At 70.4% G+C, this 57,671-nt stretch carries 39 protein-coding genes and 1 riboswitch; of the genes, 26 read left to right on the top strand and 13 right to left on the bottom strand.

Annotated features, from left to right (window positions below; translation table 11 throughout):
- The first annotated feature begins 2 nt into the window (after window positions 1-2).
- Window positions 3-3,125, top strand: coding sequence for a fascin domain-containing protein (locus Psi02_RS29130; protein ID WP_203979045.1), 3,123 nt, complete (start codon window positions 3-5; stop codon window positions 3,123-3,125).
- Between the two features lie 301 nt (window positions 3,126-3,426).
- Here Psi02_RS29130 and Psi02_RS29125 read toward each other — a convergent pair whose 3' ends face one another.
- Window positions 3,427-3,780, bottom strand: coding sequence for an STAS domain-containing protein (locus tag Psi02_RS29125; RefSeq protein WP_275415289.1), 354 nt, complete (start codon window positions 3,778-3,780; stop codon window positions 3,427-3,429).
- A 752-nt stretch (window positions 3,781-4,532) separates the two neighbouring features.
- On the opposite strand from Psi02_RS29125, the gene Psi02_RS29120 reads away from it, so the two are divergent.
- From Psi02_RS29120 to cobO, 4 genes are all read left to right on the top strand, one after another.
- Window positions 4,533-6,719, top strand: coding sequence for a DUF222 domain-containing protein (locus Psi02_RS29120; RefSeq protein ID WP_203979043.1), 2,187 nt, complete (start codon window positions 4,533-4,535; stop codon window positions 6,717-6,719).
- Between the two features lie 165 nt (window positions 6,720-6,884).
- Window positions 6,885-7,223: a YciI family protein gene (locus Psi02_RS29115; RefSeq protein WP_203979042.1), complete on the top strand. Its 339-nt coding sequence runs from the start codon at window positions 6,885-6,887 to the stop codon at window positions 7,221-7,223.
- Between the two features lie 320 nt (window positions 7,224-7,543).
- Window positions 7,544-9,976, top strand: a complete 2,433-nt coding sequence (locus Psi02_RS29105) for a VWA domain-containing protein (protein WP_373317702.1) — start codon at window positions 7,544-7,546, stop codon at window positions 9,974-9,976.
- A gap of 1 nt (window position 9,977) precedes the next feature.
- Window positions 9,978-10,580, top strand: a complete 603-nt coding sequence (gene cobO / locus Psi02_RS29100) for a cob(I)yrinic acid a,c-diamide adenosyltransferase (RefSeq protein WP_203979041.1) — start codon at window positions 9,978-9,980, stop codon at window positions 10,578-10,580.
- Window positions 10,581-10,655: 75 nt separating this feature from the next.
- Here cobO and cobN read toward each other — a convergent pair whose 3' ends face one another.
- The gene (gene cobN / locus Psi02_RS29095) at window positions 10,656-14,414 is read right to left on the bottom strand and encodes a cobaltochelatase subunit CobN (RefSeq protein ID WP_203979040.1); all 3,759 of its coding nucleotides are present in this window, start codon (window positions 14,412-14,414) and stop codon (window positions 10,656-10,658) included.
- Between the two features lie 267 nt (window positions 14,415-14,681).
- Window positions 14,682-14,876, bottom strand: a riboswitch (cobalamin riboswitch).
- Between the two features lie 21 nt (window positions 14,877-14,897).
- Between cobN and Psi02_RS29090 the strand changes: the two genes are divergently transcribed.
- From Psi02_RS29090 to Psi02_RS29080, 3 genes are read left to right on the top strand one after another with little or no spacing between them, the layout of a single operon-like run.
- Complete coding sequence (locus Psi02_RS29090; RefSeq protein ID WP_203979039.1) at window positions 14,898-16,388, top strand: ferredoxin-like domain-containing protein; 1,491 nt, start codon at window positions 14,898-14,900, stop codon at window positions 16,386-16,388.
- Entirely contained in the window at window positions 16,385-17,005 is a 621-nt protein-coding gene (locus Psi02_RS29085) for a precorrin-8X methylmutase (RefSeq protein ID WP_203979038.1), read from the top strand. Before Psi02_RS29090 ends, Psi02_RS29085 begins: the two co-directional genes overlap by 4 nt.
- A 5-nt stretch (window positions 17,006-17,010) precedes the next feature.
- The gene (locus Psi02_RS29080) at window positions 17,011-18,669 is read left to right on the top strand and encodes a precorrin-2 C(20)-methyltransferase (RefSeq protein WP_203979037.1); all 1,659 of its coding nucleotides are present in this window, start codon (window positions 17,011-17,013) and stop codon (window positions 18,667-18,669) included.
- A 95-nt stretch (window positions 18,670-18,764) separates the two neighbouring features.
- On the opposite strand, the gene Psi02_RS29075 is transcribed toward Psi02_RS29080, so the two are convergent.
- A complete protein-coding gene (locus Psi02_RS29075; RefSeq protein WP_203979036.1) occupies window positions 18,765-19,499 on the bottom strand; it encodes a cobalt-precorrin-6A reductase in 735 nt (244 codons plus the stop codon).
- Window positions 19,500-19,699: 200 nt separating this feature from the next.
- Between Psi02_RS29075 and Psi02_RS29070 the strand changes: the two genes are divergently transcribed.
- On the top strand, window positions 19,700-20,800 hold the full coding sequence (locus Psi02_RS29070; RefSeq protein WP_203979035.1) for a cobalt-precorrin-5B (C(1))-methyltransferase: 1,101 nt from the start codon (window positions 19,700-19,702) through the stop codon (window positions 20,798-20,800).
- A gap of 65 nt (window positions 20,801-20,865) precedes the next feature.
- Here the strand turns inward: Psi02_RS29070 and cobM are convergent, their stop codons facing one another.
- From cobM to Psi02_RS29045, 5 genes are all read right to left on the bottom strand, one after another.
- Entirely contained in the window at window positions 20,866-21,609 is a 744-nt protein-coding gene (gene cobM, locus Psi02_RS29065) for a precorrin-4 C(11)-methyltransferase (protein WP_203979034.1), read from the bottom strand.
- A complete protein-coding gene (gene cbiE, locus Psi02_RS29060; protein WP_203979033.1) occupies window positions 21,606-23,009 on the bottom strand; it encodes a precorrin-6y C5,15-methyltransferase (decarboxylating) subunit CbiE in 1,404 nt (467 codons plus the stop codon). Before cbiE ends, cobM begins: the two co-directional genes overlap by 4 nt.
- Window positions 23,006-23,401, bottom strand: a complete 396-nt coding sequence (locus tag Psi02_RS29055) for a pyridoxamine 5'-phosphate oxidase family protein (protein WP_203979032.1) — start codon at window positions 23,399-23,401, stop codon at window positions 23,006-23,008. The genes cbiE and Psi02_RS29055 overlap by 4 nt, the downstream gene beginning before the upstream one ends.
- 97 nt (window positions 23,402-23,498) lie before the next feature.
- On the bottom strand, window positions 23,499-24,167 hold the full coding sequence (locus tag Psi02_RS29050) for a response regulator (RefSeq protein WP_239095244.1): 669 nt from the start codon (window positions 24,165-24,167) through the stop codon (window positions 23,499-23,501).
- Complete coding sequence (locus tag Psi02_RS29045) at window positions 24,164-26,125, bottom strand: sensor histidine kinase (RefSeq protein ID WP_203979031.1); 1,962 nt, start codon at window positions 26,123-26,125, stop codon at window positions 24,164-24,166. Before Psi02_RS29045 ends, Psi02_RS29050 begins: the two co-directional genes overlap by 4 nt.
- A gap of 160 nt (window positions 26,126-26,285) precedes the next feature.
- Between Psi02_RS29045 and Psi02_RS29040 the strand changes: the two genes are divergently transcribed.
- On the top strand, window positions 26,286-27,020 hold the full coding sequence (locus tag Psi02_RS29040) for a DUF4386 family protein (RefSeq protein ID WP_203979030.1): 735 nt from the start codon (window positions 26,286-26,288) through the stop codon (window positions 27,018-27,020).
- Between the two features lie 83 nt (window positions 27,021-27,103).
- Here Psi02_RS29040 and Psi02_RS29035 read toward each other — a convergent pair whose 3' ends face one another.
- Entirely contained in the window at window positions 27,104-27,892 is a 789-nt protein-coding gene (locus Psi02_RS29035) for a class I SAM-dependent methyltransferase (RefSeq protein ID WP_203979029.1), read from the bottom strand.
- Window positions 27,893-28,000: 108 nt separating this feature from the next.
- On the opposite strand from Psi02_RS29035, the gene Psi02_RS29030 reads away from it, so the two are divergent.
- The 9 genes from Psi02_RS29030 (at window position 28,001) to Psi02_RS28990 (ending at window position 44,038) form a co-directional block, all read left to right on the top strand.
- On the top strand, window positions 28,001-28,654 hold the full coding sequence (locus Psi02_RS29030) for a PadR family transcriptional regulator (protein ID WP_203979028.1): 654 nt from the start codon (window positions 28,001-28,003) through the stop codon (window positions 28,652-28,654).
- Window positions 28,655-28,813: 159 nt separating this feature from the next.
- Window positions 28,814-29,812 (top strand): ATP-binding cassette domain-containing protein, encoded by a 999-nt coding sequence (locus tag Psi02_RS29025; RefSeq protein WP_239095243.1) that lies wholly within the window; start codon window positions 28,814-28,816, stop codon window positions 29,810-29,812.
- The gene (locus Psi02_RS29020; protein ID WP_203979027.1) at window positions 29,809-30,585 is read left to right on the top strand and encodes an ABC transporter permease; all 777 of its coding nucleotides are present in this window, start codon (window positions 29,809-29,811) and stop codon (window positions 30,583-30,585) included. The genes Psi02_RS29025 and Psi02_RS29020 overlap by 4 nt, the downstream gene beginning before the upstream one ends.
- Window positions 30,586-30,723: 138 nt before the next feature.
- The gene (locus Psi02_RS29015; protein ID WP_203979026.1) at window positions 30,724-32,109 is read left to right on the top strand and encodes a serine hydrolase domain-containing protein; all 1,386 of its coding nucleotides are present in this window, start codon (window positions 30,724-30,726) and stop codon (window positions 32,107-32,109) included.
- A 640-nt stretch (window positions 32,110-32,749) separates the two neighbouring features.
- Window positions 32,750-33,310: a hypothetical protein gene (locus Psi02_RS29010; RefSeq protein ID WP_203979025.1), complete on the top strand. Its 561-nt coding sequence runs from the start codon at window positions 32,750-32,752 to the stop codon at window positions 33,308-33,310.
- A 15-nt stretch (window positions 33,311-33,325) separates the two neighbouring features.
- A complete protein-coding gene (locus Psi02_RS29005) occupies window positions 33,326-35,401 on the top strand; it encodes a flotillin family protein (RefSeq protein WP_203979024.1) in 2,076 nt (691 codons plus the stop codon).
- A gap of 188 nt (window positions 35,402-35,589) precedes the next feature.
- Window positions 35,590-40,494, top strand: coding sequence for a DNA repair ATPase (locus Psi02_RS29000; RefSeq protein WP_239095259.1), 4,905 nt, complete (start codon window positions 35,590-35,592; stop codon window positions 40,492-40,494).
- 50 nt (window positions 40,495-40,544) lie between these two features.
- A complete protein-coding gene (locus tag Psi02_RS40840) occupies window positions 40,545-43,415 on the top strand; it encodes an ATP-binding protein (protein WP_203979110.1) in 2,871 nt (956 codons plus the stop codon).
- A gap of 77 nt (window positions 43,416-43,492) precedes the next feature.
- Window positions 43,493-44,038, top strand: a complete 546-nt coding sequence (locus tag Psi02_RS28990; RefSeq protein WP_203979023.1) for a hypothetical protein — start codon at window positions 43,493-43,495, stop codon at window positions 44,036-44,038.
- Window positions 44,039-44,104: 66 nt separating this feature from the next.
- Here Psi02_RS28990 and Psi02_RS28985 read toward each other — a convergent pair whose 3' ends face one another.
- Window positions 44,105-45,220, bottom strand: a complete 1,116-nt coding sequence (locus Psi02_RS28985; protein ID WP_203979022.1) for a hypothetical protein — start codon at window positions 45,218-45,220, stop codon at window positions 44,105-44,107.
- A gap of 236 nt (window positions 45,221-45,456) precedes the next feature.
- Between Psi02_RS28985 and Psi02_RS28980 the strand changes: the two genes are divergently transcribed.
- From Psi02_RS28980 to Psi02_RS28965, 4 genes are all read left to right on the top strand, one after another.
- Window positions 45,457-46,230, top strand: a complete 774-nt coding sequence (locus Psi02_RS28980) for an SDR family NAD(P)-dependent oxidoreductase (RefSeq protein WP_203979021.1) — start codon at window positions 45,457-45,459, stop codon at window positions 46,228-46,230.
- 400 nt (window positions 46,231-46,630) lie between these two features.
- Complete coding sequence (locus tag Psi02_RS28975; RefSeq protein WP_203979020.1) at window positions 46,631-49,534, top strand: LamG domain-containing protein; 2,904 nt, start codon at window positions 46,631-46,633, stop codon at window positions 49,532-49,534.
- 210 nt (window positions 49,535-49,744) lie between these two features.
- Window positions 49,745-50,506, top strand: coding sequence for a group II truncated hemoglobin (locus Psi02_RS28970; protein ID WP_203979019.1), 762 nt, complete (start codon window positions 49,745-49,747; stop codon window positions 50,504-50,506).
- A 153-nt stretch (window positions 50,507-50,659) separates the two neighbouring features.
- Window positions 50,660-51,724 carry a helix-turn-helix domain-containing protein gene (locus Psi02_RS28965; RefSeq protein ID WP_203979018.1) on the top strand — a complete coding sequence of 355 codons (1,065 nt, stop codon included), beginning with the start codon at window positions 50,660-50,662 and terminating at the stop codon, window positions 51,722-51,724.
- 86 nt (window positions 51,725-51,810) lie between these two features.
- On the opposite strand, the gene Psi02_RS28960 is transcribed toward Psi02_RS28965, so the two are convergent.
- Window positions 51,811-52,716 (bottom strand): sensor histidine kinase, encoded by a 906-nt coding sequence (locus Psi02_RS28960; protein WP_203979017.1) that lies wholly within the window; start codon window positions 52,714-52,716, stop codon window positions 51,811-51,813.
- Window positions 52,717-53,009: 293 nt separating this feature from the next.
- Here Psi02_RS28960 and Psi02_RS28955 point away from each other — a divergent pair, with 293 nt between their 5' ends.
- Window positions 53,010-53,558 (top strand): RNA polymerase sigma factor, encoded by a 549-nt coding sequence (locus Psi02_RS28955; protein ID WP_239095242.1) that lies wholly within the window; start codon window positions 53,010-53,012, stop codon window positions 53,556-53,558.
- Complete coding sequence (locus Psi02_RS28950; protein WP_203979016.1) at window positions 53,558-54,739, top strand: CU044_5270 family protein; 1,182 nt, start codon at window positions 53,558-53,560, stop codon at window positions 54,737-54,739. The genes Psi02_RS28955 and Psi02_RS28950 overlap by 1 nt, the downstream gene beginning before the upstream one ends.
- 116 nt (window positions 54,740-54,855) lie before the next feature.
- Here Psi02_RS28950 and Psi02_RS28945 read toward each other — a convergent pair whose 3' ends face one another.
- Window positions 54,856-55,359 carry a hypothetical protein gene (locus Psi02_RS28945; RefSeq protein WP_203979015.1) on the bottom strand — a complete coding sequence of 168 codons (504 nt, stop codon included), beginning with the start codon at window positions 55,357-55,359 and terminating at the stop codon, window positions 54,856-54,858.
- A gap of 21 nt (window positions 55,360-55,380) precedes the next feature.
- The gene (locus Psi02_RS28940; protein ID WP_203979014.1) at window positions 55,381-56,610 is read right to left on the bottom strand and encodes an MFS transporter; all 1,230 of its coding nucleotides are present in this window, start codon (window positions 56,608-56,610) and stop codon (window positions 55,381-55,383) included.
- 70 nt (window positions 56,611-56,680) lie between these two features.
- On the opposite strand from Psi02_RS28940, the gene Psi02_RS28935 reads away from it, so the two are divergent.
- On the top strand, window positions 56,681-57,652 hold the full coding sequence (locus Psi02_RS28935; RefSeq protein ID WP_203979013.1) for an ArsR/SmtB family transcription factor: 972 nt from the start codon (window positions 56,681-56,683) through the stop codon (window positions 57,650-57,652).
- The last annotated feature ends 19 nt before the right edge of the window (window positions 57,653-57,671 follow it).

Here is a 57,671-nt window from a genome sequence, read left to right as displayed (position 1 = left end):
AGATGAGGTTGCTGCGTTCCCTTTCCTTATTACTTCTCGCCGGTTCACTGGCGGCGGGTGGCCTGGCCGCACCGGCGCAGGCCTCGACCACTGACTCGGCCTTCGACCAGACGGCGGGAACGCTCAAGGTCGACTACGCCAACTACATGTCCAAGCACGACATCGTCTACAACCGTCCCAACACCAACCCGTTGTACGGGCTGACCGTCGGCAACGGCCGTACGGGCGCCATGGTGTGGAACCAGAACGGGCTGACGATGCAGGTGTCGGGCGTCGACCTGTCCGAACAGTCGGCGTACGCCGCGGGAACGGCGAACCTGTACACGAACCCGGGCATGGACACCGGATACACGAACTACCAGCAGCGGCTTTCGCTCTACGACGGAACCCTGACCACCAAGTACGACACCAACCGCACGGTCACCATCATGGGATCGCCCAACTCCGAGGTCATGGGCATCCACGTGGACGACAGCCGCGGTGGCGTCTCCAGCGTGGCGTTCGACCTGAGCATGTGGGACCCGGCGACCGTCACGAACATGGCCGACGTGCCGGACCTGAACACCTGGAAGACCATCTCCACGTTCTCCGACGCCAACGTCGCCGGCTTCAGCCGCGGCCAGACCGACGCCAACGGCTTCGGCTACTCGATGGCGGCCACCGTGGAGGGCGCGAACTTCACCACCCAGGTCGTGGACGGCCGGAAGGTGCGGCTGAACATCACGCCCACCTCCAGCTACACGATCTGGCTCACCGCGGCGAGCAGGATCAACGCTCCCAACCGCGACTCGGTGACGCAGGCGCGCAACCAACTCGCCTCGGTCAAGGCCACCGGCTACGCCACGACGTTCAACAACTACAAGAACTTCTGGCACTCGTTCTGGAACAAGTCGTTCGTCCAGTACTCCAACGGCTCCAAGGACGCCGACTACATGGAGAACGTCTACTACCTGAGCACGTACATGATCGCGGCGGCGGGGTTCGGCAACTACCCGGCGCACTTCATCAACGGCGTCTTCCGTGCCACCCAGGACCAGAGCAAGTGGAGCAACGCGTATTGGTACTGGAACCAGCGCGACGTCTATCTGTCCTTCCTGTCGTCCAACCACTCCGACCTGATGGACCGCCACAACAACCTCTACAGCCGCAACTACAACGCGCTGAAGGCGTACACGCAGACGCGGTACGGGGTGGACGGCCTGTGGGTGCCGGAGACCATGGGCTGGGACGGCAACGCGCGCGGCACGACCGGCAGCGACTACACCAAGAACATCCTGTCGACGGGCTACGAGGCCGCCTACAGCATGTACATGCGCTACCGGTACACCAACGACGCGAACTACCTGCAGAACGTGGCCTATCCGTTCATGCGTGAGACCGCGAAGTTCTACTCCGCGATGCTGTCCTACGACAGCGCGACCAACACGTACTACATGGCCAACTCCAACTCGCACGAGACGTACTGGAACGTCAAGAACGCGATCACCGACCTGGCCGCCGTGCGCAGCATCTTCCCGCTGACCATCCAGGTCAGCCAGCAGCTCGGCGTCGACGCGAGCCTGCGGTCGACCTGGCAGAACGTGCTCGACCACCTCACGCCGTACGTCGTGTCGAACGGCGCCTACCAGCCGCACCAGCCGCCGATCTCGCAGACCCGCAACAACGAGAACGTCTCGGCTGAGCTGATCTGGCCGTACGACATCACCGGCATCGGCTACCCCGATTACCAGACCGCGGTGAACACCTGGAACCAGCGGCCGTTCCCCTACGGCAACGTGTGGTCCAACGACGCCGTCCAGGCCGCCCGGCTGGGCCTCGGCGACCAGGCGTACAACGGCATGAAGACGATGCTGCAGAAGTACCAGAACTACCCGAACGGCATGACCAACAACACCAACGGCGTGTTCGAGTACCTCGGCGTGCACCTGACGGCCATGAACGAGTCGCTCCTGCAGAGCTACAACGACAAGATCCGCGTGTTCCCGGCCGCGCCCACGGACTCCTCCTTCGTCGGGAAGTTCACCCTGCTGGCCAAGGACGGCTTCCTCGTCAGCTCCGAGCGCGAGGCCGGCGAGATCAAGTACGTCGGGCTCAAGAGCCAGTACGGCAAGCAGGCCACGGTCGTCAACCCCTGGGGCACCCAGCAGGTCCGGGTCCGCAGGACGTCCGACAACGCCGTCATCACGACCAGTTCCAGTGGTGAGGTCACCTTCCCGACGGCGGCCAACACGGTCTACGTCGTGGAGCGCACGGCCAAGCCGCTCAGCAACTACACCTCGACCACGCTGACCGGAACGGCCAACCAGGGCGTCAAGACCCTGAGCGGCACCGCGTCGGCTCTGGGCACCGCGGGGCAGACCTCGAACTCGCTGATCAACGACACCGAGCTGACCTACGACGCCAACTGGTACCAGACCACGTCCCGGGGTTACGGCGACTACAACGACGACACCCACCACACCAACACCGTCGGCGCCACCGCCACATACACCTTCACCGGAACCGGGATCGACTACCTGTCCGAGCGCAACAGCGACATGGGCAACGTCGACGTCTACATCGACAACGTCTTCCAGACCAACGTCAACCTCAACGTCGGCGGCGGACGCCAGGTCCAGCAGGTCGTGTACAGCAAGACCGGGCTGTCCAACGGACAGCACACCCTGAGGATCGTCAACAAGGCGACCTCGGTCGGCATGGTCGACGCCGTGCGCGTCACCAGCGGCTCCTCGGGTGCGGGGACGATCAGCCTGCGCTCCCGGGCCAACAACCTGTACGTCACCGCACCCACCGGCTCGCCGCTGATCGCGAACAAGACGGCCATCGGGACGAGCGAGCAGTTCGAGAAGGTCAATCTGGGCAACGGCAACATCGCCCTGCGGGCCAAGGGCAACAACCAGTTCGTCTCCGCCGAGAACGCCGGGGCCGCGGCGCTGATCGCCAACCGGCCGACGGCGGGCTCGTGGGAGACCTTCCAGCAGATCAACAACCCTGACGGCACGATCAGCCTCAAGGCGACGGTCAACAACCGATATGTCTGCGCGGACGGTGGCGGCGCCCAGCCGTTGATCGCCAACCGCGACGCGATCGGCCCCTGGGAGTCCTTCGATCTCATCACCAACTGAACGATGCTCGGCGGCGTGCCGTTGGACGCCGGCATGGCGCTGAGCGACGGTTGGGCGGTGGACGCCGGCGGAATCTTGGCCGGACGGTGAGAACGGCCGGTGATTCGGGCCTCATGGCCTGATCGCCGGCCGTTCTTGTCCGTTCTTGTCCGTTCCTCGGGACACGGGCGCCGGACACCGGGCGCCGGACACCCGGGCGCCGGACACGGGCGGCGGACACGGGCGGCGGACACGGGCGGCGGGGCGGGCGCGGTTGTGCGGGGGGTCGCCGTGCTCACCGCCCTGCCATGGCCCGATATGCCTACGTGAGGCCGCCGTCCGGATGTGAGAACGCATCGGCACAGTCGGCATATATGTCGATTTCATCTGAAAGGCCAAGGGCGTCGAAGACCTTCTTGACCCGAGGGGAGAGGCCGCAGACGGCCACGCGGTGCCCCCGGCCCAGGCGGACATAGGTGTCAAAAATGATCTGAAGCCCCGTGCTGTCGAGGAACTCCACGTCGCTGAGGTCGAAGAGCAGCCGCGCCGTCGGATGGTCGAGGATCCCTTCGACCCGCCTGCGTAGCTCCGGTTCTGTGGCGATGTCGAGCTCGCCGTACACGTTGATGACGGTGAAAGGCGGGTGAATCTCGGTCGAGACGCGGAAGTCATTCATTCGGCTCACCTCCGTCGCGTCGCGAAGTTGGTGTCCCTCAGGTGGTGTCCCTCTGAACAGGTGTCCCTCTGAAACAGCAGCCTAGGTCTGGCGCTCCTGGGATCCCATGCGAGGTCCCCATCGGGGATTCTCGTTCTGATCGATTTGCGCGGGATGCCCTATGGAATCGGAACGGAGGGCTTGGACGTCATGAGGCCTCCGCTCGGAGGCATGCGCGGTCCGGGGTGGCTCAGTCCGGGGTGGCTCGGCGCGGGGAAGCGGCCGCCGAGAGTTGAGTGCGCAGCTCAGTGGCCTTGCATCGAGCATGTGTTCGATATATGGTTGGGCTAGCCGTTACAGGTGAGCTTGGTTTGGCGGGCCGTTCTTGGCCGTACGCCGCGTGATGAAGTCGTCGATGCCTGCAGAGAGCGTCTCGGTCCGGGCGGCCGGGAATCGCAGTCCGTCGCTTTCGTCTCCGGCAAGGAGGGCTCGCCGTGTACGGCTTGTCGCAGGGGTGTGGGCAACCTCCCGCGCCGTCCTCTGCCACTCCTTCGGCCGTATCCTCACCGTCAAGCTCGGCCGTGCCTCATGTTCCGGCCTCGGCGTCAGACAATCACGATGCTGCTTCCGGTGGGTCCGGCTGGTTGTCGTCAGGGTGCCCTGGGCTGAACGGCGGCGATCGCGAGCTCCCCCGCCCACTTCCGGCCGGCCTGACCGCAATGCCGGCCGGGGCCGAGCTGAGCGGGATGTTGGAGAGATGCGACGTTGCTCAGGTGTCGGGGTTCGACGCCGTCGAGGTGTTGAAGGCGGCCTATCGGCAGTTGTGCCGTGAGCGGGCGCGATTCCTCCAGGTGGTGTTGGAGGTGGGCCTCAGAGAGCCGTTCTCGAGTGGTTCGGTGCGCCGGTTGGAGGTCCCGGACGAATTCGGCCCCGATGAGGTGCGGGCGGCGTTGGTCTGGTCGCGGCGCCGGTCGGATGCCGCGTTCGAGCGGGCGTGGGATGTGCATCGGCGGTTGCCGATGTTGGGGGAGGAGATGCTGGCGGGACGGCTGGATGAGCCACGGGCGGTGGCGTTCATCCGCTGGACGGCCGGGCTGACCAGTGACCAGGCCGCCCGAGTGTGTGAGCTCCTGCTGCCGCAGGCGCCGAGATGGACGGTCGGAGAGCTGGTCGAGCAGATTCAGCGGCTGGTGTTGGCGATCGATCCGCAGTGGGCGGAGAAGCGGTATCGGGAGGCGGTACGGCGCCGCCGGGTGATCGGGGTTCGTCAGGAGGACGGCACTGCGACGGTGTCAGGGTTGGACCTGCCGATGGATCGGGCGGCGGCAGGGTGCGAGCGGATCGATGAGTTGGCGCGTGGTTGTAAGCGTGCGGGCGATGGTCGGTCCATTGATCACATTCGTGTTGATCTGTTCCTGGGGTCGTTGGACGGGTCATTCGAGGGGCTCACCGACGAGCAGGTGGTGGCACATGTGCTGGCACATCCGTTCGTCGACTCGGAATCTCCTGCCGATCCCGATCCCGATCCCGATTCCGATTCCGATTCCAGTCCAGCTCCGGGCTCGGACCAGAACTCGGCTGGAAATGCGACTGAGAACTCGGCCCCGAACCATGCTGAGAGCGTGTCCGGGAGTCGACCCCAGAATCATGCTGAGAGCGGGCCTGAGGACCAGCCCGACAGCCACGGTGATAGTCGGCAGGACAGCCGAGCCGAGCCGGCCACTGAGGGCGACATTGTCGCCAGTACCGGATCTGACCCTGTCGATAAGGGCGGTCTTGATGAGATCAGTCCCCGATCCGGGGGCGACCACGGTGACGACGAGCCCTGCGGTGGCGCCATCGCGTCGAGCAGCTCACCGGGCAATGGGCCTGATTCGACATCGGCTGCCGGATCCCCGGAACAGGTCGAGCACGGCGAACGGCCGAACCCTCACGGGCGAGCAGGTCCATCTCCCGACGTCAGTCGCAGCGCCGACCCAGATGATGACGGCGTGCCCGGCCGAGAGACGGCGGCGAAGGGGTGGGCGGTCGGTGAGGTGCGTGTCGAACTGACCACTCTCCTCGGTCTGGATGAGCATCCGGCGGAGGTGCCTGGTTGGGGGATGGTCCATGCCGGCCTGGCACGCCGCATGGTGGGCGACATGTCAGCGGGCGAGTGGCGGTTCGCGATCTGTGGCGACGACGGCCGGTTGCTGCACACCGGGATAACCCGCTACCGCCCAGTCGCCCCTCACGCTCGCCCGCTACGTGACGCTCGGCGGGGCGGCATCGTGGAATTGCGGATCACCCAACGGTGCCTGGACCACCTTGCCGGCGAGCCTGCGGAATTCGATGAGTGGGCCGGCGTACTCGCCGATCTCGCCAGGCAGGCCGCCGCTCCAGCCGTGAGAGACGGTGACACCCGATCAAGCGGGGGTGGACGGGACGGCCAGGCGTCGGGCAGAGACCGCCGGCAGGCGGGTGCGGCGTTACGGCGACACATCCAGATCCGCGGCCGGGTGTGCTCTCGGCCGGGCTGCCGCGTGCCCGCGACCAAGACCGACCAGGATCACATCGTCGACTGGGTGGATAGGGGGCCCAGCGACGAGGGCAACCTGCATCTGGCCTGTCGACACGATCATCGTGCCAAACACCAGGGTGGCTGGCTTGTCACCCTGGCCGAGCCCGGACTCATCATCTGGACCAGCCCGCTCGGTCATGACTATCCCTCCCGGCTACCGCCGATCATGACTCCGATGCCCAGGCCCGAGCCTCGCAACTGGCCCGATGTCCCGAGCGCGCCACTTGCCGATGACGACGTCCCGATCATGACCACCGAACCTCGGCCGGAACCCGATCCCCCTTCGGGTGCGGATCCGGACGATCTGGGCTTTGGAAGGCGGAGCGCCGGCCGTGACGAGGGCGCAAGCTCGATAGGAGGTGGAACGATATCCCTATTGCTGGACGTGCCGCCGTTCTGATCGTGCGGCTTCCGCCCTGTCCGCCCTGTCCGGTTGCTCCACCTGGTTGCCCGCTTGCCAGGGCGGCGACAGGTTCGCGTGTCACCATGAGCGTCAACGCGATGGCCGCCTGGCCCAAACCGGGCGTACCGGGATGACGGATGTTCGGACTGACGGAGGTTCGGGATGACGGAGATCAGCGACGCGTACATGCGGGAGCACATGACCCGCTCGCGGGAGTACGCCGTGGTACTACTCAAAGCGGCCGACGGATATGGCAAGGAGGGCAGCAACGCCATCGTCTGGGAGCACGCGCGGCGCAACTTCGCCCTGCGGGCGGATGGGCTCCTGTCGGTCGTGCTGCCGGTCATGGATGACTCTGAGCTGTGCGGCGTCGGAATCTTCAACGGCTCGGTCGAGGATGTACGGGCGCTCATGGACGAAGATCCGGGTGTCCGTGCGGGTGTCTTCACGTACGAGGTGCATCCCGCGCGCGGTTTCCCGGGAGACGGGCTCCCGGAGTAGACCTCTCCGTTGTCGTGGCCCGGATGCGATGGTCGGGCGCCAATGTGAGGAGATGCTCACTTGGTTGACGCGATCGGGAGGAAACGGTACGTTCCGGTAGGTTTTGCGGTTGTCCAAGGGAAATCCGGTGAGATGCCGGTGCGGACGCGCCACTGTATCCGGGACGTTGATCCCGGGAGCCAGGTCGCTTGGCTGCCGCGGCCTCATGTCGTGGGACGCGTCATCCCTGAGGAGGATCCGCCGTGAGTCACCGTGCCGTTCTCCCGAGCTGACGAGGTCCGTTTCCCCACGGATCACCATGTCAATCGGAGGGCAACTCCTTGATCATCACCTACCCGTTCAGCGCGGTCGTCGGCCTCGACGACCTGAAACTGGCGCTGGTGCTCAACGCCGTATCCCCTCGGGTGGGCGGTGTGCTCGTCCGCGGAGAGAAGGGCACCGCCAAGTCGACCATCGTCCGTGCGCTGGCCGCGCAGTTGCCTCAGGTCGCGGTCGTCCGCGGATGCCGCTTCTCCTGCGACCCCGCCGCGCCGGACCCGGAGTGCCCGGACGGGCCGCATGACCTGCACGAGTCGGCCGGGCCGCATGACCTGCATGAACTGCACGGGCGGCGCGAACCACGCGGCCGACACGAATCCCGCGGCCCGCACGAGCCGCATGGTTCGGGCGGGTCGCACGAACCGCGTGGGCAGGAGGGCGGGTCGACGTATCGTCCCGCGGCGCTGGTGGAGCTTCCGGTCGGCGCTTCAGAGGATCGGCTCGTCGGCTCGCTCGACCTGGAAAGGGCGCTGACCGAGGGAGTGAAGGCCTTCGAGCCCGGCCTGCTCGCCGCCGCCCACCGGGGCGTCCTCTACGTGGACGAGGTCAACCTCCTGCACGATCATCTGGTCGACCTGCTGCTCGACGCGGCCGCACTGGGGACCTGCTATGTCGAGCGTGAGTCCGTTTCGGTACGGCATGCGGCCAGGTTCCTGCTCGTCGGCACCATGAATCCGGAGGAGGGGGAGTTGCGTCCCCAGCTTCTCGACCGGTTCGGGCTGACCGTCGAGGTGAAGGCCTCGCGCGACCCGGGGAATCGGGCCGAGGTGGTACGGCGCCGCCTCGCCTATGACGCCGACCCGGAGGGATTCGCCGCCCGCTGGACCGCCGAGGAGGCGGCGTTGGCGGACAGGATCGCCGAGGCGAGGGCACGGCTGGGGAAGGTGCGACTGCCCGACGCCCGGCTGCGGCAGATCGCCACCGTGTGCGCGGGGTTCGAGGTCGACGGACTCCGGGCCGACCTGGTCACGGCCAATGCCGCCATCGCGCACGCCGCCTGGCAGGGCCGCGACGCGGTGACGACTGAGGACGTCCGCGCCGCCGCCCGTCTGTCGTTGCCGCACCGCCGTCGCCGCGATCCCTTCGACGCGCCGGGGCTGGATGAGTCGCTCCTGGAAGAACTGCTGGCCCGGGCGGCAGACGACGATCCTGACGACCCCGACGACGGTGGGGGTTCTCGCGGCGACCAAGACGGCCCTGATGGTGCTCCAGACGGCGGAGATGCCGGACCTGACGATCGATCGGCCACCTCCGACCCGGCGGACGGGATGGACAAGACCCAGGATCCCAATGCGTCCGGTGACGGGGCGCGCGACGAAGCGGGCGACAAGAGGCCTGACGGCGACGCGCGTGACGGGGCTGCCGATGACAGGGCGCGAGAGGAAGCGCGCGACAGGGCGCGAGATGACAAGACGCGCGACGACAGCACGTCCCGTGACCCCGCCTCCTCTGATCAGGACGGATCGGACAGCGGTGCGGAGCAGATCGCCGTGGCGGGCCGGCCGTACAGGGTGCCGATCATGAAGGTGCCCGGCCTTGGAGAGGGGGCGTCGGGGAGGCGGTCGCGGGCGCGCACACCGCACGGCCGCACCACGGGATCCCGTGTGCCCGAAGGCCGGCTGACCTCCGTCCACCTGATGGGCACGCTCCTCGCCGCCGCGCCGTACCAGCGGGAACGCGGCAGGACCGGGGCGGGGCTCGTGATCCGCGACGGCGACTTGCGTGAGGCCGTACGCGAGGGCAGGGAGGGCAACCTCGTACTGTTCGTGGTCGACGCCAGTGGTTCCATGGCGGCGCGCAAGAGGATGACGGCGGTAAAGACGGCCGTGCTGAGCCTGCTGCTCGACGCCTATCAGCGGCGTGACAAGGTCGGGCTCGTCACCTTCCGCGGCTCCGCCGCCCATCTGGCTCTGCCGCCCACCTCGTCGGTCGAGGCGGGCGCGGCGCGGCTCCGCTCGCTGCCGACCGGTGGTCGTACTCCACTGGCGGAGGGGCTGACGCGCGCGGCCGAGGTCCTGCGGGTCGAGCGGCTGCGCGATCCCTCGCGGCGGCCGCTGCTGATCGTGGTGACCGATGGGCGTGCCACCTCCGGCGGCGACGTCGACAGGGCTGCCGGGCTGCTCAAGGGAGTGGCGAGTGTGGTCGTCGACTGCGAGACCGGTCCCGTACGGCTCGGCCTGGCGCGGCGGCTCGCGTTCCGGATGCGGGCTCAGGCCGTCCCGCTCGACTCGATGGCGGACCTCGGCGCCCTGGTGCGCGACTACAGAGGCGACAGCAGGGGCGCAGACCGGGGCGTGAACAGAGTCGACGGCAGTGGCGCGGACCAGGGCGTGAACAGAGTCGACGCGAGTGGCGCAGACCGGGGCGCAACCAGGCGCGACATGAGAGTCGACAACAGAAGCGAAACCGGGCGCGACTACAGGAAGGCGGTCTGACATGCCGCAGGGAAAGCCGGACAGTGTCCCCGACGACGGTCTCACCACGCGCCAGCGGCGCACCCGGCCGCTGCTGATGGTTCACACCGGTCCTGGCAAGGGCAAGTCGACGGCCGCCTTCGGCATGGCACTCCGCGCCTGGAACCAGGGATGGCCGATCGGCGTGTTCCAGTTCGTGAAGTCGGCCAAATGGCGCATCGGCGAGGAGCGGGCGCTCACCGTGCTGGGCGAGACCGGCGAGGGCGGCACGGTGACCTGGCACAAGATGGGCGAGGGCTGGTCCTGGATCCAGCGTCCCGGCACCGAGGAGGATCACGCCGCCGACGCCCGCGAGGGCTGGGAGCAGATCAAGCGCGACCTCGCGGCCGAGACCTACCGGTTCTACGTGCTCGACGAGTTCACCTATCCCCTCAAGTGGGGCTGGCTGGACCTGGACGACGTGCTGGACACGCTCGCCGCCAGGCCGGGCAGCCAGCACGTCGTCATCACCGGCAGGGACGCTCCGAAGGGCCTCATCGAGGCGGCGGACCTGGTGACCGAGATGGGCAAGGTCCGCCACCCGATGGACGCCGGTCAGAAGGGCCAGAAGGGCATCGAGTGGTAGATCAGCTGACCAGTGGTAGCTCGGCCGACCGGCGGCGCGTCCGCCGGTCAGGCTGAGTCGGTCGGGCTGAGTCGGTCAGGCTGAGTCGTCCTCCAGGTCGCCTTCCGTCTTGAGGTAGACCTCCTGGAGGCCGCGCAGGATCTCCGGGTCCGGGTGCTCCCACATTCCGCGTTCGGCCGCCTCGAGCAGACGCTCGGCGATCCCGTGCAGCGCCCAGGGGTTCGACTTCGCCATGAACGCCTGGTTTTCCGGGTCGAGCACGTACGCCTCGGTCAGCTTGTCGTACATCCAGTCGGCGACCACGCCTGTCGTGGCGTCGTAGCCGAACAGGTAGTCGACGGTCGCGGCAAGCTCGAACGCGCCCTTGTAGCCGTGCCGCCGCATCGCGGTCAGCCAGTTGGGGTTGACGACCCTGGCGCGAAAGACACGTGAGGTCTCCTCGGACAGGGTGCGCGTGCGCACCGCGTCCGGGCGGGTGCTGTCGCCGACGTAGGCGGCGGGAGCCGTACCGGTGAGCGCGCGGACCGTCGCGACCATGCCGCCGTGGTACTGGAAGTAGTCGTCGGAGTCGGCGATGTCGTGTTCGCGGGTGTCGACGTTCTTGGCGGCCACGGCGATGCGCCGGTAGGCGCTCTCCATGTCGGTCCGTGCGGGGACCCCGTCGAGGTCGCGGCCGTAGGCGAAGCCGCCCCAGACGGCGTAGACCTCGGCGAGGTCGGCGTCGTCGCGCCAGTTCCCGCTGTCGATGAGGGGCAGCAGTCCGGCTCCGTACGCGCCGGGACGGGAGCCGAAGATCCGCATCGTGGCCCTGCGGGAGTCGCCGTGCGTCTCCTGGTCGGCGGTCACGTGGGCGCGGACGTAGTTGTCCTCGTCGGCCTCCTCGAGCGCGGCGACCATCCGTACGGCGTCGTCGAGCATCGCGACCACGTGCGGGAACGCGTCGCGGAAGAAGCCGCTGATCCGGACGGTGACGTCGATGCGGGGACGGCCGAGCTCCTCGAGCGGGATCGGCTCCAGGCGGGTCACCCTGCGCGAGGCCTCATCCCATACGGGACGGACCCCGAGCAGCGCGAGCACCTCGGCGACGTCGTCGCCCGCCGTGCGCATCGCGCTGGTCCCCCAGACGGACAGGCCGACCGAGCGCGGCCAGTCGCCCGTGTCCGTGCGGTAACGCTCGAGCAGCGACTCGGCCATCGCCTGGCCGGTCTCCCAGGCCAGTCTGCTGGGCACCGCCCGGGGGTCGACCGAGTAGAAGTTCCGGCCGGTCGGCAGCACGTTGATCAGGCCGCGCAGCGGGGAGCCGCTCGGTCCCGCCGGGACGTAGCCGCCGTTGAGGGCGTGGAGGAGGTGGTCGAGCTCGTCGGTCGTGCGCGCCAGCCGGGGCACCACCTCGGTGGCTGCGAACGTCAGAACCTGCTCGACGAGCTCCTGACGGGACCTCCCCGCCGCGTCATCAAGGGCGATGTCGGCAGGGGGCGGGTCACCAAGGGTGGTGCCGGCAGGGGACGTGTCGTCGAGGGCTGTGTCGTCAAGAATGCCGGCAGGGGACGTGTCGTCGAGCGTTGTGCCGTCAAGAATGCCGGTAGGGGTCGTGTCGCCGAGGACCGCCTGGGTGACGTCGCGGACCGCGGCCGGCTCCCAGCCGCGTTCCTCCATCGCCTCGATCAGGGCGCGGGCCAGGGACTCGGCTCTGTCGACGCTCGCCAGCCCGGCGCTGCCGTCCTCGGCCAGGCCGAGCGCCTCCCGCAGGCCGGGCAGGGTCTGCCTGCCCGCCCACATCTGCCTGGCACGCAACATCGCCAGCACCAGGTCGACGCGGACCTTCCCGACCGGTGCCTCACCCAGCACATGCAGGCCGTCGCGGATCTGCGCGTCCTTGACCTCGCAGAGCCAGCCGTCCACGTGCAGCAGGAAGTCGTCGAACTCGGTGTCGTGCGGCCGGTCGTCCAGCCCGAGATCGTGGTCGAGCCGCGCCGCCTGGATCAGCGTCCAGATCTGCGCTCTGATCGCGGGCAGCTTGGCCGGGTCCATCGCGGCGATCGAGGCGTGCTCGTCCAGGAGCTGTTCGAGCCGTGCGATGTCGCCGTAGGTCTCCGCGCGGGCCATCGGCGGCACCATGTGGTCCACCAGCACCGCGTGCGTGCGCCGCTTGGCCTGCGTGCCCTCTCCCGGGTCGTTGACCAGGAACGGGTAGACCAGCGGCAGGTCGCCGAGCGCCGCGTCGGGACCGCACGCCGCCGACATGCCGGCCGACTTGCCGGGCAACCATTCCAGGTTGCCGTGCTTGCCGACGTGCACCATCGCGTGGGCGCCGAAGTCGGCGGCCAGCCAGCGGTAGGCAGCCAGGTAGTGGTGGCTCGGCGGCAGGTCGGGGTCGTGGTAGATGGCGATCGGGTTCTCCCCGAAGCCGCGCGGCGGCTGGACCATCACGACCAGGTTGCCCGCCCGCAGAGCGGCCAGCACGATCTCTCCGTCGGGGTCGCGTGACCTGTCGACGAACAGCTCGCCCGGCGGCGGCCCCCAGTGGCGCTCCATCCCTGACCGGAGATCCTCGGGCAGCGTGCCGTACCACTCGCGATAGGACGCCGCCGAGATGCGCACGGGGTTGCCCGCGAGTTGCTCCTCGGTCAGCCAGTCCTGGTCCTGGCCGCCCGCGGCGATCAGGGCGTGGATCAGGGCGTCGCCGTCCTGGTCGGCCACACCGGGCAGGCCCTCGCCCAGGTCGTAGCCCGCCTCGCTGAGCCTGGCCAGCAGTCTGACGGTGCTGGCGGGGGTGTCCAGGCCCACCGCGTTGCCGACGCGTGAGTGCTTGGTCGGGTAGGCCGAGAGCATGACCACCAGGCGGCGCTCCGCGGGCGGGACGTGCCTGAGCAGGCCGTGCCGTACGGCGATGCCTCCGACGCGTGCGGCGCGCTCGGGGTCGGCGACGTAGACGGTGAGCCCGTCGGCGTCGATCTCCTTGAAGGAGAACGGCACCGTGATGATCCGGCCGTCGAACTCGGGGATGGCCACCTGGGAGGCCGCGTCGAGAGGGGAGAGGCCGTCGTCGTTCTCCTCCCATGTCTGCCTGCTGGTGGTCAGGCAGAGCCCCTGGAGGATCGGCACGTCCAGGTCGGCGAGGGCGCCCACGTCCCAGGCCTCGTCGTCGCCGCCCGCCGAGGCGGTGGCCGGCCGCGACCCGCCGGCCGCGAGCACGGTGACCACCAACGCGTCCGCCCTGCGAAGGGTCTCGAACAGGTCGGGCTCGGCCGTACGGAGCGAAGAACAGAAGACGGGCAGTGCCTGGCCGCCCGCGTTCTCGATCGCCTGGCAGAGCGTCTCGACGAACCCGGTGTTGCCGGCCATGTGATGGGCGCGGTAGTAGAGCACGCCGATGACGGGCCCCTCCGTACGGCCCGGCGTGCGTTCCAGTGGACCCCAGGTCGGAGTGGCGGCGGGCGGCGCGAAGCCGCGGCCGGTGAGCAGGACCGTGTCCGACAGGAACGCGTGCAGTTCGGTCAGGTTGGCGGAGCCGCCGTGGGCCAGGTAGGCGTGGGCCTCGGCGCAGGTGCCGCCGCTGACCGTGGACAGCTCCATCAACTCGGCGTCGGGCGCCTGCTCGCCGCCGAGGACCACCACGGGACGCGGGCCGGCCAGCAGGGCGTCGAGGCCCTCCTCCCAGGCCCTCCTGCCGCCGAGCAGCCGGACCACGATGAGATCGGTGCCTTCGACCAGCGCGGGCAGGTCCTCGGCGGCCAGCCTGGCGGGGTTGCCGAGACGGTAGGACGCGCCACTGGCCCGGGCGCTCAACAGATCGGTGTCGGACGTCGACAGCAGCAGGATGCTGGGCGACACCGGGCTGGGTGACACCGAGCCGGGTGACACCGGGCTGGGTGACACTGAGCCGGGTGACACCGGCCCGGTTGCGGCATCGCCGGTCGCGGGGCCGGGTGTATCGCCGGTCGCGGGGCCTGGCGTTGCGGGGCGGGGTCCAGTGTCGGTTGCGGGGCCGGGTTGCGTGGGGCCAGGTTGCGTGGGGCCGGGTTGCGTGGGGCTGGACGGGGTGGGGCTGGTCGGCTCAGGGCGCACGGAGGTTCCTCCCTCGGGGTCCTCGCCCCGGTCGTGGGTGTCGCGACGGCAGGAGTCTCCTGGCTCCCAGATCGACGCTCACCCCGGCCTTCCCGTCCGTAGCCGGACCGTGGCCCGTGATGGGGGTCGCTCCCTGGTCACAGTGGCGGGACCGCGCCGGCTTCACACCGGCTTCCTCCCTGTGCCGTCGTCTCCGATGAGACTACGGCAGCCGGATGGAATGCAATAACTGGCGTTAACATCCTGTTCGTGGCGATTGGCGACTTTTCCGGACGTGCGCACCTCGACGCATGTCCGGGGGCGCTGCAGGTGCACACTGCCGCCGACGGCGGCCTTGCCCGCGTCCGCGTACCCGGAGGCGCCGTCTCGGTGGCCCAACTGCGCGAACTGGCCGCCTGCGCGGACGAACTGGGCTCGGGTGTCATCGAGCTGACTTCACGGGCGAACGTCCAGGTGCGCGGGCTCGGCTCCGCCCCGGCCTTCGCCGAGCGCATGGCCGCCGCCGGGCTCCTGCCGTCCGACACGCACGAACGGGTGCGCAACATCATCGCGTCCCCACTCTCCGGCCGCTCCGGCTCGACCCTGCTGGACGTGCGCCCCCTGGTCGCGGCGCTGGACCTGGCCCTGTGCGCCAGGCCGCGGATGGCGGAGCTGTCCGGGCGCTTCCTGTTCGCTCTGGACGACGGCACCGGCGACGTGACCGGGCTCGGCGCCGACGTCACGCTCGTCGCGAGATCGCGTACGGCATGGGCCGTCCTGCTCGCCGGCGTGGAAGCCGGGACCATCCAGGTGGCGGACGATTCCGCCGGGGTGACGGGCGATCCGGTCGGCGTCCTGGTGGCGGTCGCGGACGCGTTCCTCGACGAGCGGGCCGCCCAGGGCGGTGCCGCGTGGCGTCTGTCCGAACTCGAAGACGGTCCCGCGCGCGTCGCCGCCCGCCTGCACCTCGACTCGGCGGTTGTGAGCAGCCCCACATCAGATCCCGTACGGACGACCGCGGCGGTGCGGGAACCGGGGCTCGTGGAGCAGCGGGACGGGAGAGTCGCCCTGGAGGTCGTGGTCCCGCTCGGCAGGCTGTCCGCCGCCCAGGCGCTTCTCCTCGCCGACGCTGCAGCGGCCACCGGTCAGGTCGGACACGTTGTCGGACACGTTGCCGGTCAGGTCGCCGGTCAGGTCGCCGGGCGGGCCGTTGTGGCGGTCGACGGCGTCGGCGGCGGAGACGAGCCGCCTTCGGTACGGCTGACGCCGTGGCGGACGGTCGTCGTGCCGGACCTGACACGGGCCCAGGCCGCCATCTGGACGCCGATCCTCACCCAGGCCGGCCTGGTCGCAGACCCGTCGTCGCCATGGGTCGGCGTGAGCGCCTGCACCGGCAGGCCCGGCTGTGCCAAGTCGCTCGCCGACGTCCGGGCCGACGCGGCGCTCGGAGCGGCCGAGGCGGTCCACGAACGAGGGCTGCTGCCCGTGCACTGGGCCGGGTGCGAGCGCCGCTGCGGACGGCCACGCGGACGGGTCGTCGAGGTGGTGGCGACGGGCCGGGGATACCGGGTCGAGTTGGACGGCGACAGCCGTACCTGCTCCGACATGGACGAGGTGGCCGCCGCCGTTGCGGTGTTCAGCGCAGCCAAGACCAGCGCGCCCGGAACCAGCACGCCAGAGACCAGCGCGGCGCCCGTACCGGGTTCGCCTGCATCCAGTGCGGCCGCGTCGAGCGGGCCCACGTTCCGAGGGGAAAAGTGACCGACTACGTACGCGACGGCGCCGAGATCTACCGCCGGTCGTTCGCCACGATCCGCGCCGAGACCGACCTCACCCGGATGCCGCCGGATGTGGCCCAGGTGGCGGTGCGCATGGTGCACGCCTGCGGCATGACGGACCTGGTCGACGACCTCGGCTGGTCTCCCGCCGTCGTGTCGTCCGCGCGAGCGGCCCTGCGCGGTGGCGCCCCGGTCCTGTGCGACGCGGCGATGGTGGCCTCCGGCGTGACGCGACGGCGGCTTCCGGCGGACAACGAGGTGCTGTGCACTCTCGGCGACCCCCGCGTCCCCGATCTGGCCGAGCGGCTGGGCACCACCCGCAGCGCCGCGGCGCTGCAGTTGTGGGGGGACCGGCTCGGCGGCGCGGTCGTCGCGATCGGCAACGCGCCGACGGCCCTTTTCCGCCTACTGGAGTTGATCGCCGAGGGGGCGCCGCGTCCCGCCGCCGTGCTCGGCATCCCGGTGGGCTTCATCGGAGCAGCGGAGTCCAAGCAGGCGCTGGCGGACAGCGATCTGGAGTTTCTGGTGGTCCACGGCCGCAGGGGCGGCAGCGCGATGGTGGCGGCGGCGGTCAACGCCATCGCGAGTGAGCAGGAGTGAACGCGATGACAGGTCGGCTCTACGGTGTCGGGCTCGGCCCGGGAGATCCCGAGTTGGTGACGGTGAAGGCGGCCCGCCTGATCGGTGAGGCGGATGTGATCGCCTACCACAGCGCCAGGCACGGCCGGAGCATCGCCCGATCGATCGCTCTGCCGTACATGCGTGAAGGCCAGGTCGAGGAGCTCCTGCAGTATCCGCTGACCACCGAGACCACCGATCATCCCGGTGGTTACCAGGGCGCGCTCGACGACTTCTACGCCGTCTGCGCGGAGCGGCTCGCCGCCCACCTCGACGCGGGCAGGGTCGTGGTCGTGCTGTGCGAGGGAGACCCGCTCTTCTACGGGTCGTACATGCACATGCACAAGCGGCTCGCCCACCGCTATCCGACCGAGGTGGTTCCCGGCGTCACCTCGGTCAGCGGTGCGTCGGCGGTGCTCGGCCGCCCGCTGGTGGAGCGGGACGAGACGCTGACCGTCCTGCCGGGGACGCTTCCCGCCGACGTGCTGGCCGACAAGCTCCGGAACACGGACTCTGCCGCGGTGCTCAAGCTGGGCCGTACGTTCGAGAAGGTCCGTGACGCGCTCGCGGAGGCCGGACGTCTCGACGAGGCGTGGTACGTCGAGCGCGCCACGACGAAGGGCCAACGGGTCGCCCTGCTGAAGGACGTGGACCCGTCCGAGGTTCCGTACTTCTCGCTCGCGCTCATCCCGAGCCCCGCCGAGCGGACCTTCGTCCCCGAGCACCCCGGGCACCCCGGGCAGATCGAACAGGACGGGCAGGCAGAGCAGCCCGAGCAGACGGGCCAGACGGGCCAGACGGACCGCACAGAGCAGTCTGACCAGCAAGAGCAGACACAGCAGTCTGAGCAGACACAGCAGTCAGACCAGGCCACGTCATTCCGGCGGACCGGCGGGGAACGCGGGGGCCAGGTCACCGTCATCGGGCTCGGCCCGGCAGGGCGTCCGTGGCTCACCCCGGAGGCTCAGGAGGCCCTCGCCGACGCGACCGACCTGGTCGGATACGGACCCTACGTCGACCGGGTGCCGCCGAACCCCCGCCAGCGCCGCCATCGCACCGACAACCGGGTGGAGGCCGAGCGGGCCAGGCACGCCCTGGAGATGGCGCTCGACGGCGCGCGGGTGGCGGTGGTGTCCTCGGGCGATCCGGGGGTCTTCGCCATGGCCAGCGCGGTGCTGGAGGCGGCCGGCGAGGAGCGGTACGCCGGGGTGCCCGTCCGGATCGTGCCGGGGCTCACCGCGGCGCAGGCGGTGGCCAGCAGGGCTGGTGCGCCGCTCGGCCACGACTACTGCGTGATCTCGCTCTCGGACCTGCTCAAGCCGTGGGAGGTCGTCGCGGACCGCATCTCGGCCGCGGCGAAGGCCGACATGGTGCTGGCCGTCTACAACCCGGCCTCGCGCAGCCGTGCCTGGCAGGTGGGCGCGGCCCGCGACCTGCTGCTGGAACACCGCGAGCCGGGGACGCCCGTGGTCGTCGGGCGTGACGTCGGCGGACCGGAGGAGAGCATCACGATCACGACGCTGGGTGCGCTCGACCCTTCGACGATCGACATGCGATGCCTGCTGCTCGTCGGCTCCTCGACCACGCGCGTGGTCGAGCGCGAGGACGGTCCCGTGGTCTACACGCCGCGCCGCTACCCGTCGTGACGCCGGGCCACGACAGGGTCACCGCGCTCGGCCTCCCGCCGTCAGGAGCCGCCGAGCCGGCCCGCGGCGGGCTCATCGCACCCGGGCCGGGCCTGTCACCTGCCGCCGAGCCAGCCGACGGCGGCGTCGACCGTGCTCACGAGTCGTACGCCGTCGGGCAGCGGCGGCCGGTCCACCATGACGACGGGCAGGCCGAGTTCGCGGGCGGCGACCAGCTTCGCGGTGGTCATCGCACCCCCGCTGTCCTTGGTCACCAGCACGTCGAGGCGGTGCTCCGCGATGAGTTCGCGTTCGCCCTCCACGGTGTACGGGCCCCGGGCGAGCAGGATCCGTACGTTGGCCGGGATCGGAGGTTCGGGCGGGTCCACCGAACGGGCGAGGAACCACAGGCCGTCGATCGCCGTGAAGACCGGCAGGCTTCTGCGTCCTGTCGTGAGGAACACCTTCCGGCCGAGAGAGGGCAGCAGGCCCGCCGCCGCGTCGAGCGACGCGACGCGATGCCAGGAGTCGCCGGGACCCTCCGTCCAGCCGGGACGTCGCAACACCAACAGGGGGACGCCTGTGCGCCGCGCCACCTCGGCGGCCGACGCGCTCATCCGCGCGGCGAACGGGTGGGTCGCGTCGATGACGGAGTCGATCGCGTTGTCGTGGATCCAGGCCGCGAGGCCCTCCGGCCCGCCGAAGCCGCCCTCGTGCACCTCGCCGGCAGGCAGGCGCGGATTGCTCACCCGCCCGGCCAGCGACGACACCACGTGGATGCCCGGCTCAGGGGCGAGCGCGGCTGCCAGCGCCCTCGCCTCGGCGGTCCCGCCCAGGATCAGCACCCGCATGTCGTGCTCCCTTCCGCCTCGCGTCATGTCCTGCCGCCCCGCCCCGCGCCGCCGGTCGTCCGTCCCGCGCCGCTGTTCGTCCGTGGCACGTTCGTCCGCGGCCTGGTGGTTCGTGGTGCGTTCGTCCGTGGCCTGGTGGTTCGTGGTGCGTCCGTCTGTGGCCTGGTGGTTCGTGGTGCGTTCGTCTGCCGGGTCGTCCCATGAGCGCCCCGCTGCGTCACGGCTGGACCACCGGCGCGTGCGCGACCGCCGCCACCACCGCGGCCTATACGGCACTGCTCACCGGCGAGTTCCCCGATCCCGTGACGATCACGCTGCCCAAGGGCCGCACGCCCGCCTTCGCGCTGGCGCGTGAGTCGCTCGGTGACGGCTTCGCCGCGGCGTCGATCGTGAAGGACGCGGGCGACGACCCCGACGTGACGCACGGAGCGCTGATCTCCTCGTCGGTACGGCCAGGCCCTCCGGGAAGCGGCGTGACCTTCACCGCCGGACAGGGCGTCGGCACGGTCACCAAGCCGGGACTTCCGCTCGACGTGGGTGAACCGGCCATCAACCCGGTGCCGCGCCGGATGATGCGGGAGCACGTCGCCGAGGTGGCGGCGGCACACGGCGGCACCGGCGACATCGTGGTGGAGATCTCGGTGGAGAACGGCGAGGAGTTGGCCCGCCACACGTGGAACCCGAGGCTGGGCATTCTCGGCGGGCTGTCGATCCTCGGGACGACAGGAGTGGTCGTGCCCTACTCGTGCTCGGCCTGGATCGACTCCATCAGGCGCGGAGTCGACGTCGCCAGGGCCGCCGGGCACGTGCACGTTGCCGGATGCACGGGAAGCACGTCGGAGCGCGTCGCCGCCGAGTTGTACGGCCTGCCCGACGACGCGCTGCTCGACATGGGCGACTTCGCGGGGGCGCTGCTGAAGTACCTGCGCCGCCACCCCGTGCCGCGGCTCACGGTCGCGGGGGGCGTCGGCAAGCTCTCCAAGCTGGCCGACGGGCACCTCGACCTGCACTCCGGCCGCTCGCAGGTCAATCCCGACCTGCTCGCGAGGCTCGTGCTCGACGGGGGAGGCGCCGCCGACCTCGCCGAGAGGGTCCGTGAGGCCAACACCGCGCTGCACGCGCTGCGCCTGTGCCAGGAGGCGGGCCTGCCCCTCGGTGACCTGGTGGCGGAGGGCGCCCGAGCCACGGCGGTCGAGGTGCTGCGGGAGGCCCCTGTCGAGGTCGACATCGTGGTGATCGACCGGGCCGGCGTGATCGTGGGACGGGCGGGGGGCCACGGTGTCGGCGACGGTCGCATCTGAGGGCATGCCGGCGTGGCTCGGGTCGTTCCTGGTGATGAGGCTGGCGGACACGGTATCGACGACGGTCACGACCGCCGGCGGCCGGCCGAGTAGAGGTGGCTGTCGGGGAACTGCGACGCCGCGAGCACCCGCCCCACCACGATGACCGCCGTGCGTTTGACTCCGGCCTGCCGTACCTGGTCGGCGATGTCCGCGAGCGTGCCGCGGAGGATCACCTCGTCGTCACGGCTCGCCCGTGCCACGACCGCGACGGGGCAGCCCGCGCCGTACGAGGGCAGGAGTTCCGCGACGACCTCCTCGATCCGCTGGACGGCCAGGTGCAGCACCATGGTCGCCGTGCTCGCCGACAGCGTCCCGAGGTCCTCGCCCTCCGGCATCGGCGTCGCCCGCGCGGACGTGCGCGTGAGGATGACCGTCTGGCCGACGCCGGGGACGGTGAGCTCCCGGCCCAGCGAGGCGGCCGCCGCGGCGAAGGCGGGGACTCCCGGCACCACGTCGTAGGGGATGTCGAGCGTGTCCAGCCGGCGCATCTGCTCGGCCACGGCGCTGAACACCGAGGGGTCGCCCGAGTGCAGCCGTGCCACGTCCTGCCCCGCGTCGTGCGCGGCGGACATCTCGTCGATGATCTCGTCGAGCGTCAGATCGGCGGTGTCGACCATCCGGGCACCGTCAGGGCAGGAGCCGAGCAGCTCACGGGGGACCAGCGACCCGGCATAAAGGCAGACGGGCGACGACTCCAGCACCCGCAGCCCGCGTAACGTGATGAGGTCGGCCGCCCCCGGGCCCGCGCCGACGAAGTGCACCGTCATGAGAGATCTCCATCGCCCGCCGGCGCTCTGACGACAGGTCCGCCGGCCGCCGGCCCGGCAGCCTCGGATCCTTCGCCCGCCGGCTCTTCGACCGCCATGTCGGCGGTCCCGAGTTCTTCGACCGCCGTGCCGGCGGTCCCGAGTTCTTCGACCGCCGTGCCGGCGGTCCCGAGTTCTTCGACCGCCATGCCCGCGATCCCGGATTCTTTGACCACGGACCAGACGGTCACCGGCATCATGGCCCGCCATCCGGTGAAGCCGCCGACCGGGGAGGCCCGCTGCACCGAGAGGCGCACCAGGTCGCCGCCGAGCCTGCCGTACCACCGTGCGACGACCGCCTCGGACTCCAGGGTGACCGCGTTCGCCACGAGCCTTCCCCCGGGGCGCAGCGCCGTCCAGCATGCCTCGACCACCCCGGGCACGGTGACGCCACCGCCGACGAACACCGCGTCGGGCGCAGGCAGACCGGCCAGCGCCGCCGGGGCGGTCCCGTCCACCACGCGCAACCCCGGCACGCCCAGCGTCTCCGCGTTGCGGCGGATCCGCTCGCCGCGGTCGGCCCTGCCCTCCACCGCGACAGCCGTACAGGACGGGTGCATCCGCATCCACTCGATCGCGATGCTCCCCGCTCCCGCGCCGACGTCCCACAGCAGTTCGCCGGGGAGGGGGGCGAGCCGGGAGAGGCTGACGGCCCGCACCTCGCGCTTGGTGAGCTGCCCGTCGTGCTCGAACGCCTCGTCGGGCAGACCCGGGACGAGGGCGAGCGGCCGGGTGCCGGGGTCCGCCGCGCATTCGACGCCGATCACGTTGAGCGCGGGGGAAGCGGAGTGCGGCCAGCGCGCGGCGACACCGTCCCGCCGCGACTCGGCGTCCGAACCCAGATCGGACAGGACCGTCATGCCGCTCGCGCCGTAGCCGCGCGCGGTCAGCAGGGAGGCGACCTGGTCGGGGCCCCCGCCGTCTGCGCTGAGCACGATGAGGCGCCGCCCCGGTGAGACGGCGGCGTTCACGGTCGCGAGCGGGCGGCCGACGAGGCTCACCACCTCGACCTGCTCGACGGGCCAGCCGAGCCTCGCGCAGGCCAGCGAGAGCGACGACAGGTGGGGAAGCACGCGCAGCTTCTCGGGGCCGAGCAGGCGCACCAGTGTCGAGCCGACGCCGAAGAACATGGGGTCGCCGCTGGCGAGGACGCAGACGGCCCTGGCCGCGTGCGCCTCGATCAGACCGGGCAGCGCTGGCAGGAGGGGGGACGGCCAGGCGATCCGCTCACCAGTGAAGCCGGGGATCAGTTCGAGCTGTCTGGCCGCGCCGATCAGCACCTCGGCGGCTTCGACGGCCGCACGGGAGGAGGGGGAGAGACCGGCCCATCCGTCGGCGCCGATCCCGACAACGGTGATCACACGTTTCCCAGCACACGGGTCACCCGGATCTCCAGCACCACGCGGGCCGGGTTGGGACGCGGCTGCTTGTACCGTTCGGAGTACCGGCGCTCGGCGTCGGCGATCTGCTCGGGCTCGGTCCGCAGGACCGCCGTGCCTTCGAGCGTCGACCAGCGGCGCCCGTCGACCTGACAGACCGCGACCGGTGTGCCCTCGGGGCCCGCGGCGGCGACGCGGCGGGCCTTGTGCGAGGCGCCCGACGTGATCACCCGGGCCGTCGCCGAGTCGAGGTCGAGGGTCACGCCGACCGGCACCACGTGGGGCGTGCCGTCGGGCCGGACAGTGGTGAGCGTGCACAGGTGCCGCTCCCGCCAGAACCCGGCGAACTCCGTGCCGCGCTCGACCAGATTCACGCCGTACCCTTTCGTCCCGTTTCGGCCATCGTAGTGGCCGGGCGCCGGGGTCGGCGATGGACGAGCCGGCCGTCGTCCGCGGGATCCACCCGGCCGGTCAGGACTTGTGGCCGAGCCCGGCCTGGCGGGCGCGCACGATCGCCTCGGCGCGGTCGGCGACCTGGAGTTTGGCGAAGATCGCGGAGATGTGGTTGCTGACGGTCTTGGGGCTGATGACGAGGCGCCGGGCGATCACCGCGTTGGCGTGTCCGGCGGCGATGAGGTCGAGGACCTCGCGTTCCCTGCCGGTCAGCTCGGGGAACGGCTCCGCGGGCGACGCGTTCCGGCCGCCGCCGCCGGCGAAGAAGTCGATGATCCGGCGGGCCACCGTCGGCCCGAAGACGGCCTGACCGGCGGCGACGGAGCGAACGGCCGCGACGATCTCGTCCTGCTGGGCCCCCTTGACGAGATAGCCGGAGGCGCCCGCGCGCATCGCGGCGAAGACCGACTCGTCGTCTTCGAACATGGTCAGGACGAGCACACGGGTGGCGGGCGCGACGCGCAGGATCGACCGGGTCGCCTCCACGCCGTTGACCCCGGGCATGTGCAGGTCCATCACGACGACGTCGGGGTGGGTGAGCTGCGCCTCACGGCAGGCGGCCTCGCCGTCTCCCGCCTCGCCGACGATCTCGATGTCGGTCAGGGAGGCGACGAGGGCGCGCATGCCCTCGCGCATCATCGGATGGTCGTCGACGACGACCACGCGGATGGCGGCCTCGGTGCTCAATTCGGCTCCAGCGGCAGAAGGGCGTGGACGCGGCCACCACGGTCGGTGGGTCCCGCGCTGAGGACGCCTCCGAGTTCGGCGGCGCGTTCGTGCATGGACCGGAGGCCGACTCCATGCTGCCACGCGGCGACGCCGTTGCCGCCGTCGTCGCGCACCTCCAGATGCAGGGAGTGGTCGGCCCGCAGCGAGATGACGCACGAGCCGGCGCTGCCATGGCGCAGGGCGTTGGTGACCGCCTCCATGGCGATGCGGTAGGCCGCGACCTCCACGGCCGCGGGCAGCGAGGGAAGGTCGGCGGGGGAGTCGACGGTGACGACGAAGCGGCCGTCGTCCCTGCGCCAGGACTGCTCCGCGTGCTGGCGCAGGGCCCCGAGCAGCCCGAGCTCGTCCAGGTCGGGCGGCCGCAGGTCGTAGACGAGACGGCGGATGTCGGCGATGGCGCCGGTCAGGTCGGCGCGCAGGTCGAGCAGCAGCTTCCCGGAGCGGGCCGGATCGACTGCCTGGAGGTTGTGCGCCGCGTCCGCCTTGAGGGTGACGGCGGTCAGCGCGCTGCCGAGACCGTCGTGCAGGTCACGGCGCAGCCGCCGGCGTTCCTCCTCCCTGGCGGCGACGATGCGGGCACGCGACTCGCGCAGTTGCTCCGACAGGAGGACCGCCTGGAGCGCCACTCCGACGGGCGCGGCGAGCAGTTCGAGCGCACGCCTGTCGGCAGCCGACAGCCGGGACTCGCCCGAGCGCAGCCCCACCAGCAGGTCGGCGGGCGTGCCGTCCGCCACCTCCAGTCGCACGGTGTGCCGCACGTCCGGTGCCGCACCGAATGTGGCGATGAGCCGGCCGTCGGCGCTGACCGCGGCGTACGGCAGGCGCAACGCCTCACAGACCGCCCGGAGCACACCGTCCAGGCCGGCGCCGAGCCGCAGGCCCACGCTGGCGGCCGCCGCGGCCGGATCGTGCCGCCTGCCGTACATGAGCCGGTCCACGGCGGACTGCACGGCGGCGCGGGCGGGAGCGAACGCCAGCGCCACGACGCCTGTCGCCACCAATGGGCTGTCCAGACGTTCACGGGCCAGCGCGCCGAGAGCGGCGACGATGCCCAGGTAGGCGCCGATCACGCCCACGGTGAGCACGCCGTAGACGATGGACCGGTTGACGACCAGCCGGATGTCGTAGAGCCGGTGACGGACGATCGCGATCGTCGCGGCGGCCGGGATCAGCGGCAGGGTCAGCAGGAACAGGATCGGCCCGTCCGTGGTCACGACGCGCTGGACGTTGAGGACGAGGAAGACGGCCACCGCCCAGAGGGGCCACATCAGCTGGAGCCGTTGCTCTCCGCTCGAACGCCGGACCCGCAACCACAACGCGACGACGCTGGCCAGCAAGACGAGTCCCACGAGAACGACGGCCACGGGGACGATCGCCCCCACGACGCGTCCGGCCGCTTCCGGCAGCAGGGGGCTGCGGTCGGCGATGGGCTCTTTGTCGATCGCTCCAGGCTGCAACGTCAGAGCGGGGGTGAGCACGAGCAGGGCCAGGGTGGCGGCGGCCAGCGGCCGCCACCGCGGCGACAACGCCGTTCCGTCGGGGAACAGCTGCAGGATCAACGGCAGGCAGACCACCGGGCCCGGGATCCACACGGTGATGCCGACCACGTCGATCAGGCGCTCCCACCCCGGGGTCAGGGGGAACAGACCCGACTGCAGGCCCAGGCAGACCACGCTCGCCGCGTAGAACGCGCCGAACGCGACGAACAGCCGCCCGATGCGATGCCGCGGCCGGTGGGCCAGCACGAGGGCTCCGAACGCGGTGAACGTCACGGCGACCGCGGAGTTCGTCAGCAGGTACGTGTCGGCCGCGTCGCGCAGGTCGTAACCGCCGACGAACCACGACGCCCACGCGGCCGCGATCACCGTGACCGTGATCGTGAACGTGGTGATCGGCGCTGCCCGGCTGGCTGACATGGGACCCATCATCGGGTCCTGCGACTCCCAGGGCCATAGGAGCGGACTCCCATCCCCGCGGAGCGCGCCGGGGAACGGATGGGGGGCCGCGCCCACGAAGACGGGACCTCCGGCGGCCCACTCTCGACGAGAGAACACGATCACAGTCATCGGAGGATCCATGGAACACGAGTCCCGTACCGAGACGGCGAGCCGCGCGGCGGCGCCGGCGACCGGCAGGCCACTGCGTGACGTCCGCACGTTCTGGCGGATCCTGCTCGCGGTGATCACTCCGTTGCCGCTGCTCGCCCAGGCCCTCTACCACCTGCTGATGCCGGGTCCCGCCGACGGCGACTTCGCCGCCACGCTGGACATGGTCGCCGGCGGTCAGGGGACGGTGGGCGCGCTCCAGTGGGTGGGAGCCGTGTTCACCATCACGCTCATCCCGGCCACGTGCACGGTGGCGTGGGTCGCCCGGCGCGGCGCTCCCCGGCTCGCGACGGCCGGAGCCCTGCTGTCGCTTCTGGGGTTCCTCGCGTCGGCGCTGATGCCCAACGACCACCTCATCGCACTGGTCACTCTGGAAGAGGGGCTCGACCGAGGCGCGGCGACCGCGCTCGACCAGGCCCTGTGGGCGAACCCGGTCGTGTCCGCCGCCTCAGGCCTGTGGATCCTGGGGCTCACCATCGGCCTGGCGCTCTTGGGCGCCGCGCTGTGGCGCAGCCGCGTCGCGCCCGCCTGGATGGGCATCGCGCTCATGATCGCCGGACCCACCCATCCCTTCATCCCCGGTCAGATCGGCAGCGCCGCGGGCCTGGCGGTCGGCGCTGTGGGCATGGCCGGAGCAGGCGTCGCCCTCCTGCGCATGCGCGACGACGAGTTCGACCTGCCACCCGGGCGACGGTCCCAGGCCTGACGACCAGGGAACACGCGCGGTGGGCTGCGGCCTGACGACCAGGAACACGCGCTGACGCGCGGTGGGCTGCGGCCTGCCGCGCGTCAGCGTCCGTTCGAGAGGTGGGTGTCGGACAGGCGCAGCAGGGTGAGGTAGCGCTTGACGATCCGCCCGCCGTACCGGCCGTCGATGAGGGCGGCGATGCAGTCGAGCAACCCGGCTCTGGCGTCGGCGGGCAGCGCCCGGTGGCCGGAGTAGGTGGACAGCACGTCGAGGTACTCGGCCGTGGTGTAGCCCTGTTCCCATTCGAACCGGCGGAACCGCGAGACGCCGAACCGGCCTGAACCGTCGATCTCGGCGCTGTCGGACGGCAACGCGACGGCCGGCGGCAACGTCTCGCCTGGCGGCGTGTCCGGGTCGAACCTCTCGTAGCACCGCTGGGAGTCCGCGAAGAAGGGGACCGTCCCGCCCTTGATGTGGTGCGTGGAGATGACGGCGAGGGTGCCTCCGGGGCGCAGCGCGTCCGCGGCCTTGGCGACGCGCACGGCCGGGTCGATCCAGTGGAAGCTGGTGGCCGCCAGGACGACGTCGAACGGCTCGGGCGGCAGCGGCCAGTCCTCGAAGGCGGCGTTGACGACCTCGACGCCGGGGAAGCCGGCGAGCTTGCGGCGGGCGAGGCGGGCCATCTGTTCGCCGAGCTCTATCGCGACGATCCGGCACCCGCGCTCGGCGAGCGGCACGGTCGCCTGCCCGGTGCCGCAGCCGATCTCCAGCACCCGGCTTCCTCGCGGGACCTCATCGAAGAGCTCGGCGGGATAGCCGGGCCGGACCCTGTCATAGAGCTCAGCGTCCTCAGTGAACGTACGGCGAAGCCTTTCGCGGTCCGCGGCCATACCCGAAGGCTACGCGCGCCGTACGGATCCGTGTTCCGGAGTATTGCCGACGGATACTCGCAGACGTATACTCGCATACGAGTAATCGGTGGCGAGCATCGGAGGGTCATGGCCAAGCGACGAAAGGTCGGCAACCTGCTGGCGCTCGCCGTGCTCTCCGCGGTCGTGGAACGGCCGATGCACCCCTACGAGATGGCCACGGTGCTCCGCGAGCGGGGCAAGGACCGCGACATGAACATCAAGTGGGGCTCCCTCTACACCGTCGTGCGGAACATGGAGAAGCACGGCTTTCTGGAGGCGACGGAGAGCGTCCGGGAGGGTGGCCGCCCCGAGCGGACGGTCTACGGGATCACCGACGCCGGCCGCGAGGAACTCGTCGACTGGGCGCGTGAGCTGATCTCCACGCCCGAGCGCGAGTTCTTCCGGTTCGAAGCCGGCCTCTCGGTGCTGGCCGTCCTGTCGCCCGACGAGGCGACGAGCCTGCTCGGGCGACGGCTCGGCCTGCTGGAGGCGGAGATCGCCGAAGAGCGGGAGGCGCTGGCGAGGTACGGCCGCGAGATGTCCCGGCTGTTCCTCATCGAGGAGGAGTTCGACCTGGCCATGCGCGAGGCGGAGGCGGCCTGGGTCCGCTCACTGCTCGACGAGCTGACGTCGGGTTCGCTGCCGGACCTCGACCTCTGGCGGCGGTTCCACGAGACCGGTGTGATCCCCCCCGAGGTGCTCGACATCGCGGAAAGGAGCCGTACGAAGGACCAGACCTGAGAAGGACCCCGGCGAGGGTGCTGCAACACCCCCGCCGGCGTCCTCAGCCTCGAACCGAACCCGCGGAAGGGAACCAGCCCGAGGTGGCAACCGCAAGGATAGCTGGGCTTCATTCCACGGGCCGGTTCGGACGATCAAGATCCGAAACCGGAGGAATCCATGCAGACCACGGCGATGAACGCCGTCGAGGCCGACAGCCTCGTGAAGACCTATCCCGGCGGCGTGAAGGCGCTCGACGGGTTGTCGATCACGGTCAGGCCGGGGGAGGTGTTCGGGCTGCTCGGCCCGAACGGCGCCGGCAAGTCGACCACCATCAAGATCCTTACGACTCTGGTCCGGCCCGATTCCGGCACCGCGACCATCGCGGGGCACGCAGTCCTGAGCCACCCCGACCGGGTGCGCCGGGTCATCGGCGTCGTGTCGCAGCGCTCCGGCGCCGACCCGATGGCGAGCGGGCGCGACAACCTGGTGTTACAGGCACACCTGTACGGCATGCGCGGAGCCGAGCTGGAGCGCCGCGTCGCGGAACTGCTCGACAGGTTCGACCTCGGCGACGCCGCCGGCCGCCAGGTCAGGACGTACTCGGGCGGCATGCAGCGCAGGCTGGACGTGGCGCTCGGGCTGGTCCACCGGCCCCGCGTCCTGTTCCTCGACGAGCCCACCACCGGGCTCGACCCCGAGGCGCGGGCCGCCATGTGGGAGGAGATCGCCCGCCTGGCCGGTGACGACTCGCTGGCGATCCTGCTCACCACGCACTACCTGGACGAGGCCGACCGTCTCGCCGGGCGGCTGGCCATCGTCGACGGCGGCAGGGTCGTCGCGGAGGGCACCCCCGAGGGGCTCAAGGCCGAGTTGCGCGGCGACGCCGTACATCTCGAGTTGCGCGAGGCGCCGGACGAACAGCGGGTGCGGTCCCTCATCGCGGCACTTTCCGGCATACGGGAGATCGTGTTCGACGGGCGGAGGCTCAGCGCCCGGGCCGACGACGGCGCGGCGGCCGTGCCGATCGCCCTCGCGGCGCTCGACCAGGCCGGAGTGCCGGTCGCGGCGGTCACGGTGGCCAGGCCGTCGCTGGACGACGTCTACCTGCGTCACGCGGGCCGCCGTTTCGCCCAGACCGACGAACCCGTCACGGCCGGAGCGGGAGGCGCCCGATGAGCGGACTCTTCGTGCACACCTGGTGGATGTCCCACCGCCGTCTCAAGGCGTTGCTGCGCAACCCCGGCCTCGTGGTCATGACGCTGGTGCAGCCCGCGATCTGGCTCTTCCTGTTCGGGGGCCTGTTCAGGAAGGTCGCGGAGCTGCCGGGCTTCGGCGCCGCGTCCTACGTCGACTATCTGGTGCCCGGCGTCGTCGTGATGAGCGCGGTGTCGTCGAACATGTGGTCCGGCATGGGTGTCATCGACGAGATCGAGCGCGGCACGCTGAACCGTTTCCTCGTCTCGCCGGTGAGCCGCAGCGCCATCCTCAACGCCGGGGTCATCGAGCAGGCGGTGAGCACCGCGATCCAGTCGCTGATCATCATCCTCCTGGGACGGCTCGCGGGCGCGTCGTATCCCGGAGGCGTCCTCGGCGTGGTGGTGCTGGCCGTGGCGTCGATCCTGCTCGGGGCGATCTTCAGCGCCCTGTCGAGCACGATGGGCCTGCTGGTGCGCCAGAGGGAGACCATCATCGGGTTGAGCGTCTTCCTCCTGCTGCCGCTCACGTTCCTGTCCTCGGCGTTCATGGCCAAGAGCCTCATGCCGTCCTGGATCCAGAACGTGGCGGCGTTCAACCCGCTCAACTGGTCGCTGGACACCGCGCGCGGGGCGCTGGCCGCCGACCCGGACTGGCAGGCCGTCGCCGTCCACGGCGGCTGGCTGCTGGGCCTGGCGGCGTTGATGATCTGGCTGTCGACGTTGTCCTTCCGGAGCTACCAGAAGTCCATCTGAGTACGGCCCGGCCGGCCCCGCGTCCGTGGGGCCGGCCGGAGTGTTTCCGGAGATGGAGCGGGCAGTCGTTCCGGGAGATTGGCCGGTCGTTTTCGGGAGGATTAGAGTCGGACCCTCCCGGTGGAAGAGGAGCCGACCATGCTCGAGGGGCTTGCCGAACACGGTGCCGAGGTCGTGGCGGCGGGCGGGTGCGCCTCGGTCTCCGTCGCCGTCGCCCAGGGCGACTCCGTGGTGCACGCCGAGGCGTTCGGCCTGGCCGACGTCGCCATGGGACGCCGGGCCACCACGGACACCGCCTACCTGGTCGCGTCGGTGACCAAGCCCGTCACCGCGACCGCGGTGTGCGTGGCGGCCGACGCGGGGTCGCTGGATCTGGACGCGCCCGTCGAGGACTACCTGCCCGGCTGTCGGCTGCCCCGTTTCCGCATGCACCGCACGCCGACCGTGCGCGAGCTCCTCCAGCATCGCGGCGGGCTGGGGATCCACCACGACTTCTTCTACGCGGACTCGCCCGTGGCCAGGGCCGCGGCCCGGCGGACCGTGGAGCGGTACGGGACGCTGTACCGGGAGCCGGGCTCCCGCTTCGAATACTCCAACCTCGGCTACGGAATCCTCGACATGGTCCTGGAGTCGGTCACCGGGCAAGATCCTGCCGACTACGTCAGGGAGCAGGTCTTCGGCCCGCTCGGGTTGACGAGCTGCCACATCGGGCCCGCCTATCACGGGCCGGCGCAGGAGGCGCTGCGCTACACCGCCGACGGGCGGGTCTACCCCGTCTACGACAGCACCCACCGGGGCGCGTCCCTCGCCTGGGGGACGGCGGCCGACCTGGCCGTTTTCGGCCTGTCGCAGGCGGGCGGCCGAGGGGTTCTCCGTCCGGGAACCGCCGCCGAGATGCGCGCGGCGGCGCCGATCGACGACCGGCTCGGGTACGGCCTCGGCTGGTTCGTGTCGCGCGGCGGGCGTCACACGGTGCTCAGCCACAGCGGGAGCATGGGCGGGGTGGCCGCGTTGCTGGCCGTCGTCCCGGATCTGCGGTTGTCGGTGTGCGTGCTCACCAACCAGAGCGGTGGGCAGGCGCGGACGTCGGTGGCCGAGCACGTGCTGACCGAGCTCGTCGACGGCTTCACGCCGGACCTTCTTCCGCCCGGCGACGAGCGCGAGCGGCCCGTGGCCGTGCCGGCCGGGTCCTGGGAAGGGCGGGTGCGGGTCGCCGGCGCCGCCGACGTCTCCATCGCGCTGCGGCTCCACGCGGACGGGCGCGCCGAGGCCGGGGTGGATGGCGGTGAGATGATCGAGGCGCAGATCGTCACCGCCTCCGACTACTGGGACCTGCGCGTCGGAGTGCCGCTCCAGCTCCCCACCGCGGACGCGCTGGTCAACAGCCCCTACCTCGGGCTCGAACTCGATCTGCGCGGGGACGCTCTCGTCGGTGCCGCGCGGGCGATGAAGAACGGCGAGGGCGACGGCCTGCTCGGCAACTGCTACAGCCACTGGTGCGAACTGGAACCTCGCCGGAACTGACGCCTTCGAGAGGGGGCTCGCCTCGTTGAGAGGTGGCTCGCGTCTTCGAGAGGCGGCTTGCGTCTTCGAGAGGCGGCTCGCGTCGCCGGTTGGGTGTTCGCGGTACTCCATCAGAGGCGGACCCGGTCAGCGGCCATGGCCGATCGTTCCCGCAGCCGTCGTTGGACAAGCCGCGCCTCTCGCGTTTCTCACGGAAGCCGTCCGAGATTCCATGAGAAACGAAAAAGGCGGCGCCTTACCCCCATCCGCGGACTTCGGCCTCCTGAGAGGAGTCGGCGAGATCGCTAGGGCACCTGGCTGTCCGCCTCCGGCGAGCACCCCCATCCGCCGCCCCGACACTGCTCGTCGGTCGGTGCGGATGCCGGCTGTCTGGGCCTTGAGTCGCTCCTCGGCCCGCGCTCGGCCCGCGCTCGGCCCGCGCTCGGCCCGCCCTCGGCTCGGCCGCCCCCCGTAATTCCTTGAACGGCATTCCGCCGTACGCCGACGATGCCTTGGGCGCGTCGAGTGCCGTTGTGACAACAACGGGCCGACGCGGCGCAAAGTGCCCGATATTCGCATTGAATTTCTTAGTTACAAATGCCGGGTTATCAGGCAATAATGCATACGTCCCAGGGGGGACGTAGGTAAACGGTGGGAGTCGATGGGGGATTTCGTCGGCACGGCGCTCGGGTTTCCGGCCGTCCTGTTCAGCTTCATGTTGGTCGTCGTCATTGCTTATTGGGTGCTCGTTCTGCTCGGCGGGCTCGGGCTGGACCTTCCCGACGACTTCCTGTCCGGCATCGGCCTGCGTGGGCTCCCCGCGGGCGTCGTGCTCTCGCTCATGGTGGCGATCGCCTGGTTCGTCAGCCTCGTCGGCGTGACGCTGGTCGACGGGACGCTCGCCCGGACCGGCGTCCTGCTGGTCGCGCTGCTCACCGCGTGGCTGTTCACCCGCCTTTTGGCGCTGCCGTTCCGGCGGTTCCTGCCGCCGATCGCCGCGCCCTCGCGGAACGACTTCGTCGGCCGGATGTGCGTCATCCGCACCGGACGGGTCGGGCGTGACTTCGGCCAGGCCGAGGTGACCGCCGAGGACGGCTCCTCGGCGGTCATCCAGGTGCGGCAGACCGGCGAGGACGACCTTCGCGCCGGCAGTTCCGCCCTCATCTTCGACTATGACCCGGAGGGCGAGTTCTTCTGGGTCATGCCCTATGAAATGCACTGACAGGGGACCTTGCGAATGGATGTCATCACCACTGGAATGGGCGTGCTCTTAGGCGTCATCCTTCTCGTCGTCATCTGCATGGTGTTCGTCATCAGCCGCCTGTTCCGAAAGGTCGACCAGGGCAAGGCCCTGATCGTCTCCAAGGTGCGGAAAGTCGACGTCACGTTCACGGGGGCGATCGTCCTGCCCGTGCTGCACAAGTCGGAGACGATGGACATCTCGGTGAAGACCATCGAGATCACCCGGACCGGGCAGGAAGGGCTCATCTGCCGCGACAACATCCGGGCCGACATCCGCATCACGTTCTTCGTCCGAGTCAACAAGACCGTCGAGGACGTCATCAAGGTCGCCCAGGCGATCGGCACCGCCAGGGCCAGTGACGAGCAGACGCTGCAGGTGCTGTTCAACGCCAAGTTCTCCGAGGCGCTCAAGACGGTCGGCAAGCAACTCGACTTCGTCGATCTCTACACCAAGCGCGACGAGTTCCGGGACCAGATCGTCCGTGTGATCGGCACCGACCTGAACGGCTACAGCCTCGAGGACGCCGCCATCGACTACCTCGAGCAGACGCCCATGGCCCAGCTCGACCCGGCCAACATCCTCGACGCCCAGGGCATCCGCAAGATCACCGAGCTGACCGCGATCGAGCACGTCAGGACCAACGAGTACCAGCGCAACGAGGAGAAGGAGATCACCCGCCAGAACGTCGACGCGCGGGAGGCCATCCTCGAGCTGGAGCGGCGGCAGGCCGACGCGGAGACGAAGCAGAAGCGTGAGATCGAGACCATGCGGGCGCGTGAGGAGGCGGAGACCTCCAAGGTGCGGGCCGAGGAGCGACTCAAGGCGCAGACGGCCAGCATCCGCACCGACGAGCAGTTGGGCGTCCAGAACGAGAACCGGGCCAGGGAGGTCGCCGTCGCGGAGAAGAACCGCGAGCGCGTCATCGCGATCGAGACCGAGCGGATCGAGAAGGACCGCATGCTCGAGGTGATCGCCCGGGAGCGCGAGACCGAGCTGTCGCGCATCGCCAAGGACAAGGAGCTCGAGGTCGAGAAGCGGGCCATCGCCGAGGTGATGCGCGAGCGGATCGCGGTGGACAAGACGGTCGCCGAGCAGGAGGAGACCATCAAGCGCCTGCGGGTGGTCGAGGAGGCCGAGCGCACGCGCCAGGCGCTGGTGATCCAGGCCGAGGCCGAGGCGCAGGAGAACCTGGTCAAGGACATCAAGGCGGCCGAGGCCGCCGAGCAGGCCGCCAAGCACAAGGCCCGTGAAGAGGTCGTCCTCGCCGAGGCCCGTCAGCAGGCGGCCGAGCTGGACAGCCGAGCGAAGATCCGCCTCGCGGAGGGGCTCCAGGCGGAGGCCGCGGCGGCCGGGCTCGCCGAGGTCCAGGTGCGCGAGCGCGACGCGGAGGCCATCGAGAAGGTGGGCCGCGCGGAGGCCGCCGTCGACAGGGAGAAGGGGCTCGCCGCTGCCTTGGCCATCGGCGAGAAGCTCAAGGCGGAGGCCGAAGGCGAGCAGGCGAAGGCGCTCGCGGCCGCGGCCGCGGTGGGCGAGAAACTGAAGGCCGAGGCCGAGGGTCTCACCGAGAAGGCGGCGGCGATGGCCGCGCTCGACGATGCGAGCCGGGGACATGAGGAGTACCGCCTGCGACTGGAGGCGGACAAGGAGGTCCGGCTCAGGAGCATCGAGGTCCAGCGGGAGATCGCCGAGTCGCAGGCGGTCGTGCTGGCGGCGGGGCTGGAGAAGGCCGACATCGACATCGTCGGCGGCGACACCGTCTTCTTCGATCGGCTGATGAGCTCGATCTCGATGGGCAAGAGCGTCGACGGCTTCATCGAGAACTCCACCGTCGCGAGCGCGGTCACCCGGCCGTACCTGGACGGGACCGCCAGTCTCACCCAGGACCTCAGTCGGATGCTCGGGTCGCTGGACACGGCGGACGTGCGGAACCTCACGCTCTCCGCGCTCCTGGTGAAGCTCATCAAGTCGGGCGGCCCCGACACGGACAAGCTGCAGGCGCTGCTGAGCGCCGCGCAACGGCTCGGCGTCGCCGAGCAGCCGGTGGCGGCACTGGACGCGGTGAAGCACTGAAGCAGCGACACCGACGAAGAGGCATCGACGAACCCGTGACAGAGGTTTCCGTGACAGAGGCCGCCGGGACAGACACCGCAGGGACCACCGGTACAGGCACAACCGGTACAGGGACAACCGGTACAGGGACCGCCCAGACCAGCCGGACCGCCGGGACGCGGGCCGGGCTCGACGCGGGCACCTACGAGGTGCTCAGAGCCCGGCTGGCCGAGCAGGCCAAGGAGCTCGCCCGCCGCGCCGAGGCGCTCAACGCCGACCGGCTCGAGGTCTTCGGCGGCACAGACCTCCGGCTCGTGGGCACCGATCGCGTCCGTACGGAGAACAACTGCGTGCCCCGCGACATCGTGTCGGCGGACGGGGTCATGTTGTTCGGCTACAACGTGTTCATCGGGCTGAAGTCCGAGACGACGGTCTCCGACGTGTTCTCGGCGCATCGGTTCACCCGCGACGGAGACGCGTTCCGGTTCGACGACGCGCCCCTGCCGTTCGGCGGCGACGCGCAGTTCGAGCGGGACTTCGGCGAGCTGTACCGGTACTACAAGGAGACCCGGCTCCTGCAGTTGCGCCGGCTGGAGGGCAGGCTGCTCGCCGTCTTCCAGACGGGCCCGCAGGACATCCGGGTGTTACGGTGGACGGTCGCGCCCGACGGCTCCATCGCCTACCTGGACAACCGCGGCGAGCGCGACCATGTCTTCCCGCCGTCGCACGACTTCGAGTGGACGCGGACCACCAGGGACGATCACGTCCTCGGACGCCATCCGCACATCTCGATCGGTGACGAGGTCTTCGTCGAGACCGTCGGCGGCGACCTCACCATCAAGATCGAGAACAACACGGAGAGCGGGGAGGGCGTCTACCGCGAGCCGGTCGCCGAACCGCTGCAGAGCCTGGCCGACGCCGACGTGCACTACGCGAGGGTCGGCCCGCTGATCCTGCTGCGCATCCGGCCCTACAACGAGGCCGACTGGCGTCATCTGGTCTTCAACACCAGGACCAAGGCCGTGGTCCGGCTGGACGGCATCGGCCAGTCCTGCCTGAGGCTCCCCGAGGACCAGGGCGTCGTCTTCCCCGGCGGCTACTACCTCGCCACCGGTACGGCGAAGACCTTCGACACCGACGTGGCGAGTCTGGAGTTCGACCGAGTCATCCGCTCGCCCAACGGCGAGGACGTGCTGTACGTCTTCCACGCGCGGGCGGAGGGCCGGACGCTGCTCCTGCCGTACAACGTCATCCGCAAGGAGGTCGCCAACCCGATCACCTGCCACGGCTACTCACTGTTCGACGACGGCACCCTCATCGTGTTCCGGGAGACCTCCGCCGAGCCGACCCGCGTGCATCCCATGCAGGTGTGGCAGACGCCGTTCGTCTCGGACACCTTCGCCGCGGCCCAGCCGGTGGGCGCCGGCCCGCTGGAACGCATCGGCAACGCCGAACTGGTGCGCGGGATCTCCGACTGCCTGTCCGTCGTCCGGATGGTCGGGGAGATGGCGCCGTCCGTGCCGGTGTTCGAGGCGCTGATCGCCGCGTGCGTCCGGGCCTTCGACAACTACCACTGGCTGAACGACCACGGCCTGCGCACTCCGCTCAGCGACGTCCGCGCGACGGCCGAGCAGGTCCTGGACGAGTTCGAGAAGGTCCAGTCGCTCACCGAGCAGGCCGCGTCGGCGCTGGAGGAGGCCGCGGGGCGGATCTCCTCGCTCGTACGGCAGGCCCGCGGCGAGTCGCCCATGACGGCCGACGCCTGGGTGCGGCAGCTCGCCGAGTTGCGCCGGGCACAGGGCCGTCTCGCGACGTTGCGGGAGATGCGGTACGCCGACATCCAGCGGGTCGACGCGCTGACGTCCGACCTCGACACCGAGATCGGCTCGGCCGCGCGGCGGGCCGTCGCGTTCCTCCAGGGCGACGACGCGTTCACCGGCTACCACGCCGATGTGGAACGGCTCACCGAGCAGGCGCGGGCCATCGGCACCGTCGCGGAGTCCGCGCCGATCGCCGAGCGGCTCGTCGAGCAGGGCGAGGGCCTGTCCATCCTGACCGAGGTCGTCGGCACGCTGGACATCGACGACGCGACGGTGCGCACCGCGATCCTGGAACGGATCGGCGAGGTCCTCGGCGGGATCAACCGGGCCAGGGCCACGCTCACCGCGCGGCGCGAGGAACTGCTCGCGAGCGAGGGACGGGCCGGCTTCGCCGCCGAGTTCGCCGTGCTCGGCCAGACGATCACCGGTGCGCTCGACGTGGCCGACACCCCCGAACGGTGCGACGAGCAACTCGGCCGGCTGATGCTCCAGTTGGAGGGGCTGGAGTCGCGATTCGGCGAGTTCGACGACCTCGTGGCCCGGCTGGAGGACAAGCGGGAGGACGTCTACGAGGCGTTCTCCTCGCGCAAGCAGGCGCTGCTCGACGAGCGCGCGCGCCGGGCCGACCGCCTCGCCGCCTCCGCCGACCGGATCCTGAGCAGCCTGGGACGCCGGGTCGCGAGCCTCGGATCACTGGAGGAGGTCAACACCTACTTCGCCTCCGATCCGATGGTGGCCAAGCTGCGCGCGGTGTCCGGCGAGCTGCGTGAGCTCGGCGACCAGGTCAGGGCCGAGGAGCTCGAGGGCCGGATCAAGGCCGCCCGGCTCGACGCGGGCCGAGCTTTGCGCGACCGGATCGACCTCTACGCCGACGGCGGCGAGACCATCCGGCTCGGCCGGCACCGGTTCGCCGTCAACACGCAGCCGCTCGACCTCACGCTGGTCCCGTTGGACGGGCGGATGGCGTTCGCCGTCACCGGGACCGACTACCGGGCGCCGGTCGGCGACGAGTCGTTCGACGCGACCCGGCCGTTCTGGGACCAGTTGCTCGTCTCCGAGTCCGCCGACGTCTACCGCGCGGAGCACCTCGCCGCCGCGATCCTCGCCGACGCCGAGACGGGCGGACCGGCTCAGGGCCGCGAGGCCGCGGGCGTCGGGGGATCGAGCGAGACCGGGACCGTCACGTTCGACGCCCTCCAGGCGGCCGCGCTCGTCGACGGCGGCCTCCTCGATGTGGTCCGCCGCGTGGTGGAGACCCGCTACGACGAGGGCTACGAGCGCGGCGTGCACGACCACGACGCCGCGGCCGTCCTCGACGCCCTGCTGCGCCTCCACGCCGGCGCCGGCCTGTTGCGTTTCCCGCCGGAGGCGCGCGCCGCCGCGCAGTTCTTCTGGGCGTTCGGCGCAGGCGAGGCCGCCCGTTCGACCTGGACGACGCGGGCCCGTTCGCTGGCCAGAGCCCGGGCCATGTTCCGCCAGGGTCCGGCGGTCGGCGAGATCCGAGCGGAGCTGGCCTCGGCCGTGGACGCCTTCCTGCGGGACACGGGCCTGCCGGGCGGCGAGACCGGCCTGGCGGGGGAGTACCTGTTCGAGGAGCTGTCGAGCACGCCCCCCGGTTTCGTGACGAGCGCCGCCGCCCGAGGCGTCCTCGACGGTTTCCGCAGGTCGCTCGGCGGTGCCGTGAAGGAACTCGAGGCCGATCTGCGCGCACTGGGCGACGATCTGAAGGCCCGGCATCAGCTCGTCGAGGCCTGGCTCGGGGCCTACCTGGGGGCTTCCGGCGAGCGGCGGGCCGTACAGGCGGGGGATCTGGCCGAGGCCGTGGCCGTGCAGCTGTGCGACCTGCCGCGCCACGACTCGTCGGCGGCCCTGACGGCCACGGTCGAGAACCTGCTCGGCACACATCCCCGGCTGACCGGGCGGAGCCTCGGCCTGCGCCTCGACGAGGTGCTCGCCCGGACCCGGCGGTTCAGGACCGAGCGGGTGCCCGCCTACCGCGCCTACCAGCGGCGGCGCGCCGAGCTGGTCGAACGTGAACGGGCGCGGCTGCGGCTCGAGGAGTACCGGCCCACCGTGATGAGCGCGTTCGTGCGCAACCGGCTGCTCGACGACGTCTACCTTCCGCTCATCGGCGACAACCTGGCCAAGCAACTGGGCGCCGCGGGGGACGCCAAGCGCACCGACCAGATGGGCCTGCTGTTGCTGATCTCCCCGCCGGGGTATGGCAAGACGACGCTGATGGAGTACGTCGCGAGCCGGCTCGGCCTGGTTTTCGTGAAGGTCAACGGCCCGGCGCTCGGAAACGCGGTCACCTCGCTCGACCCGGCGCAGGCGCCGGACGCGACCGCGCGGCAGGAGATCGAGAAGGTCTCGTTCGCGCTGGAGTGCTCGAACAACGTGCTGCTCTACCTCGACGACATCCAGCACACCTCTCCCGAGTTGCTGCAGAAGTTCATCTCCATGTGCGACGCCCAGCGCCGGATGGAGGGCGTCTGGAACGGCCGGACCCGCACGTACGACCTGCGCGGCAAGCGCTTCGCCGTCTGCATGGCGGGCAACCCGTACACCGAGGCGGGCAGGCGGTTCCGCATTCCCGACATGCTCGCGAACCGGGCCGACGTGTGGAACCTCGGCGACGTGCTGTCGGGCAAGGAGGACCTGTTCGCGCTCAGCTACGTCGAGAACGCGCTGACCTCCAACCCCGTCCTCGCGCCGCTGTCCACGCGCGACCGCGGCGACGTCGAGTCGCTCGTACGGCTGGCCCGAGGCGACTCCGGCGTGCGCGCCGACCAGCTGAGTCACCCGTATTCGAAGGTCGAGCTCGACCAGATCGTCGCGGTGCTGGCCAAGCTCCTCCGGGTCCAGGAGATCGTGTTGTCGGTCAACCAGGCGTACATCGCCTCGGCCGCCCAGGCCGACTCCTCCAGGACCGAGCCGCCCTTCCAGCTCCAGGGGTCGTACCGGAACATGAACAAGCTGGCCGAGCGGATCATCCCGATCATGAATGAGGCCGAGCTCCAGGCCGTGATCGACGACCACTACCTGGGAGAGGCCCAGACGCTCACCTCGGGGGCCGAGGCCAATCTGCTCAAGCTGGCGGAGTTGCGGGGCACGATGACCCCCGGCCAGGCCGAGCGCTGGGCCGAGGTGAAGTCCGGCTACCTGCGGTCGAAGGCCCTCGGCGGGGACGGGGACGACCCGATGGCCCGTGCCGTCGGCGCCATCGGGCTGCTCGCCGACCGGGTGGGCGACGTGGAGAAGGCGATCGAACGGGCCGCCGAACCGGGCCACTGACCAGCCGTTTTTAGTGAAATGTCGGCCTGTGATGGCATCCTTGCCTCGTGATGGCTCATCGGGGGATTAGCACCATTTTGGCGGGACGTGCCCGTGAAGTCGCCTTCATGGAGGCGGCACTCGAGGAACTTCCGACGGCGCTTCTCCTGGGCGGGGAGGCGGGGGTCGGGAAGAGCCGGCTGATCCGGGAGTTCCTCCAGCGCCGGCGCGGCGAGCAGGACATCCGCGTCCTGGTCGGCGGGTGTCTCCAGATCAGTGCGGAAGGACTCCCCTTCGCGCCGTTCAGCGCCGTCCTCCGCCAGCTCGTCCGGCAGATCGGCGTGGAAGGCGTGACGGCGCTGCTGCCGGACGGCACACCGCGGGGCCTGGCCCGGCTGCTGCCCGAGTTCGGCGTGCCGGACACCGCGTCCGGCACGACGGAGGCGCGCACGCGATTGTTCGACCATGTGCTGCTGCTGTTCGAGCGGCTGGCGGTGGAGATGCCCGTCGTCCTGGTGATCGAGGACGCGCAATGGGCGGAACGCTCGACCCGTGACCTGCTCAGCTACCTGATCAGCAATCTCCCGCCGGGCATGCTGATGATCGTCACCTATCGGTCCGACGAGCTGCACCGAAGCCATCCGCTTCGGCCGTCGCTCGCCGAGCTCAGCCGCGTCCCCTGGGTGCGCCGGCTCGAACTGGACCCGCTGTCCCGCCGCGCCGTGGCCGAGCAGGCGAGGAGCATCCTCGGTCACGATCTCGACCCCCGCCTCCTCGGCAAGGTGTATGAGCGCAGCGAGGGCAACCCGCTGTTCGTCGAGGCTCTGCTGAGCGACGGCCGGATCGACGGCGAGCTGCCGGAGTCGGTGCGCGACCTGATGCTCGGGAGCGTGCAGAAGTTGCCCGAGGAGACCCAGGAGATCCTCCGGCTCGCCAGCGCCGGAGGCGACCGGGTGGAGCACGCGCTGCTCGCCGCGGTCAGCGGGCTGGACGACGCCGGGCTGTCCCGGGTGATGCGGCCCGCGGTCGCGGGCAACGTGATGGTCGTCGACGGCGAGGCGTACGCCTTCCGGCACACTCTGGTCCGCGAGGCCGTCCACGGCGACCTGCTGCCCGGTGAGCACACCCGGGCGCACCGCAGATTCGCCGAGACGCTGGAGGCCGATCCCTCTCGCGTGCCGCCCGGCCGGGCCGCCGCGGAGCTGGCCTTCCACTGGTATGCGGTAAGGGACACCGCCGAGGCCCTGGTCAGCGCGTGGAAGGCCGCCTCCGTCGCGATGGAGGCGGCGGCCTACACCGAGTCCCTGCACATGCTCGACCGTGTTCTCGAGCTGTGGGACAAGGTGCCGGACGCCGCGGAGCGCCTGCGGGCCGACCACTGCTCGGTGCTGGTCAAGGCGATCAGGGCCGCCGACCTCGCCGGCGAGACCGAGCGCGGAATGGCGTTCGCCAGGGCGGCGCTGAAGGAGATCGACGATCCGGTCCGTTCGGCCGGCGTGCTCGAACAGCGGGGCAGGTTGAAGATCCGCCTGGGCGACCACACCGCCCTGGACGATCTGCGCGAGGCCGCCCGGCTCGTGCCCGCGGAGCCGCCCAGTCTCGCTCGCGCCCGGGTGCTGTCCACGCTGGCCCAGCACCTCTACCTGATGCCGACGGGCCGGGAGGAGGCCCGGACGCTGGGGGTCGAGGCGCTGGCCATGGCTCGCGAGTTCGGCAACGCGACCGTCGAGGCGCACGCGCTCATCACGCTCGCCGGCTGCGACTTCCTCGAGGACGCCGAGGAACACCTGGTGGCCCTGGCCGGGGTGAGAGAGGTCTACGAGCGAGGGGCCGACGACTCGGCCATGCTCCGCGCCGCCACGAACGAGGCGCATCTCCTCGAGGGCATGGGCGAGCACGAACGCGCCGTCGAGGCGGCCCGGCGCGGCATCGCGCTCGCCGGGCGGCACGGTCAGGCCCGCACCTCCGGGGCCTTCCTCACGATGAACCTGGCGGAACCGCTGATGTCGCTGGGCCGCTGGGACGAGGTGCTGGAGGTGGTCGAGCACGCGCTGGAGCTGTCCCCGCCGCGGATGACCCGCGCCTCGCTGCACTGGCTGCTCGGCGTCATCGCGGTGGCGCGCGGCGATCTCGAGTCCGCCGACGACGCCATGTCCGCCCTCGACGCGGTGATAACCCCCGCCCATTCCCTGGTCCAGGAGCTGTTCCCCGCCGAGCGGCTGCGGATCGATCTCCGGCTGGCCCACGGCGACCGCTCCGGCGCCCTCGACGCCGTCGAGCACGTGCTGACCCGACTCGATCCGTCGGTCAGTTCCCGGTACGGCTGGCCGCTGCTGGCGAGCTGCGCACGGGCCTGCGCCGAGATGCCCGGCGAGCGTGCCGCCAAGATGCTGGCCGAGGTGCGCACCCAGGCCGGCAGGGCCCCTGCCGGCGGACGCCCGGAGCAGGCGCACGCGCTCGTCTTCGACGCGGAGGCCGACCGGGCCGAGGGCCGATCCCGGAAGGCGGCGTGGGACGCGGCGGCCGCCGTCTGGAAGACGCTGGGCGAGCCGTACCCGGAGGCCTATGCGTTGTTGCGCGCGGCGGACGCTGCCGGGAGGGAGTCAGCGGGGAGGGAGACCGGCGGGACACGTCTCCGCCGCGCGGCCGAGTTGGCTCACGGACTCGGCGCCCGGCCGCTGCTGGAGGAGATCGAGACCTGCGCCCGACGGACACGTGTCGCGATCGGCACGCGCATCGGCGACGACTCGCTCGGGCTGACGCCGCGGGAGCGGGAGGTGCTCCGCCTCATCGCCGATGGGCGGAGCAACCGTGAGATCGCCGGAGCCCTGTTCATCTCGGCCAAGACCGCCAGCGTCCACGTCTCGAACATCCTCACCAAGCTTCAGGTGGCCGGGCGGGGAGAGGCCGCCGCCGTCGCGCGCCGCCTGGGCGTCGTCTAGGAGCGCCGACGGAACGTCCACCGCGATGGCGTACGGTCGAACCTTTGATCCGTACGTCTCGTCTAAGGACCTCGCTGATGAACACTCGTGTCCGTGCGGGCCACCTCGTGGCCGCCGTGATCGCCGTCGTGGGTCTCGCGACCGCCTGCTCGTCGGGCGACGGCACGACGGGCGCCGCCTCCGCGCCGGCCGCCAAGGTCCCCGCACCGACCGCCTCTCCGGCCGTCTCCGGCTCCGACACCCCGGCGGCCGGCGAACCCGTCGTAGGCGGGCCGGTCGGCACGTCGACGTCGCCGCTCGGGTTGATCGTCGTCGACGGAACAGGGCGGACGGTCTACGCGTACGACAAGGACAAGACCCATCCCGCGACGTCCGACTGCTACGACCAGTGCGCCGTCGACTGGCCGCCCGTGCCCGCCACCACCGATGTCGCGGGCATCGACTCCGGCCTGGTCGGCTCGGTCGCCCGCAAGGACGGCTCCAAGCAGCTCACCATCGACGACCACCCGGTGTACCTGTTCGCCGGGGACAAGGCGGCGGGCGACGTCAAGGGCCAGTTGTCCGAGGGCACCTGGCACGCGATCACCCCGAAGGGCAAGGAGATCACGAAGAAGGCCGGCTGATCGCCGGCTGAATGCCACCGGGGGCCGGTGGGCCTTCCGTCATGCCCCCGGTGGCACGTCGCGGTTTCAGCGGTCGCGCTGGACGAGCCCGAAGCTGTGGGCGACTTCGCCGTCGTCGACGATGTAGCTGCCGACCGCCCACAACCGGCTCGTCCCCTTGATCGGGGCCAGCCCGGTGACCGTTTCGGCCCGTCCGCCGGTGGGCAGCCTCCCCGCGACCGTCTTCCAGGTGACGCCGTCGAAGCGCCAGTAGAGCGGCGGGCCGGCGAAGCCCGCCGGATCGCCGGTGACCCACACCTCGCCGCGGTTGCCGCTGATGGCCAGCGGCCACTGCCCCTCGTCGGGCATGCGGACGTTCTTCCAGCTCTTGCCGTTCCAGTGGAGGACCGTCGGGGTCCATCCCTCGCCGACGGGGATCAGACCGGTCACCCAGACGCTCTTGCCGGACTGGACCCAGACGTCGTTCACACCCAGATCGTCGGCCGGCATCTCCACCGGCTTCCAGGCGTGGCCGTTCCAGCGCGCGGTGTAGGGCTGGAGGCCCTCCTCCGCCGAGTAGACGGTTCCGGCGATCCACGCGTCGGTGGCCGAACGGGCGTCGATCGAACTGATGCGCACGCCCTCGGGCAGCGTCGTCGTCTCCCAGCCTCCGTGGACGCGCCGCGACACCCAGGTCTCCCCGGCCAGCCACGTGCCCCCGCGTACGGAGGCGATCTCGGCGTAGGAGACGGGAGCGCCTTCAGGAAAGTCGGGGAAGGCGACCTCGCGCCATTTCGTCCCGTCGAAGTGGGCGACGCCCGCCCTCTCCTCGTTCCACCCGTAGATCCACACGTCGTGAGCCGAGGACGCGCTGACGGAGTACCAGTACTTCATGTCGGGCAGCGAAGGGGGAGGCACCAGGCTCCAGTCGCGGCCGTTCCAGCGTAGGACGGCCGCATGGCCGTGGCCGTCCTCGTCCTGGTACTGGCCGACCGCCCACGCGCTCGACGGGCTCGGCGCGGCGACCGAGTGCAGGTATCCCTCGGTGAGTCTCCCCGCGTAGAAGATCTTCCACTGGGGTGGTGCCCCGGATGACGCCACCGCGGCCTGGGGCGCCGGCGCGGCCTGGGCCGGCCCGACCGCCGTGGTCAGACCGACGATCATCGTGGCGGCGGCGAGGCCGTACAGCAACCTTGCTCTCATTGACCGTCCTTCCACCGGGCCGACCGCGGAGGCTCGTGCCGTCCCCGGTTACGTCCGAACAGAGAGAAGAGACGGGGAAATCAGCGATGTGGTTTGTGGCCTTCGGGCGACATTCCAGTGGAGGGTCGAGCGCGATCTCATCCGGCGCCGCGCGTCCACGGGGAGGGCGCTGCGACGGGGAGGGTGCGCTGCGACGGCCTTCCCCGGGTAGGGGCGAGCCCGACCGAGGAGGGATCATGAGCAATTCCTACGTTGTCACCGGGGGCGGCCAGGGCATCGGGCGTGCCATCGCCGAACGACTGCTCGGCGATCGGGACGCAGTCGTGGTCATCGAGTTCGACCCGGTGGCGCCAGCGTGGACCGACGACCACCCCGCCGGGTCCCGCCTGACGGCCGTGACGGGGGACGCCGCGGACGAGGCCGTGACCGAACGGGCGGCCGACCTGGCGGAGTCCCGCGGAACGCTCGCGGGGTGGGTGAACAACGCCGCGGTGTTCCGCGACGCCGCACTGCATTCGTCGGCGGCGCGGGACGTCCTCGACCTCATCACGCTGAATCTCGCCCCGGTGGTGACCGGCTGTGGCACCGCCGTCCGCCGGTTCCTGGCGGGCGGCCGGGGCGGTTCGATCGTCAACGTCTCCTCACACCAGGCGCAGCGGGCCGTGCGAGGCGCTCTGCCGTACGCGACGGCCAAGGCCGCGACGGAGGGGCTGACACGAGCGCTGGCGGTCGACTACGGCCCGTCGGGCATCAGGACCAACGCCGTCGCGCTCGGTTCGATCAGCACGGAGAGGTACGAGGACTTCCTGGGGAGTCGGGATCCGGCGGCCGCCGCGCGGATCGAAGGCGAGATGGGGCGGCTGCATCCGCTGGGCCGGGTCGGGCGGGCCGACGAGGTGGCGGCGACGGTGGCCTACCTGCTGTCGGGTGACGCGAGCTTCGTCAACGGCGCGATCGTGCCCGTCGACGGCGGCCGCTCCGCTTCCGGCCGCGACCCCGAAGAGACCTGATTACGGGATCGCTGCCGGAGTCCTCTGAACGCGTCAGGCGGCACGTGGGCTCCAAGATTCCGGTGTGATCAATGTCACTTTCCCGTCTTAAGGGATCACTTGGGGATCGTTCCACCATGGCGATCTTCGTTATGCACCCAGCAGGGTGACCTGGCCAGGCGGTTAACCGGGCGCTAACCGAGCGATTGAGCGTTCCTATCGCGCGAGCGGCGTGCGACGTTACAGGTGTGCCGACCAGATCACTGACTGTTGGTATTTACTCATGTTGATCACCTTTCTTACGATCAGGGCGCTTTGTCGGCAACTGGACCTTGCGGGGGTTGATGTGCGTCTGACGGGAAGATGGTCGCCCGATCGGGAACGAAGTCCACGGAGAGCACGGACGCGTCATGCGGTCCGCGTGCTGGGCGCGGCGGTGGCCGTCCTGGCGCTGGAAGCCGGGATCGGTATGCCGCAGGCATCCGCGGCCGCCGGTGAGGCGGCATCCTCGGGAGCGCTCACGGCGGTGGTGGTCAACACGCCGCCCGCGCAGCCCGCGCTCGCGGACCTGACGATGTCGCCCGGTTCCGTGTGCCAGACGGAACCGGTGCGGATCAACAGGCTGCCCCAGCTCTCCGCGACGCTGTCCGACCCGGACGGTGGGCGGATCGGCGCCCAGTTCGCGGTCTCGTGGCCTGACGCGACGGGCAAGCTGGTGCGGCAGTGGTGGTCCACCGGCGCTGAGGACGCTCCGCCGCCCAGCGGGTGGTTCGAGGGGTCGGGATCCGTGTTCACCGAGCCGCCGCCACCGGCCCCGATTCCGCAGGGCACGACCGCGGGCTGGGAGGTGCGGGCCTGGGACGGCGTCGCGTGGGGTCCGTGGAGTTCGGCCGGCACCTCCACCAGGTGCCGTTTCGCCTGGAAGACGGCCACACTGGCCGATCCGAAGGTGACGAGCGCCGACTACCCGGGGTCCACCGACCTCTTCGGCTCGCAGCCCTGGACGATCGGGGTGGGCCGCTACGGCGCGATCACCGTCGGCTCGGACTCCAGCGATGTCGTCACCTACCGGTGGGGATTCGACACGAGCGCAGGCATCCATGAGGTGGCCACGAGGAAGGGCGAACCCCGGACGATTCGGGTGCTGCCCACGACGGAGGGCGGCCACTTCCTGTCGGTCAGGGCGTTCGACGCCTACGGCAACGGCAGCCGGCCGGTGACGTACCGCTTCAACGTCCTCCAGGGGCAGCCGGAACGGGCGTCGTGGGCTCTGGACGAGGGCAGCGGCGTCGCCGAGGCGGCGGGCTCGGGCGGCTCGTACCCGCTCAACCTCGGAGGACACGCGGCGCTGGGTGCGGCCGGGCACTCGGGGACCGCGCTGTCCCTGACGAATGAGGACTCCTACGCCGAGTCCCAGGGTGCTGCGCTGGACCTCCAGGAGGGCTTCACCGTCTCCGCGTGGGCGAAGGTGGACGACCTGAGTCACTCCAGGACCGTGTTGTCGCAGGCGGGGACGTACAACAGCGGCGTCGTCCTGGGATACGACGCGTCCAGCGGGAAGTGGGCGCTGCGCCTGCCCACCACGGACGACTCCGGCGCGTCGGTCGTGGCCTCGGCCTCGGACGCGCCGGTGGTGCCGGGCCGGTGGACCCATCTCGTGGGGATGTACGACGCGGGGGACAAGACCGCGACGCTGTACGTGGACGGGACGGCCGCCCCGGCCGCATCGGTGACGGCGTTCAACGCCCGGGGGAACCTGGAGATCGGCAGGCAGTGGAACGGAGGCGCCTGGGCGGAGCCGTGGTCCGGTGCGATCGACGACGTGCGCGTGTGGGATCGGGCGGTCTCCGCCGCCCAGGTCACACGACTTCACACCACCGGTTCCGTCACGACGCGCCTGCCCGCGAAGGTGGTGTGGTCGCTGGACGACGCGACCGGGCGCCCGGAGACTCAAAGTGTGACCTTCCACGGCGGCGTGGAGACCGGGCAGCCGGGATACACCGGCAAGGCGGCGGTCTTCGACGGAGCCGCCGGCTACGGGGACACGTCGCGCGAAGTGGTGAACACCGCCCGGAGCTTCTCGGTCGGGGCGTGGGTGAAGCTGGCGGACACGTCCGGTGACCACGCGGCGCTGAGCCAGAGCGGTCACACCGACGGCGCGTACACCCTCGGATACGACCACGAACGGAAGGCCTGGGTGTTCCGGCTCCCGGCGCAGGACGCGGACGGAGCGGACGCGCAGGCCGTCTACTCGACGGTCCCTGTCGACGCCGGAGAGTGGAACCACCTGCTGGGCGTGTACGACGCGACGGCCGGGCAGATCACGCTCTACGTCAACGGGCAGGCCGGCCCGCCGGTGGCGGCGTCTTCGGCGTGGCAGGCGACGGGTGGACTGCAGTTGGGCCGGACCCTCCATCAGGGTGGTTACCGGGATTACTGGAAGGGAGCCCTGGACGACGTCAGGCTCTTCGACCGGGTGGTGACGGCGCCCGAGGCCCAGAAGCTGGCCGCACCGAAGCCGCCGTCGGTCGCCGGACGATGGATGCTCAACTCGGCGCCGGACGGCGTGACCCCCGACGCCTCACCGGCGAAGCTCGGCGCGACGTTGTCCGGTGGTGCCCGCATCGACGGGGATCAATGGGTGGTCGGCGATTTCAACGGGATCAACGCCGACGGACAGGAAGAACCTGACGGGGGTCTGGTGCTGGACGGCGTCGACGGGTATGCGGCGACGGCGGCTTCTCCGCTGGACACCACGCAGAGCTTCACCGTCGCCGGTTGGGTGGGCATGCCCACCGGTATGCCGGACTGCCCGGAGGGCAAGGCTCTCGCCGATTGCGACATGACGGTGCTGAGCCTGCAGGGGAACGGCGAGCATCCGTATAACAGCGTGTTCACCCTGCGCTGGCATGTGATGGGTCGTGGTGACGCGGAGAACGCTCCGTGGGGTGTCTGGCAGGTCGAGATGCCGGACAGGGACGCTCCCGGAGCCGTCCGCGCCGTCGCCACCCATTCATTCGGATTCGGAGGTTTCGGGCCGTGGACACATTTGGCGGTGGTGTATGACGCCGCCCGCGACCAGCTGCGGTTGTACGTGGACGGTCAACTGCAGAACAGCCCGGACGCGGTCTCGACTGTGGACGGCGTCAAACCCTTCGCGGGCACGGGCGGCCTGCAGTTCGGCCGCAACTGGTCGGAGGGTGTCGCAGGGGAGTACTTCGCTGGGCCGATCGACGACGTATGGGTCTATCAGGGTGTCCTGAGCGACGTGAAGATCCGGGTCTTGTCCTCCTCGGCGGATTTCCCGACCGAGACCGGCCCCTGACCTGATCTCCGGGGCGGGACGGACGCGGCGTCCGTCCCGGCCCCGGTCCTCCGGGTCCGTCCCATCGGTCTTTATGGAGGGACTACGCGGCTGTCGCTACGGTGCCGAACGGCACATACTCGAATGCCTGTGTGGATGCTTACTTGATTACACTTATACACAGGCCTTCGGGCTGACAAGGCGCATCGCTCTTCGACGAGGTGACAGCTCGTGATCGTCCAGTACGTCCGCTATCGCGTTCCATCCGAGCTGAGCGACGATTTCGTGGAGGCCTACCAGCGGGCGGCCGCCTGCCTCTCGCGTGCCCCGCAATGTGTGGACTACGAGCTCGCCCGCAGCACGGCGGAGCCGAGCTCCTACATCCTGCGCATCACGTGGACATCGGCGAAGGACCAGCTCGAGGGCTTCCGGAACCGCGACCTCTACCAGGAGTTCTCCGCCGCGACCGCCCCGTTCGCGGACGACGTCGAGGAAACGAGCCTCTACCAGCGGACCGCCGTGCGCGGCGACGGAGGTTCGATCCCGTCGATGTACGACTGGGTGGGCGGCACGGAGGCGCTGGAACGGCTCATGGAGAGGTTCTACGACCTCGTCGCGTCCGATGACCTGATCGGACCCCTGTTCAAGGGGATGGACCCCGGCCATCCGCGCTACGTCGCGATGTGGCTGGCCGAGGTTTTCGGCGGTCCGGCCAGGTACACGACCGAGCGCGGCGGTTACCGCCACATGCTGACGATGCACCTGGGCAAGGCCATCACCGAGCCGATGCGACGCCGCTGGGTGAGTCTGCTGATGGACGCCGCCGACCAGGTCGAGATCCCTGACGACCCCGAGTTCCGCGCCGCTTTCGCCGGCTACATCGAGTGGGGCACCCGGCTCGCGTTCAGCAACTCCCAGCCGGGAGCCCATCCCGTGCAGCAGGCGCCCGTCCCGCACTGGGGCTGGGGCGTCGCTCCGCCGTACAACGGCTGACTCGGCCGGCGCTTCAGCGGTCCGGCCGCCGGTTCAAGGGTCGGTCAGGGGTTCGCCAATTCTTGGGCACGCCTGCTACCTGTGAAAGTTCGTCAGAAGGTAGACAGAGGGGATAAGGCGGGTCAACAAGAGCGTCGTCGGATCGGGGGGATCATGGCGCGTGCTCACAACGCGTGGGAGATCTTCCAATCCGGGGGGGAACCCACCGGTATCCACGGGGAGATCGTCAAGTCCTGGCGACGATCCCAGTACAGCGGGGTGAACCCCGAACGGCTTGATGTCGGGCACGGCGAGGTCGACTCGGGTTCCGCGTTCGTGCGGACCGCCGCCCCCGTGTTGTCGAAGCTCGGCGACGTCCTCGCGGGGAGTTCGACCTGCCTGGCACTGGCCGATACGAGCGGCAACCTGAGCTGGCGCTGGGTCTCCGAGCGATCACTGAGCCGTGCGCTCGACCGGTACCAGTTCGAAGAGGGAGCGCGCTTCGGCGAGGAGCACGTCGGGACCAACGCGATCGGGGTCTCCCTCGAAAGCGGTCGTACCGCGATGATCGTCGGTGGGGAGCACTACAAACAACCGCTGCACAACTGGGCGTGCGCCGCGACCCCGATCGTCCATCCGATAACCGGCCGGGTCGTCGGCGCCGTCGACGTGACCTGCAGGGCGGCCGATGCGAACCATCTTCTGCGGATGGCGGTGCAACTCCTGGCAGAGGAGGTCAAATCGGCACTGTACGCGGCCTCCACCGCCAAGCAGCGCCGCCTGCTCGACGTCTTCCTCAACTACCGTGCGACGACGGCCAGTCCGGTCATCACGCTTTACGATCACATCATGATCGCCGATGAGACGGCGACGACGCTCAACCTGGACCAGAGCCGCCTGTGGGCGGCGGTCAGGGAGGCCGGGCCGACGGCGACGACGATCCGCCTCAGCGGGACGGTGACCGCTCGCATGTTCCCCCTGACGCCGGGAACCCTGGCCGACGGGGTGGTGCTCCTCCTGGCCGGAGTCTCTCCCATCGGCCGGCGTGCCGACGGCGTCCCTCCCGGCCTGTCCGCCGACCCGCAGCCGGTGGGGCTCACCCCGATCGAGCGTGCCGAGGCCGAGATCATCTCGAACGTCCTCACCGAGTGCGCGGGCAACAAGTCCGTCGCCGCCACCAAGCTGGGCATCTCCAGAGGCACGCTCTATCAGAAGCTCCGGCGCTACCGGCTGACGTAGGTCTACCGGCCGCTCGCCGTACGCGAGAGAGGATGTCCACCGGTACGGCCATGCCGGCGTTCGCCGCCGTGGCCGTACCGGTGAACCTAGACAGCCTCCGCTGACCTGGTCACCTGGAAGGATCGTGTGCTCGCGGACGCGACCGGACCTGGTGGACAACAGGCGGTCACGATGACGAGGGAATCCTGTGGACCCCAGGGACTGGTCACCGGCTTCTGCCTCAGACGCTCCCACAACCTGACGGGTCGGTCGGGAGGGTCGGCTAGAGGAAGCCGCAACACAAAGGACGCGCCGCCACCGGCGGCATCCGCCACGCGGAGGGTGCCTTTGTGAGCATGTGCGATATCGCGGGCGATCGCCAGGCCGAGGCCGGTGCCCCCGCAGTCGCGGCTGCGGGCGGCGTCGAGCCGGCTGAAGCGCCTGAAGATTCTTTCTCGGTCCGGCGCGGCGATCCCGGGTCCGTCATCGATGACGTGGAGCTCGGCGCAGTCGCCGTCGCGGCGGACCCGGATCTCGACCATGGTCCTCGCGTGCCGGTGGGCGTTGTCGAGCAGGTTGGCGAGCAACCGGTCGAGCTGGCTCGGGACGGCCTGGACCACCACTCCGCGCTCGAGCCGGAGCCGCACCTCGTGGCCGCTCGCCCGCCGGGAGACCTCGGCCCGGACCGTCTCGGCCAGGTCGATCTTCTCTCGCTCGGCCGGCGTCGCGCCCGCCGCCACCCGCGTGAGCAGGAGCAGGTCGGTCGTGATCGCCTCGAGCCGGTCGACATCGTGCAACAGGGCGGCGAGGAGATCGGGGAGCTCGGTCTCGTCCTGGTGCAGCAGCGCCTCCTCCAGCTGGACTCTCAGTGCGGCCAGAGGCGTACGCAACTCGTGTGAGACGTCCGCGGCGAACTGGAGCTGCTGGGCGAGTATCCATTGCGTGCGTTCGTCGCCATGCTGATCGCAGTTGACCGGCGCCCGAGCGGCGAGGTCGCCAAACTGCGTCGTCATGCTGGATCCTCCTCCGTCGGCCACCAGGCAGTCGCCCGCCGAGGGTCCCGGGCGGCGTCGTGGACGCCGGCCGATCTCGCCGGGCCGGGGGGTGTCGCCCCGGTACTTGGAGATCCTGCGTCCTCGCGGAAGTGTGCCGCAACACATTGTTCAGGAATTGAACACGGCTCATCGAGCCTTGACGCGCAGGTCACACCCATGATCGCTCCACCCCGCCGGATTCGGGGGTCATACCGGTCGCATATTCCTTGTCGGGCACGGTAATCGGGGCCCGCCGGGAGGGAGTACTGGGTGTGAACGATCCCCAAGAACGCTTCACCGACCTCTACGACCGGCACTACCGCAGCGTGCTCGGCTACGCGCTGCTGCGCGCCGGGCGCGAGACGGCGGAGGACGTGTCGAGCGAGACGTTCCTGGTCGCCTGGCGCCGCCTGGAGGAGCTTCCCGACCCGCCGCTGCCGTGGCTGCTCGGGGTGGCCCGCAACCTGCTCGCCAAGCAGCGTGACGTACGGCACCGCGGCCAGGCCCTGATCGACCGGATCGCGGTACTCACCACGGCCGCCGACCAGACGAGCTGGGACGTAGCGGAGCACGTGCTGGACCGGCAGAGCGCGCTCGCCGCGCTGGCCTCGCTCCGCAAGAACGATCTCGAGGCGATCACGCTCGCCACCTGGCACGGCCTCACGCCCGACCAGGCCGCCGCCGTCATGGGCTGCTCGGCCCGCACCTACAACGTGCGCCTCCACCGCGCCCGCACGCGCCTGTCCAAGGCGATGCGGGCGGAGATGCGAGTCGCGCCGCCGTACCGGGCCGCCGCCCGCCCGTCCCTGGAGGAGATCTGATGCCGAACCCGCCTGGAGACCCCCGGGAGCACGACATGACCGATCACATGGTCACCCGGCTCAGGCCGGTGCAGCTGGACGATCTGGCCGACGACGCCTATCGGCGGCGCCGGTCCATGGATCTGGCCAACGCGTTCGAGACCCCCCGACCCCCCCTGCAGACCCGAAGGATCACCTTGTCACAGCGCCGCCCCCTCTTCCTGATCGCCGGCACCGCCGTCGCCGGACTCGCCGCCGCCGCGATCATCGTCCCTGGCCTGGTCTCGGGGGACGCCGGCTCCGGAAACGGCCGTTCCACGGCGCCCTCCGCCTCGGCCCCGGGGCCTCAGACGACCCGGTTGGACGCCCATTCGGTCCTGCTGGCGGCGGCGGATACCGCGGCACGCGAGCCGGCCACGACCGGCCGTTACTGGTACACCCTCGAGCGGGTGACCTCACGGGTCGGCCGAATCGTGACCAAGCCGGGAAAGGGAAGGGAGCCGAAGGTACAGGAGCTGCCGTTCACCGCCTCCGTCTCCACTTCCCAGGAGTCCTGGACGGCGCGGAGTCCCGAGGATCGCACCCGGACGATAACCGGCATCGATTTCAAGACGGCCTTCGACTCGCCGGCCGACGAGGCCAAGTGGAGGGCGATGGGCGCGCCTCCGCTCACCCTCCACACCGGCGGCTCGACCAAGCCCCAGATCAACAACTACGACGAGCCGATGCGGTTCATCATCGGCCAGCAGCAGGTGACCATGGCCGACCTCGCGAAGCTGCCCACCACGGAGGCCGGGCTGGACAAGGAGCTGAAGCGCAGGTACCGGGCCGACGTGAACGACCCGAAGTACCCCTACGAGGGCAGCTACCTGCAGTACGTCTGGGGGGCGGCGCAAGACCTGCTGGCGGGGCCGGTCACGCCGGGCACCCGGGCGGCTCTGTACCGCGTCCTGGCCGACCAGCCCGGCCTCACCGTGGCCGGAAAGGTGACGGATCCGTTCGGCCGTCCCGGCATCGCGATCGAGATGAGCGGAAAGAACGCCAGTGTGCCCTCGGACTCAGCCGCCACGTTCCAGCTGATCATGGATCCGGGCACCGGCCGGCTGCTGGCCTACCAGGCGATCGGTGATGGGTCGAAGCCGCTCCTGACGGAGGCCTACAAGACGATGGGCTGGACGAACGGCCTCGACGCGCGCCCCTGATCGCGGCAAGCGGGCGCGGAGACGGTGCACCTCACGGTGCGCCACACTCCGCGCCCTGACCGCAGGCCGGTCAGGATGCCGTACGGCAGGGGCGAACGGGGGCTCCTGCCGTACGGTCAGTCCGATCGGGTGTGAGCCGAGCTCCAGTTCAGGTGCCAGGTCACACCGTCGTCGTAGGAGAAACGCTGCTCCCATAGGGCGCCTTGGGGGCCGAGGTCGTCCCAGTCCCATTTCACCCGCACCTCTTCGCCGTTGATGATCTCGACGGCGAAGAACTCGCCGTGCTTTCCGTTGAACCGTCCTTCCATGGGGTTGTCGTCGAGCAGCCCCGGTTGCCGGGCGGAGATCCACCAGATCCGCCAGTTCCCGGTTCGCGGGTCGAACAGCCGCAGCGTCATGGCCTCGAGCGGATCGCCGGAGGGCGGCATGGCCGGCGCCGAGAAGGGTTCGACGTTGCCCAGCCCGCCGAGAACGGGCTCGCAGCGCAGGGTCGAGTCGAACTCGACCCAGGTCGTGCAGTCGCGATCGAGCACGTCGGCCAACTTGCGGTTGCGCGTTCTCCAGTGACCGTGGAAGAAGTCGAAGTCATGGCGGCCGTCTGTGTGCGTGTTCTCCGTCATGCCGTGAACGCTAGGCCGGGTTCACTGACATCCTGCGTCAGTGGATCCGGCGGGAACGGGGACGGGCGCGGGAGTGGCCGTCCGGCGGGCGATCATCGGGGCCAGGGCTCCGATTCCGAGAGCGGAGCCGATGCCTCCGACGGCGCTGAACCACCAGATCACGGCGGGGCCGGCGGTGGCGTAGACGGTGGTGCCCACAGCCAGGGTGATGAATCGCGCGATGCCCCAGGTCCACTGGTAGCTGCCCTGGTAACGGCCGCGGGCGTCGGCCGGGGCGAGGCTCGCGACGATCGCGCCGGGGATGCCGCCGACCATCGCCTCGCCGATCGACCAGAGGACGACGGTCCCGCCGTACGACCAGGTGTCGTGCGCCACTCCGGTCAGAGCGATGCCGGTCGAGGCGAGCGCACTGGCGCCCACATAGACCGGGATCTGCGGGAACCGGGCCAAGACGTTCGTGGCGATCGGTTGCAGCACCACCACCAGGGCGGCGTTGAGCGTGGCCATCAGGCCGAGTGTGGTGGTGGGCAGGCCGTGGTCACGGATCGCCAGCGGCAGGCAGACCTCGGTGAACGAATAGATCGCCAGTCCGACGCCGAGCAGCGGGAGCAACAACCGCATCAGCGGATCCCGGAACACGACTCCGTAGCCGATCCCATTGCCGGAATCGGTGGTCCGCGCGGTGTCGGGCTTTCCACCGGGCAGCAACGCGACGACGATGAGTGCGAACGCCAGCGAGGTCGCCGCGTCCAGCGTGAACAGAAGCCAGTAGCCGTGCGTCGCCAGGAATCCGCCGAGTATTCCGGCCACGGCGGTGCCGATGTTGATCGCCCAATGAAGCAATGAGAAGGCGGCACGCTGCCGCTCCGCCGGCACCGTGTCCGCCAGCAGCGCGCCCGAGGCCGGGGTGACCATTGAACCCGCCGCGCTGAGGAGGGCGGCCGCGAGTGCCAGCGTGACCACGTTCGGCGCGGCGAACAGCAGGCCCTGTGCGAGAGCCGTTCCGATCAGTCCCGTCAGCATCGTGGGACGGCGGCCCACCCGGTCGGCGAGCAGGCCGCCGACCACCGGGCCGATCAGGTTGCCCGCGCCCAGCGCACCGAGGACGTACGGGGTCTGCGTGGTGGAGATGCCGCGCGACCCGAGGTAGAACACGAGGAAGGGCGTGACCACGAAACCGAGTCGGTTCACCACGGTGCCGGCGAAGACGACCCAGGCGGTGCGGGGAAGTCCGCTGAAAGTGGAGAGCATGACGGAGATCCTGCGTCCGCCGTACACTCGTGACCATTGATTAAGCTCAGACCGAATCTGTGGAGCGGTCATGTTCTCCGAGCTGACCTTCTCGGCCGACGATCTGGCCCTGACCCGGTTCGCGGTCTCACCGATGTGGGAGGTCGTCACCAGCTTCCGGCTGCTGGCGGCGGGCTCCGCACATCCCGTGCACCGTCCCTGGATCGATCAGGTACGACCGCGGGTGGCCGCGGCCAGGCTGGACTCGGGCTTCCTGGCAGAGCTGCTCCCGACCACCGACTATCTCCCCGACTTCCTCACCCCGCCGCCCGACGAACCGACCCCCACCCTCGACACCGAACTCGCCGCCATCCGCGCCACTCCGGTCGATCAGGTTCTGGCCGACCTCGACGTCCTCGGCTGTACCGGTCCCCACTGCCAGGCTCTGCGTGCCGACCCGGAAGCCAAGCTGGCCCGCATCACGGAGGAGATCGAGCTCTACTGGGAGCTGGCGCTCGACCCCTATTGGGCGAAGATCCGGGTGGTGCTGGACGCAGACGTCTTCCACCGTGCCCGGCAGGTGGCCGAGCGCGGCGCGGGCCACTTCTTCAACGACCTGCACGCCACGGTGAGCTGGGACGACAACGCCCTCCGGATGGTTCGCCGGCATTGCGGCATCTCCCGGGAGACGACCGGGTCAGGGTTGCTGCTGGTCCCCTCCGCCTTCGCCGGGGGCATGCTCACCTGGGCGCGCCCGCCGAAGCCGCCCCAGCTCGCCTACCCCGCCCGCGGCACCGGCACGTTGTGGGAGCACCGCCCGGTACCACGCATCGACGCGATCGCCCGGGTCCTCGGCCGCTCCCGGTCCGTCATTCTGGCCGAGTTGGAGGCCCCGGCCTCCACGACCGAACTCGCCCGCCGCACCGGCATCTCCGCGGCCGGGGTCTCCCAGCACCTGACCGCCCTCCGTGACGCCGGCATGGTCAGCGCCCACCGTGCGGGCCGCTCGGTCCTCTACGCCCGCACGACCATCGCGGAATCCCTCATCGCCGCGACGGCCTGAATCACCCGAGGCGGTCAGC

It is taken from the genome of Planotetraspora silvatica, from assembly GCF_016863315.1.
Lineage (GTDB): Bacteria > Actinomycetota > Actinomycetes > Streptosporangiales > Streptosporangiaceae > Planotetraspora > Planotetraspora silvatica.
This window is presented reverse-complemented; position numbering and strand designations above follow the sequence as displayed.

Coding starts and splice junctions, on each gene's coding strand:
- cobM (WP_203979034.1), bottom strand. CDS start 21,609: ATGACGGTGCACTTCGTCGGCGCGGGCCCGGGGGCGGCCGACCTCATC.
- Psi02_RS29020 (WP_203979027.1), top strand. CDS start 29,809: ATGAGCGGACTCTTCGTGCACACCTGGTGGATGTCCCACCGCCGTCTC.
- Psi02_RS29025 (WP_239095243.1), top strand. CDS start 28,814: ATGCAGACCACGGCGATGAACGCCGTCGAGGCCGACAGCCTCGTGAAG.
- Psi02_RS28980 (WP_203979021.1), top strand. CDS start 45,457: ATGAGCAATTCCTACGTTGTCACCGGGGGCGGCCAGGGCATCGGGCGT.
- Psi02_RS29130 (WP_203979045.1), top strand. CDS start 3: ATGAGGTTGCTGCGTTCCCTTTCCTTATTACTTCTCGCCGGTTCACTG.
- Psi02_RS29010 (WP_203979025.1), top strand. CDS start 32,750: ATGGGGGATTTCGTCGGCACGGCGCTCGGGTTTCCGGCCGTCCTGTTC.
- Psi02_RS29005 (WP_203979024.1), top strand. CDS start 33,326: ATGGATGTCATCACCACTGGAATGGGCGTGCTCTTAGGCGTCATCCTT.
- Psi02_RS29080 (WP_203979037.1), top strand. CDS start 17,011: ATGACAGGTCGGCTCTACGGTGTCGGGCTCGGCCCGGGAGATCCCGAG.
- Psi02_RS29070 (WP_203979035.1), top strand. CDS start 19,700: ATGAGCGCCCCGCTGCGTCACGGCTGGACCACCGGCGCGTGCGCGACC.
- Psi02_RS29035 (WP_203979029.1), bottom strand. CDS start 27,892: ATGGCCGCGGACCGCGAAAGGCTTCGCCGTACGTTCACTGAGGACGCT.
- Psi02_RS29045 (WP_203979031.1), bottom strand. CDS start 26,125: ATGTCAGCCAGCCGGGCAGCGCCGATCACCACGTTCACGATCACGGTC.
- Psi02_RS28965 (WP_203979018.1), top strand. CDS start 50,660: ATGGCGCGTGCTCACAACGCGTGGGAGATCTTCCAATCCGGGGGGGAA.
- Psi02_RS29040 (WP_203979030.1), top strand. CDS start 26,286: ATGGAACACGAGTCCCGTACCGAGACGGCGAGCCGCGCGGCGGCGCCG.
- Psi02_RS29115 (WP_203979042.1), top strand. CDS start 6,885: ATGACGGAGATCAGCGACGCGTACATGCGGGAGCACATGACCCGCTCG.
- Psi02_RS28940 (WP_203979014.1), bottom strand. CDS start 56,610: ATGCTCTCCACTTTCAGCGGACTTCCCCGCACCGCCTGGGTCGTCTTC.
- Psi02_RS28950 (WP_203979016.1), top strand. CDS start 53,558: ATGCCGAACCCGCCTGGAGACCCCCGGGAGCACGACATGACCGATCAC.
- Psi02_RS28945 (WP_203979015.1), bottom strand. CDS start 55,359: ATGACGGAGAACACGCACACAGACGGCCGCCATGACTTCGACTTCTTC.
- Psi02_RS29125 (WP_275415289.1), bottom strand. CDS start 3,780: ATGAATGACTTCCGCGTCTCGACCGAGATTCACCCGCCTTTCACCGTC.
- Psi02_RS28985 (WP_203979022.1), bottom strand. CDS start 45,220: ATGAGAGCAAGGTTGCTGTACGGCCTCGCCGCCGCCACGATGATCGTC.
- Psi02_RS28990 (WP_203979023.1), top strand. CDS start 43,493: ATGAACACTCGTGTCCGTGCGGGCCACCTCGTGGCCGCCGTGATCGCC.
- Psi02_RS28960 (WP_203979017.1), bottom strand. CDS start 52,716: ATGACGACGCAGTTTGGCGACCTCGCCGCTCGGGCGCCGGTCAACTGC.
- Psi02_RS29015 (WP_203979026.1), top strand. CDS start 30,724: ATGCTCGAGGGGCTTGCCGAACACGGTGCCGAGGTCGTGGCGGCGGGC.
- Psi02_RS29075 (WP_203979036.1), bottom strand. CDS start 19,499: ATGCGGGTGCTGATCCTGGGCGGGACCGCCGAGGCGAGGGCGCTGGCA.
- Psi02_RS29030 (WP_203979028.1), top strand. CDS start 28,001: ATGGCCAAGCGACGAAAGGTCGGCAACCTGCTGGCGCTCGCCGTGCTC.
- cobO (WP_203979041.1), top strand. CDS start 9,978: ATGCCGCAGGGAAAGCCGGACAGTGTCCCCGACGACGGTCTCACCACG.
- Psi02_RS40840 (WP_203979110.1), top strand. CDS start 40,545: ATGGCTCATCGGGGGATTAGCACCATTTTGGCGGGACGTGCCCGTGAA.
- Psi02_RS28935 (WP_203979013.1), top strand. CDS start 56,681: ATGTTCTCCGAGCTGACCTTCTCGGCCGACGATCTGGCCCTGACCCGG.